This is a genomic window from Paracoccus onubensis (assembly GCF_003591515.1).
In the GTDB taxonomy this organism is placed as follows: domain Bacteria; phylum Pseudomonadota; class Alphaproteobacteria; order Rhodobacterales; family Rhodobacteraceae; genus Paracoccus; species Paracoccus onubensis.
Genome location: NZ_QZCG01000015.1, coordinates 1 through 56,335 on the forward strand (window position 1 = coordinate 1; position 56,335 = coordinate 56,335).

59 protein-coding genes and 1 tRNA gene (1 of these 60 cut by a window edge) are annotated in these 56,335 nt (G+C 61.6%); 30 read left to right on the forward strand and 30 right to left on the reverse strand.

Going from position 1 to position 56,335, the window contains the following annotated elements; translation table 11 throughout:
• The 3 genes from D3P04_RS19005 to D3P04_RS19015 all read left to right on the forward strand — a co-directional run.
• On the forward strand, positions 1-553 hold a 553-nt coding region (locus tag D3P04_RS19005; RefSeq protein WP_333473106.1), incomplete at its 5' end, for a TRAP transporter small permease.
• On the forward strand, positions 546-1,838 hold the full coding sequence (locus tag D3P04_RS19010; protein WP_119751462.1) for a TRAP transporter large permease: 1,293 nt from the start codon (positions 546-548) through the stop codon (positions 1,836-1,838). The genes D3P04_RS19005 and D3P04_RS19010, both read left to right, overlap by 8 nt.
• A gap of 87 nt (positions 1,839-1,925) precedes the next feature.
• Complete coding sequence (locus D3P04_RS19015; RefSeq protein ID WP_119751463.1) at positions 1,926-2,267, forward strand: DUF2853 family protein; 342 nt, start codon at positions 1,926-1,928, stop codon at positions 2,265-2,267.
• On the opposite strand, the gene D3P04_RS19020 is transcribed toward D3P04_RS19015, so the two are convergent.
• Positions 2,258-2,881, reverse strand: coding sequence for an enoyl-CoA hydratase/isomerase family protein (locus D3P04_RS19020; RefSeq protein WP_119751464.1), 624 nt, complete (start codon positions 2,879-2,881; stop codon positions 2,258-2,260). The genes D3P04_RS19015 and D3P04_RS19020 overlap by 10 nt on opposite strands.
• Before the next feature lie 72 nt (positions 2,882-2,953).
• Here D3P04_RS19020 and D3P04_RS19025 point away from each other — a divergent pair, with 72 nt between their 5' ends.
• The 3 genes from D3P04_RS19025 (at position 2,954) to D3P04_RS19035 (ending at position 6,925) form a co-directional block, all read left to right on the forward strand.
• Positions 2,954-4,588, forward strand: a complete 1,635-nt coding sequence (locus D3P04_RS19025) for a DUF2125 domain-containing protein (protein ID WP_182912934.1) — start codon at positions 2,954-2,956, stop codon at positions 4,586-4,588.
• A 206-nt stretch (positions 4,589-4,794) separates the two neighbouring features.
• Positions 4,795-6,156, forward strand: coding sequence for a TldD/PmbA family protein (locus tag D3P04_RS19030; protein WP_119751466.1), 1,362 nt, complete (start codon positions 4,795-4,797; stop codon positions 6,154-6,156).
• The gene (locus tag D3P04_RS19035) at positions 6,143-6,925 is read left to right on the forward strand and encodes a 3'(2'),5'-bisphosphate nucleotidase CysQ (protein WP_119751467.1); all 783 of its coding nucleotides are present in this window, start codon (positions 6,143-6,145) and stop codon (positions 6,923-6,925) included. The genes D3P04_RS19030 and D3P04_RS19035 overlap by 14 nt, the downstream gene beginning before the upstream one ends.
• Positions 6,926-7,137: 212 nt before the next feature.
• On the opposite strand, the gene D3P04_RS19040 is transcribed toward D3P04_RS19035, so the two are convergent.
• Genes D3P04_RS19040 through D3P04_RS19055 form a run of 4 tightly spaced genes read right to left on the reverse strand, consistent with a single transcriptional unit; the run spans position 7,138 to position 9,766 of the window.
• A complete protein-coding gene (locus D3P04_RS19040) occupies positions 7,138-8,082 on the reverse strand; it encodes a 2-hydroxyacid dehydrogenase (protein WP_119751468.1) in 945 nt (314 codons plus the stop codon).
• Entirely contained in the window at positions 8,082-8,414 is a 333-nt protein-coding gene (locus D3P04_RS19045; RefSeq protein WP_119751469.1) for a tRNA-binding protein, read from the reverse strand. Before D3P04_RS19045 ends, D3P04_RS19040 begins: the two co-directional genes overlap by 1 nt.
• Positions 8,411-9,226 (reverse strand): pyrroline-5-carboxylate reductase, encoded by an 816-nt coding sequence (gene proC, locus D3P04_RS19050; protein ID WP_119751572.1) that lies wholly within the window; start codon positions 9,224-9,226, stop codon positions 8,411-8,413. Before proC ends, D3P04_RS19045 begins: the two co-directional genes overlap by 4 nt.
• A gap of 36 nt (positions 9,227-9,262) precedes the next feature.
• Entirely contained in the window at positions 9,263-9,766 is a 504-nt protein-coding gene (locus D3P04_RS19055) for a type III secretion system chaperone family protein (RefSeq protein WP_119751470.1), read from the reverse strand.
• A gap of 204 nt (positions 9,767-9,970) precedes the next feature.
• Between D3P04_RS19055 and cobD the strand changes: the two genes are divergently transcribed.
• From cobD to D3P04_RS19085, 6 genes are all read left to right on the forward strand, one after another.
• Positions 9,971-10,936, forward strand: coding sequence for a threonine-phosphate decarboxylase CobD (cobD, locus tag D3P04_RS19060; RefSeq protein WP_119751471.1), 966 nt, complete (start codon positions 9,971-9,973; stop codon positions 10,934-10,936).
• Between the two features lie 86 nt (positions 10,937-11,022).
• Complete coding sequence (locus tag D3P04_RS19065; protein ID WP_232845089.1) at positions 11,023-11,574, forward strand: hypothetical protein; 552 nt, start codon at positions 11,023-11,025, stop codon at positions 11,572-11,574.
• Between the two features lie 86 nt (positions 11,575-11,660).
• A complete protein-coding gene (ppk2, locus tag D3P04_RS19070) occupies positions 11,661-12,566 on the forward strand; it encodes a polyphosphate kinase 2 (RefSeq protein ID WP_119751472.1) in 906 nt (301 codons plus the stop codon).
• A gap of 81 nt (positions 12,567-12,647) precedes the next feature.
• The gene (locus tag D3P04_RS19075) at positions 12,648-13,517 is read left to right on the forward strand and encodes a PhzF family phenazine biosynthesis protein (protein WP_119751473.1); all 870 of its coding nucleotides are present in this window, start codon (positions 12,648-12,650) and stop codon (positions 13,515-13,517) included.
• Positions 13,514-13,813 carry a DUF1330 domain-containing protein gene (locus D3P04_RS19080; RefSeq protein WP_119751474.1) on the forward strand — a complete coding sequence of 100 codons (300 nt, stop codon included), beginning with the start codon at positions 13,514-13,516 and terminating at the stop codon, positions 13,811-13,813. The genes D3P04_RS19075 and D3P04_RS19080 overlap by 4 nt, the downstream gene beginning before the upstream one ends.
• A gap of 35 nt (positions 13,814-13,848) precedes the next feature.
• Positions 13,849-14,313 carry a tellurite resistance TerB family protein gene (locus D3P04_RS19085; RefSeq protein ID WP_333473107.1) on the forward strand — a complete coding sequence of 155 codons (465 nt, stop codon included), beginning with the start codon at positions 13,849-13,851 and terminating at the stop codon, positions 14,311-14,313.
• A gap of 4 nt (positions 14,314-14,317) precedes the next feature.
• On the opposite strand, the gene D3P04_RS19090 is transcribed toward D3P04_RS19085, so the two are convergent.
• From D3P04_RS19090 to D3P04_RS19115, 6 genes are all read right to left on the reverse strand, one after another.
• On the reverse strand, positions 14,318-15,628 hold the full coding sequence (locus tag D3P04_RS19090) for an NAD(P)/FAD-dependent oxidoreductase (protein WP_119751475.1): 1,311 nt from the start codon (positions 15,626-15,628) through the stop codon (positions 14,318-14,320).
• A gap of 67 nt (positions 15,629-15,695) precedes the next feature.
• Positions 15,696-17,051: a glutamine synthetase family protein gene (locus D3P04_RS19095; RefSeq protein ID WP_119751575.1), complete on the reverse strand. Its 1,356-nt coding sequence runs from the start codon at positions 17,049-17,051 to the stop codon at positions 15,696-15,698.
• The gene (locus D3P04_RS19100) at positions 17,051-17,749 is read right to left on the reverse strand and encodes a type 1 glutamine amidotransferase (RefSeq protein WP_119751476.1); all 699 of its coding nucleotides are present in this window, start codon (positions 17,747-17,749) and stop codon (positions 17,051-17,053) included. The genes D3P04_RS19095 and D3P04_RS19100 overlap by 1 nt, the downstream gene beginning before the upstream one ends.
• Before the next feature lie 98 nt (positions 17,750-17,847).
• Positions 17,848-18,267, reverse strand: a complete 420-nt coding sequence (locus D3P04_RS19105; protein WP_119751477.1) for a CoA-binding protein — start codon at positions 18,265-18,267, stop codon at positions 17,848-17,850.
• A 236-nt stretch (positions 18,268-18,503) separates the two neighbouring features.
• Positions 18,504-18,911, reverse strand: coding sequence for a YHS domain-containing (seleno)protein (locus D3P04_RS19110; RefSeq protein WP_119751478.1), 408 nt, complete (start codon positions 18,909-18,911; stop codon positions 18,504-18,506).
• A 90-nt stretch (positions 18,912-19,001) separates the two neighbouring features.
• The gene (locus D3P04_RS19115) at positions 19,002-19,802 is read right to left on the reverse strand and encodes a TrmH family RNA methyltransferase (RefSeq protein WP_119751479.1); all 801 of its coding nucleotides are present in this window, start codon (positions 19,800-19,802) and stop codon (positions 19,002-19,004) included.
• 121 nt (positions 19,803-19,923) lie between these two features.
• On the opposite strand from D3P04_RS19115, the gene D3P04_RS19120 reads away from it, so the two are divergent.
• Positions 19,924-20,007 (forward strand) — tRNA-Tyr (locus tag D3P04_RS19120).
• Between the two features lie 229 nt (positions 20,008-20,236).
• On the opposite strand, the gene D3P04_RS19125 is transcribed toward D3P04_RS19120, so the two are convergent.
• On the reverse strand, positions 20,237-21,865 hold the full coding sequence (locus D3P04_RS19125; RefSeq protein WP_119751480.1) for a Na/Pi cotransporter family protein: 1,629 nt from the start codon (positions 21,863-21,865) through the stop codon (positions 20,237-20,239).
• Positions 21,866-22,234: 369 nt separating this feature from the next.
• Between D3P04_RS19125 and D3P04_RS19130 the strand changes: the two genes are divergently transcribed.
• The gene (locus tag D3P04_RS19130; RefSeq protein ID WP_119751481.1) at positions 22,235-23,566 is read left to right on the forward strand and encodes a hypothetical protein; all 1,332 of its coding nucleotides are present in this window, start codon (positions 22,235-22,237) and stop codon (positions 23,564-23,566) included.
• Here the strand turns inward: D3P04_RS19130 and D3P04_RS19135 are convergent.
• The 6 genes from D3P04_RS19135 to D3P04_RS19160 form a co-directional block, all read right to left on the reverse strand.
• Complete coding sequence (locus D3P04_RS19135) at positions 23,535-24,086, reverse strand: hypothetical protein (protein WP_119751482.1); 552 nt, start codon at positions 24,084-24,086, stop codon at positions 23,535-23,537. The two genes, D3P04_RS19130 and D3P04_RS19135, sit on opposite strands and share 32 nt — an antisense overlap.
• Positions 24,083-24,631, reverse strand: a complete 549-nt coding sequence (locus D3P04_RS19140) for a hypothetical protein (RefSeq protein WP_119751483.1) — start codon at positions 24,629-24,631, stop codon at positions 24,083-24,085. Before D3P04_RS19140 ends, D3P04_RS19135 begins: the two co-directional genes overlap by 4 nt.
• Positions 24,628-25,215 (reverse strand): hypothetical protein, encoded by a 588-nt coding sequence (locus D3P04_RS19145; protein ID WP_147391960.1) that lies wholly within the window; start codon positions 25,213-25,215, stop codon positions 24,628-24,630. Before D3P04_RS19145 ends, D3P04_RS19140 begins: the two co-directional genes overlap by 4 nt.
• Before the next feature lie 82 nt (positions 25,216-25,297).
• Positions 25,298-26,344, reverse strand: a complete 1,047-nt coding sequence (locus D3P04_RS19150) for an HlyD family secretion protein (RefSeq protein ID WP_119751485.1) — start codon at positions 26,342-26,344, stop codon at positions 25,298-25,300.
• Positions 26,341-28,026 carry an efflux MFS transporter permease gene (locus tag D3P04_RS19155; RefSeq protein ID WP_119751486.1) on the reverse strand — a complete coding sequence of 562 codons (1,686 nt, stop codon included), beginning with the start codon at positions 28,024-28,026 and terminating at the stop codon, positions 26,341-26,343. Before D3P04_RS19155 ends, D3P04_RS19150 begins: the two co-directional genes overlap by 4 nt.
• Positions 28,023-28,451 (reverse strand): MarR family winged helix-turn-helix transcriptional regulator, encoded by a 429-nt coding sequence (locus D3P04_RS19160; protein WP_119751487.1) that lies wholly within the window; start codon positions 28,449-28,451, stop codon positions 28,023-28,025. The genes D3P04_RS19155 and D3P04_RS19160 overlap by 4 nt, the downstream gene beginning before the upstream one ends.
• Before the next feature lie 305 nt (positions 28,452-28,756).
• Here D3P04_RS19160 and D3P04_RS19165 point away from each other — a divergent pair, with 305 nt between their 5' ends.
• From D3P04_RS19165 to D3P04_RS19190, 6 genes are read left to right on the forward strand one after another with little or no spacing between them, the layout of a single operon-like run.
• On the forward strand, positions 28,757-29,986 hold the full coding sequence (locus D3P04_RS19165) for an MFS transporter (protein ID WP_119751488.1): 1,230 nt from the start codon (positions 28,757-28,759) through the stop codon (positions 29,984-29,986).
• Between the two features lie 13 nt (positions 29,987-29,999).
• On the forward strand, positions 30,000-32,438 hold the full coding sequence (gene nirB, locus D3P04_RS19170) for a nitrite reductase large subunit NirB (protein ID WP_119751576.1): 2,439 nt from the start codon (positions 30,000-30,002) through the stop codon (positions 32,436-32,438).
• Positions 32,435-32,770, forward strand: a complete 336-nt coding sequence (nirD, locus tag D3P04_RS19175; RefSeq protein WP_119751489.1) for a nitrite reductase small subunit NirD — start codon at positions 32,435-32,437, stop codon at positions 32,768-32,770. The genes nirB and nirD overlap by 4 nt, the downstream gene beginning before the upstream one ends.
• An 18-nt stretch (positions 32,771-32,788) precedes the next feature.
• Positions 32,789-33,253 (forward strand): cyanase, encoded by a 465-nt coding sequence (gene cynS / locus D3P04_RS19180; protein WP_119751490.1) that lies wholly within the window; start codon positions 32,789-32,791, stop codon positions 33,251-33,253.
• A gap of 41 nt (positions 33,254-33,294) precedes the next feature.
• On the forward strand, positions 33,295-34,155 hold the full coding sequence (locus D3P04_RS19185) for a formate/nitrite transporter family protein (protein ID WP_119751491.1): 861 nt from the start codon (positions 33,295-33,297) through the stop codon (positions 34,153-34,155).
• A 4-nt stretch (positions 34,156-34,159) separates the two neighbouring features.
• Complete coding sequence (locus D3P04_RS19190; protein WP_408634398.1) at positions 34,160-36,844, forward strand: molybdopterin-dependent oxidoreductase; 2,685 nt, start codon at positions 34,160-34,162, stop codon at positions 36,842-36,844.
• A gap of 55 nt (positions 36,845-36,899) precedes the next feature.
• Here D3P04_RS19190 and parC read toward each other — a convergent pair whose 3' ends face one another.
• Positions 36,900-39,119, reverse strand: a complete 2,220-nt coding sequence (parC, locus tag D3P04_RS19195; protein WP_119751492.1) for a DNA topoisomerase IV subunit A — start codon at positions 39,117-39,119, stop codon at positions 36,900-36,902.
• 147 nt (positions 39,120-39,266) lie between these two features.
• Here parC and D3P04_RS19200 point away from each other — a divergent pair, with 147 nt between their 5' ends.
• The 9 genes from D3P04_RS19200 (at position 39,267) to betC (ending at position 46,770) form a co-directional block, all read left to right on the forward strand.
• A complete protein-coding gene (locus D3P04_RS19200; protein ID WP_119751493.1) occupies positions 39,267-39,794 on the forward strand; it encodes an SH3 domain-containing protein in 528 nt (175 codons plus the stop codon).
• Positions 39,795-40,616 (forward strand): SDR family NAD(P)-dependent oxidoreductase, encoded by an 822-nt coding sequence (locus D3P04_RS19205; RefSeq protein ID WP_119751494.1) that lies wholly within the window; start codon positions 39,795-39,797, stop codon positions 40,614-40,616.
• A gap of 23 nt (positions 40,617-40,639) precedes the next feature.
• Positions 40,640-40,840, forward strand: coding sequence for a twin transmembrane helix small protein (locus D3P04_RS19210; protein WP_119751495.1), 201 nt, complete (start codon positions 40,640-40,642; stop codon positions 40,838-40,840).
• The gene (locus D3P04_RS19215; protein ID WP_119751496.1) at positions 40,840-41,412 is read left to right on the forward strand and encodes a cob(I)yrinic acid a,c-diamide adenosyltransferase; all 573 of its coding nucleotides are present in this window, start codon (positions 40,840-40,842) and stop codon (positions 41,410-41,412) included. Before D3P04_RS19210 ends, D3P04_RS19215 begins: the two co-directional genes overlap by 1 nt.
• A gap of 111 nt (positions 41,413-41,523) precedes the next feature.
• On the forward strand, positions 41,524-42,282 hold the full coding sequence (locus D3P04_RS19220) for an electron transfer flavoprotein subunit beta/FixA family protein (RefSeq protein ID WP_119751497.1): 759 nt from the start codon (positions 41,524-41,526) through the stop codon (positions 42,280-42,282).
• Positions 42,282-43,208 carry an electron transfer flavoprotein subunit alpha/FixB family protein gene (locus D3P04_RS19225; protein ID WP_119751498.1) on the forward strand — a complete coding sequence of 309 codons (927 nt, stop codon included), beginning with the start codon at positions 42,282-42,284 and terminating at the stop codon, positions 43,206-43,208. The genes D3P04_RS19220 and D3P04_RS19225 overlap by 1 nt, the downstream gene beginning before the upstream one ends.
• A gap of 181 nt (positions 43,209-43,389) precedes the next feature.
• Positions 43,390-44,265: a 3-hydroxybutyryl-CoA dehydrogenase gene (locus D3P04_RS19230; RefSeq protein WP_119751499.1), complete on the forward strand. Its 876-nt coding sequence runs from the start codon at positions 43,390-43,392 to the stop codon at positions 44,263-44,265.
• A 76-nt stretch (positions 44,266-44,341) separates the two neighbouring features.
• Positions 44,342-45,280, forward strand: coding sequence for a choline ABC transporter substrate-binding protein (choX, locus tag D3P04_RS19235; protein WP_119751500.1), 939 nt, complete (start codon positions 44,342-44,344; stop codon positions 45,278-45,280).
• Positions 45,277-46,770, forward strand: a complete 1,494-nt coding sequence (gene betC / locus D3P04_RS19240) for a choline-sulfatase (protein WP_119751501.1) — start codon at positions 45,277-45,279, stop codon at positions 46,768-46,770. Before choX ends, betC begins: the two co-directional genes overlap by 4 nt.
• A 41-nt stretch (positions 46,771-46,811) precedes the next feature.
• Here the strand turns inward: betC and D3P04_RS19245 are convergent, their stop codons facing one another.
• From D3P04_RS19245 to pobA, 11 genes are all read right to left on the reverse strand, one after another.
• Entirely contained in the window at positions 46,812-47,186 is a 375-nt protein-coding gene (locus D3P04_RS19245; protein ID WP_232845093.1) for a DUF2852 domain-containing protein, read from the reverse strand.
• Positions 47,187-47,352: 166 nt separating this feature from the next.
• Positions 47,353-48,672 (reverse strand): TRAP transporter large permease, encoded by a 1,320-nt coding sequence (locus D3P04_RS19250; protein WP_119751503.1) that lies wholly within the window; start codon positions 48,670-48,672, stop codon positions 47,353-47,355.
• Positions 48,669-49,190, reverse strand: a complete 522-nt coding sequence (locus D3P04_RS19255; protein WP_119751504.1) for a TRAP transporter small permease — start codon at positions 49,188-49,190, stop codon at positions 48,669-48,671. Before D3P04_RS19255 ends, D3P04_RS19250 begins: the two co-directional genes overlap by 4 nt.
• A 19-nt stretch (positions 49,191-49,209) precedes the next feature.
• Positions 49,210-50,235 (reverse strand): TRAP transporter substrate-binding protein, encoded by a 1,026-nt coding sequence (locus D3P04_RS19260; RefSeq protein ID WP_119751578.1) that lies wholly within the window; start codon positions 50,233-50,235, stop codon positions 49,210-49,212.
• Between the two features lie 21 nt (positions 50,236-50,256).
• Positions 50,257-51,537, reverse strand: a complete 1,281-nt coding sequence (locus tag D3P04_RS19265) for a lyase family protein (RefSeq protein ID WP_119751505.1) — start codon at positions 51,535-51,537, stop codon at positions 50,257-50,259.
• The gene (locus D3P04_RS19270) at positions 51,534-52,367 is read right to left on the reverse strand and encodes a BKACE family enzyme (RefSeq protein ID WP_119751506.1); all 834 of its coding nucleotides are present in this window, start codon (positions 52,365-52,367) and stop codon (positions 51,534-51,536) included. The genes D3P04_RS19265 and D3P04_RS19270 overlap by 4 nt, the downstream gene beginning before the upstream one ends.
• 9 nt (positions 52,368-52,376) lie before the next feature.
• Complete coding sequence (gene pcaG, locus D3P04_RS19275; protein ID WP_119751507.1) at positions 52,377-52,997, reverse strand: protocatechuate 3,4-dioxygenase subunit alpha; 621 nt, start codon at positions 52,995-52,997, stop codon at positions 52,377-52,379.
• A gap of 1 nt (position 52,998) precedes the next feature.
• The gene (gene pcaH / locus D3P04_RS19280) at positions 52,999-53,721 is read right to left on the reverse strand and encodes a protocatechuate 3,4-dioxygenase subunit beta (protein WP_119751508.1); all 723 of its coding nucleotides are present in this window, start codon (positions 53,719-53,721) and stop codon (positions 52,999-53,001) included.
• The gene (gene pcaC / locus D3P04_RS19285) at positions 53,718-54,122 is read right to left on the reverse strand and encodes a 4-carboxymuconolactone decarboxylase (protein WP_119751509.1); all 405 of its coding nucleotides are present in this window, start codon (positions 54,120-54,122) and stop codon (positions 53,718-53,720) included. The genes pcaH and pcaC overlap by 4 nt, the downstream gene beginning before the upstream one ends.
• The gene (pcaD, locus tag D3P04_RS19290; protein ID WP_119751510.1) at positions 54,115-54,903 is read right to left on the reverse strand and encodes a 3-oxoadipate enol-lactonase; all 789 of its coding nucleotides are present in this window, start codon (positions 54,901-54,903) and stop codon (positions 54,115-54,117) included. The genes pcaC and pcaD overlap by 8 nt, the downstream gene beginning before the upstream one ends.
• Complete coding sequence (gene pobA, locus D3P04_RS19295) at positions 54,903-56,072, reverse strand: 4-hydroxybenzoate 3-monooxygenase (RefSeq protein ID WP_119751511.1); 1,170 nt, start codon at positions 56,070-56,072, stop codon at positions 54,903-54,905. The genes pcaD and pobA overlap by 1 nt, the downstream gene beginning before the upstream one ends.
• A gap of 85 nt (positions 56,073-56,157) precedes the next feature.
• Here pobA and pcaQ point away from each other — a divergent pair, with 85 nt between their 5' ends.
• A protein-coding gene (gene pcaQ, locus D3P04_RS19300) for a pca operon transcription factor PcaQ (protein WP_119751512.1) crosses the window boundary here: on the forward strand, positions 56,158-56,335 show its beginning. It continues 770 nt past the right edge of the window; 178 of the gene's 948 nt are visible here — the first part of the coding sequence; the start codon lies at positions 56,158-56,160; its stop codon lies beyond the right edge, outside the window.

Here is a 56,335-nt window from a genome sequence, read left to right on the forward strand (position 1 = left end):
CCTCGGGGGTCCGGGGGCAGCGCCCCCGGCCGTCGCGGGACGCAACACTGACACATCCATGCGCCGGATCGAACGCTATTTCGTCCTTCTGAACGGCACCGTGGTCATCGCCGGCCTCGCATCGATGGCTGTCGTCGTCGGCTGGAATGTCGCGGCGCGCTATTTCTGGGCGCATTCCCTGCCCTGGGCCGATGAGGTGGCGCGCTACACGATGATCTGGCTGACCTTCCTCGGCAGCGGCCTTGCCTTGCGCGAAGGCGCGCATGTCGCGATCGCCAACGCGCAAGAGGCCCTGCCCGGCGCTGCGCAATATGCGCTCAGATGGGGGATCCTGCTGATGCTGTTCGGCTTCTTCGGCTTCATGGTCTGGGTGGGCATCGATTACATGAACAGGATGGCGATTCAAAAATCCGCCGCGCTGCGCCTGCCGATGAAATGGGTCTATGCGGCGATGCCTGCGGGCTTCGCATTGATGATCCTGCATCTCGCATTGATCGCGCCGCGTTATCTGAGGGCCGGTTTCGCCGTAACGGACGAGGCCGCCCGTGGTTGAAATCCTGATCGCCGGCTTTCTGCTCCTGATGCTGCTGGGCGTTCCCGTCGCATTCGCGCTGGCGATGGCGGCCTTCGCGGCGGTCATCATCGGCGGACAATATCCGCTGGTCGTCGTGGTCAAGGAGATGTTTACGGGGCTCGACAGCTTCCCGCTGCTGGCGGTGCCCTTCTTCATCCTCGCGGCCGAGATCATGTCGGCGGGCGCGATCTCGATCATGCTGCTGCGCTTCGCCTCGCAATTCGTCGGGCATCTGCGCGGCGGGCTGGGCTATACAAATGTTCTGACATCGACCCTTTTCGCAGGAATCTCGGGCTCGGCGCTGGCGGATGCCGCCGGGCCGGGGGCGATGATGGTGCGGATGATGGAAAAGAGCGGCTATTCCCGCGCCTATGCCGGGGCATTGACCATCGCCACAGCCGTCGTCGGGCCGATCATCCCGCCCTCGATCACCATGATCATCTATGCGCTTCAGGACCGGAACGTCTCGGTCGGCTCGCTGTTCATGGCCGGGATCCTGCCCGGATTGCTGATCTCGGCGATGATGGCCGGGGTGAACTGGTGGGTCAGCCGCAGGCGCGGATATCGTAGCGACGATCCCCGCCCGCCCGTCGCGCAGATGATCCGCAACACGCTGGCGGCCTCGCCCGCGCTGTTTCTGGTAGTGCTGATCGTCGGCGGTATCCGGGGCGGCGTGTTCACGCCCACCGAGGCTTCGGTGATCGCCGTCGCCTATGCGATCATTGTCAGTGCCGTGGTCTATCGCGGCTTCGCCTTCCGCGACCTGTGGGGGGCGTTCTGGCGCGCGGGCATCATGTCGGTCGCCGTGCTGATGATCCTTGCCGCCGCACGGGCCTTTGCCTGGGTGCTGATCATCGAGGGCGTGCCGCAGGCCATGGCCGATGCGGTGATCGCCATGAACCTGTCGCCCATCGCCTTCCTGCTGATGGTCAACCTGCTGTTGCTGGTCTTCGGGATGTTCATGGACCCGCTGCCCGGCGTGATGATCCTTGTGCCAATTCTGGCTCCGATTGCGCATAGCCTTGGCATCGCCGCCGATCACTTCGCCATCATCGTCATCGTCAACCTGACCTTCGGCCTGATCACCCCGCCGGTCGGAGGGCTGATCTTCGTGGTCGCCTCGGCCACCCATCAGCGGCCTTCGGATCTGATCCGTGAGTTGCCGCCCTTCTTCATCGCGGCGCTGCTGGTGCTGCTGATCCTTACCTTCGTCCCCGGCTTGTCCACATGGCTGCCCGCGCTAAGCGGGTTCTCGCATGGTTGAATCCCGTGCCTGAAGGGAAAACTTGCCAAATGCTGCAGCGCGCCGCATCCTTCCCCCATTCATCGCAAACAAAACAGGGGAGTAGAGATGAGTAGGCGTGACGATCTGATTGCCAAATACGCAAGCGATATCAAGGATAAACTCGGTGAAAACCCGGACATGGATCTGCTGACCAAGGTCACGATCGGCTGCGGCCCGTCGATCTACAGCGCCGATGCCGAGACCATTGCCTCAAGCGATGAGGCGGAACTCGAACGGGTGCGCAAGAATTACCTTGTCAAGAAACTTGGCCTGACGGACAGCCCGCAACTGGCAGAGGCGATCAATTCGACGATCGACAAATATGGCCGCTCGAACCGGAACAAATACCGTCCGGTCATCTATTACATGCTGTGCAAGCATTTCGGCAAGCAGTCGGTTTACGGCTGATCAGTCATCTCCTTGATCGCCGCCACATGATCGGCCGAGGCCGCCGTGCAATCGGCCGCCAGACCGGTCGCGGCGGCGTTCAGTTCCTCTGCCGGAACGATCCGGTCGATCAGGCCCCAGTCGCGCGCCTCGGCGGCATCGATCCTTGCGCCTGCCATCAGAATCATTTTCGCCCGCGCCGGTCCGATCAGGGCGGCCAGCCGTCGCGGATCGCTGGGTTGCGGCAAAAAGCCCAGCTTCATCACCGGATAGAAGAATTTCGCCTCGGGCACCGCCAGCCGCAGATCGCAGGCCAGGACCATTCCAAAAGCGCCGCCCGCCAATGTGCCGTTCAGCGCGGCGACGGTCAGGCAAGGCATCGAGACCATCCGCGCGGATAACCGCTCCCATTCCGGGGATTTGGCAAGCCCGTCATTGCGGGCCTCATCCAGATCCGCTCCGGCGGAAAAGACCCTGCCCGCCCCGGTCAGGATCACCGCCCGGCAATCTGACACGGCCAGATCCTCGAGTTTCGCGGTCAGTTCACGCAGCATCTTTGCCGTCAGCGAATTAGCCTTGTCGGGTCGGTCGATGGTCAGCAAGGCGACCTTTTCATCAATCTGCAATCCGATCACGCAATGGTCCCTTTCCCTTGCTTCTGTGCTATGGCAAATTGCCACGAGTTTTCTGGACGAAGGGTATTTCGAATGCAACGCACACTTGCAAGCTCTGCCATCGCACTGATCGTGGCCGCTGGCCCCGCATTGGCGGAACTGACTCCGGCACAGGTCTGGGAAAACCTTTCGGGGTATTATACCAGCATGGGCTACGAGGTAACGGTCGGCTCACAGGACGAAACCGATGGCAATCTGAGTCTTACGGATGTCGTGTTCACTTCGGAAATCGACCAGCCTGATGCCGCGACAAGTGTTTCCGCAACCGTGCCGAAAATTACGCTGGAGCAGACGGACGACGCCAAGGTGCGCACCGTGTTCGACGGCGAGATGACGGTCGAATCCTCGACAGACGTTCCGGATCAGGAGCCGATGTCATTCCGGCTTGTCATGACCGCGCCCGAAAACGAGATGATCTCGTCCGGCACGGAAAACGATATGCTGCACGAGTTCGATTTTCCCACCCTCGAGAGCAAGCTTTATTTCGGCAGCGCTACACCGGACGCCGATGGCGGCGAGGCGCCCATGACCCTCACCCTGACCGAGTCGACCGGGCAATACCGCACGGTTCATGCCGAGAATCAGGAAATCACCTATGAGATGGTGAGCAAGGGCCTTGATGTAGCCCTGAACGTGACGGAACCGCCTGCGGAAGACGGCACAGGCGGCAACGGCAAGGTCACGGGTCAGGCGCATGTGGATGGGGTTACCTTTACGGGCACCACCTCGATTCCCGGCGATATCGAGAATCTGGCCGAGCGGCTGGACCTTGCCCTGAATGCCGGCCTCGTGGCTCAGGGCAAGGCCGAACTGGGCAAGATGAGCGGCGACATGACCTTCGAGGGCATGGATGAAAATGACCAGCCGCAATCCGGCGACGCCAAATTCAACGCCGAGAGCAGCGACCTGACATTCGCGATGTCGAAAGAGGGCCTGACCTATGGCGGCAATTCCGGCGCAACCGAGGTCGAGGCAAATTTCGCGCAATTGCCCTTCCCGATCACCTACTCCATCGACAAAGCATCGGGCGAGGCGACTTTCCCGGTCAGCAAGGGCGAAGACGCCCAGCCCTTCGCGCTCAAATACGAACTGGCCGGCGTAAAGCTGGCCGATGCGATCTGGGATCAGTTCGATCCGGGCAAGGAACTGCCGCGCGATCCTGCCAATCTCAAGCTTGACCTGACGGGCGAGGCGGTCGTCAAGAACGACCTGTTTGACCCGGCATTCGCCCAGAAGCTAGAGGAACAGGCACCCGATCCTGCCACCGATGATCCGGCAACCGATGATCCTGCCGCGGAGGGCGAAGCGCCCGATGCGACTGCGGAAACCTCGCCTGCGCCCACAGTCCCGTTCGAGCCGCGCTCGCTCAAGATCAACGAGGTCGTGTTGCAGGCGGTTGGCGCGGATGCCAATCTGACCGGCGATCTGACCTTTGCCGATCTTGAACAGCCTCCGGTCGGCGTGATCGAGGGCGATTTCAAAGGCATCAACGCGCTTCTGGACAAGCTGGTCGCCATGGGGATCGTGCCGCAGGATCAGCTTATGGGCGCGCGGATGATGCTGGCCATGTTCGCCAAACCCGCCGAAGGCGACCCGGACCATCTGCAAACCAAGATCGAATTCAAAGAGGGCGGTTCGATCTTCGCCAATGGGCAGCAGGTGAAATAACCAATCTGCCGCAAGGCACGGGCCGGGCGATTTTGCCCGGCCTTTTCATTCGCTTCGCGCCTGTAGGGTTTTCGTGCGTTCCCGGACATAAGACCGGTATCCACTTCTACTGAAAACGTCAGCGGCGCGAAGAACCGGGTTTCCGCAATGAACCGGCCATGCAAAGCTGGCCACGGCATCGCGGCGAAAGGAAGCAGAGGGCAACGATGAACGGCAAGTTGGCAAGCACCGATCTGAAAGGACTGGCCGAAGCCCTGGTCGAGACCGCGCAGCGCAACGGCGCCGATCAGGCCGACGCTTTGGCGGTTCAGGGCCGGTCTGTCAGCATCGATACGCGCGCCGGCGCACTTGAACAGGCGGAACGGGCCGAGGGGATCGAGATCGGATTGCGCGTTCTGATCGGCGGACGTCAGGCCTGTGTGTCGGCCTCTGATCACAGCAAGGCAAGCATCGCGGAAATGGCTCAACGGGCGATTGCCATGGCCCGCGAAGCGCCGGTCGACGACACGCTGGGTCTGGCCGAGCCTGAACAACTGGCTGAACGGCGCGATGCGGATGAGCTGGATCTGTCTGACCCGGAACCCGATCCCGCGCCCGAGATTCTGCAGGAACTCGCCTTGCGTGCCGAGGCCGCGGCGCTTTCCCACGCTGCGATCAGTCAGGTCGAGGCGGCAAGCGCCGCGTTCAGCCGCCGGAATATGTGGCTGGTCGCCTCGAACGGGTTCTCGGGCGGGTACGAGCGCAGCACGCATATCATCTCGACCGTTGCGATCACCGGCGAGGGGCTGGGGATGGAACGTGACTATGCCGCCGAATCCCGCAGCCATGCCGCCGATCTGCCGGAACCCGAGGATATCGGCACGCTGGCCGCCGAACGGACATTGGCCCGTGCCGGTTCGCGGAAACCGCCCACCGGAGCCTTTCCGATCCTGTATGACCGCCGCGTCTCTGCTTCGCTGATCTCGCATCTTCTCTCGGCGGTGAATGGCGGCGCGATTGCGCGGGGCGCAAGCTGGCTGCGCAATGCATTGGACGAGCCGGTTCTGCCGGAAGGAATGGATCTCTTCGAAGACCCGCATCGCCCACGCTATCCGTCCTCGCGCCCCTTCGATGCCGAAGGGCTGGCGACGCGAAAGCGCAGCATCGTCTCAAAGGGCATCTTGCAGGGCTGGACGCTGGATCTGGCCACCGGGCGCAAGCTTGGCATGGACAGCACCGCCTCGGCCGCACGGGGGCTGACCTCGCCGCCATCGCCGGTCAATTCCAATGTGATCCTGACGCAAGGCAGCCGGACGCAGGAACAGATGATCGCCGACATGGGCCGCGGGCTGATCGTGACCTCGATGCTGGGCGCGTCGATCAACGGCACGACCGGCGATTACTCGCGCGGGGCAGCGGGATTCTGGGTCGAGAACGGCCGGATCGCCTATCCGGTGAATGAATGCACGATCGCCGGCAATCTCCGCGAGATGCTGATGACCCTGATCGCCGGGAAGGATGCGCTGCCATGGCGCGGGATGGAAGTTCCCGGCCTTCTGGTCGAGGGGATGACCGTTGCAGGAGCCTGAGGCCGATCTTGAGCTGCTTGAGCGGGCGGCACGTCATGCGGGCCAGATCGCGCTGGGTTTCTGGCGCAACGACATGCGGTCCTGGGACAAGGCGGATGATGCGGGGCCGGTTTCCGAAGCGGATCTGGCGGTGAACGATATGCTGCGGGATATGCTGACGGCCGCAAGGCCGGATTACGGCTGGCTGTCCGAGGAAAGCGAGGCCGATCCGTCGCGGCTGGATGCACGGCATTGCTTTATCATCGATCCGATCGATGGCACCCGCGCATTCATCGCCGGACAGGAAGGCTTTTCCCATTCGCTCGCCGTGACGGATGGCGAGAAGATCGTGGCCGCCGTCGTGCATCTGCCCGCCCGCAATACCACTTACAGCGCCCATGCGAATGGCCCGGCGCTGCGAAATGGCCAGCCGATCGCGCCAAGCGATACCGGGATCGACGGCGCGACCGTGCTGACCTATCGCGCCGTGTCCGATCCGGGCCATTGGCGCGACGGGCAGGTTCCGCCGTTTCGCCGCGAGTTCCGCCCTTCCCTCGCCTGGCGCCTGTGTCTTGCCGCCGAAGGAAAGTTTGACGCGGCTGTATCGTTGCGGCTTGCATGGGAATGGGACATCGCCGCAGGCAGCCTGATCGCCGAGCGCGCGGGCGCAGCCGTCACGGACCGGCATGGCGACAGGATGCGCTTCAATGGCCCCCGCGCCATGGTGGATGGGCTGATCGTCGCCGGTCCCCGGCTGCATGGACAGATTCTGAGCGGGCTCAGGCGTTAAAGCGTGTCGCGCCTGCCCGGCTGCGCCTCCACTCCTTCTTCTTTGCCCAAATACCTCGGGGGTCGCCGGCGGGTCGCGCCACTGGTCCGAGAGACCTGCCGGCGACGGGGCAGCGCCCCCGGCCTGCGGACCGCAGATGACCTTGCGCTCAAGACAACGCAAGACGCAACCGCCCGAAAATCACCGGTATTCCCCAATCCGGGAAAGCCGGGTCAGACGACCCGATCACCCGGCTCGCCACCTTCCGCGAAGGCGATCAGGTTATTCAGCGCGCGCAATCCCATATCGGTCCGCGCCTCATCCGTCGCGGTTCCGAGATGGGGCAGCAAGCTGGTATTCGGCGCGTCGATCAGGGCCTGCGGCACATGCGGTTCCTTCTCATAGACATCCAGCCCGGCACCCGCGATCATGCCTTCGTTCAGGGCGCGGATCAAAGCCGCTTCATCGACCACGTCCCCGCGCGAGATATTGACCAGATAACCGCGCGGACCCAGCGCCTCCAGTTCCGCCTGCCCGATCAACCGGCGGGTTCCGGCCCCTCCGGGCACCGAGACCACCGCCACGTCGCAGGCTTTCAGCGTCTCGTGCAGATCCGGCATCTGCCGCGCGGGAATATCCAGTGCCGAGACCGTCGAACGGTTATGGAACACCACCCGCATGCCAAAGCCCAGATGACAGCGCCGGGCGATCGCCTTGCCGATCCTGCCCATGCCGATGATCCCCACCGTGCATCCGGCGACATGCGCGCCCAGAAACTGGGTGGGACGCCAGCCAATCCATTCCCCTGCCCGCAGAGCTCGCTCGGCCTCGCTGGCGCGGCGCATGGTCATCAGGATCAGCGTCAGGGCGATGTCGGCCGTGGCAGCGGTGACGACATCGGGCGTGTTGGTGACGATAACGCCCGCCTCTTTGGCGGCCTGCACGTCGATATGATTATACCCAGCACCGAAACTGGCCAGTATCCTGCAACGAATATCGCCTTTGAACGCATCCGCGCCAAAGGCGTCGCCCAATGTCGGAAGAATGGCGTCATATTCCCGCAATGCCTCGGCGGCCTCGGCCTCGGTCAGCGGTTCATCCTGAAAAACCGCTTCGAACCGCGCCTTGATTGCACGGGTCGCGGTGTCGGTCATCTTCCGGGTCACAAGCAATTTCATCAATATAATCTCCCTCCATTCGGAACTGTCAGATCGGGACGGATCAGGACGACCTCGTTATCCTGATCGGGAACCCCCAGAACCAGCACCTCTGACATGAACGGCCCGATCTGGCGGGGCGGGAAGTTCACCACGCACAGCACCTGTTTTCCGATCAGATCTTCGGGCGTGTAATGCCGGGTGATCTGCGCCGAGGATTTGCGCTCGCCCAGTTCGCCAAGATCCAGCCACAGCTTGATGGCGGGCTTGCGCGCCTCGGGGAAGGGTTCGGCGCGGGTGATGGTGGCGACACGGATATCGACCTTCAGGAAATCGTCGAAACCGATCGTCATTTCGCCCCCTTCCCCAATTCGCGCCCCCGTTCGGTCGCCGCCGCGACAGTGCGCTTTATCAGGGGCGGCAGGCCGGTTTCCTCGTCCATCAGCACTTTCAGACCGGCAGCGGTGGTTCCACCCGGCGAGGTCACATTCTCGCGCAGGATCGCCGGGTCTTCATCGGCATCCACGGCAAGCGCACCCGCGCCCGCGACGGTCATCCGCGCCAGCTCCAGCGCCATATCGGCGGACAGACCCTGCGCCTCGCCCGCCCGGGCAAGCGCCTCGATCAGATGGAAAACATAGGCCGGTCCACTGCCCGACAGGCCGGTCACGGCATCCATCTGCGCTTCATTGTCCAGCCGGACCACCCGCCCCACGGCGGACATCAAGGTTTCCGCCAGATCAAGATGCGCGGCTGTCGCGCCGTCATTGCCGATCAAAGCCGAGATGCCCTTGCCGATGGCGGCGGGCGTGTTCGGCATCACCCGGATGACCGGCGAGCCGGGGAAAGCCGCCTCGAAGGTCGAGATCGTCGTGCCCGCCGCGACCGAGATGACCAGGGTATCTTCGAGATCGGGCAGTTCACCCAGGGCATCCGCCATCATCTGCGGCTTGACGGCCAGCACAAGAACCGCCGGATTTTCGGGCAGCGGCACATTCACGCGCAGCCCCTTGTCCTGCCATTCGGGCGCAAGTTTCGGATCGATCACGGTAACGGCACCGGCTTGCAGCCCCTGCGCCAGCCAGCCTTTCAGCATCGCGCCGCCCATCCGGCCACAGCCGACCAGCACAAGGCCACGCGCGTTGATATCGTTGAATTCGCTCATCCGCACCCCCTGGATCATCGGGGGCGGAATGCCCCCTTATGCCCGTCCGTAGGCCTCGCCCATGGCGATGTCCAGAGCTTCGCCCACGCTCGTATTCGCCCAGCCGACCAGCTGGAAGGCGGGATAGAAGCGTTCGCAGGCGAAAATGGCGTTGCCGATCATTTCGTCGATCTGCTCGGGCGTGGCCAGATTATCACCGGCCAAAACCAGCCCATAGCGCCATACCATCAGCTTCTGATGCGCCCAGTAGGTGAAAGCGCCCTCCCATACCTCGTCATTGGCGCGGTTCAGTGCTTCGTAAAGCATCGGCAGCCGGTCCGCGGGCGGGTCCATGTCGAATGTGCAGATCAGGCGCAGCATCTCTTCGCCCGATGACCATGCCAGCGTCAGGGAATAGCTGCGCCACTGCCCTTCGACGACCATAGCGATCTGGTCATCCGCCAATCGGTCGAAATCCCATTCATAATGCGTGGCTACGGTTTCCACGATATCAATCGGGTGAATGTCGTCGCTTGGGATGAAATGTCCGGTCTGTGCCATATCTGTACCTGCCTGACTGCCAGCGCGGTCTTATGACCGCTAGAGATTGTGGCGACCTCAACACCGGGCGGGATCGCCGGTAACTCCTTACAATATATCGTGGTGCGGATTGCGTCTGCTGTAAAGCGAAAATATCAGTTGCAGGGGAACTATCACGGTCGCATTCCCGCTTGTGGGGTGGACAGGCCATTGAAAGGCAAGCGAATGCAGCGCGATCACGGTGGCGATATCGACAGGGCGGCAAAGCAATACGGCCCGGGCGACTGGATCGATCTTTCGACCGGGATCAACCGCCGTCCCTGGCCGGTGACGGCCCTTGACGATCAAATCTGGCACATCCTGCCCACTGCGGCGGCACAGCAGAAACTGATCGGAGTGGCCGCCGAATGGTTTCGCTGCGATTCCAACTCAGTGCTGCCGGTGGCAGGCGCGACCGCTGCGATCCAGTTGATCCCGCGCCTGCTGCCCCGCGGGCGGGCGGCGGTTCTGACGCCCAGCTATAACGAATATGCGGCCAGCCTGCGCTCTGCCGGCTGGAAGGTCCGCGAATGCGCCCGAATCGAGGATATGGCGGGCGCGGGTCTGGCGGTCGTGGTTAATCCGAACAATCCCGACGGGCGCGAATGGGCGCCGGAGCAACTGGTGGAACTGGCCGCCAAAACGGATCATCTGATCGTGGATGAAAGCTTTGCCGATCCGCGCCCCGATCTGTCGCTTGCTCCGATGATGCCCGGAAATGTGCTGATCCTGCGAAGCTTCGGGAAATTCTGGGGGCTTGCGGGGCTACGCCTTGGCTTTCTGATCGCCCCGCCCGCCTTCCTGAAGCCGTTCGCCGAGGCCGCCGGGCCGTGGCCGGTCAGCGGGCCGGCATTGGAGATCGGTGCGGCAGCTCTTGCCGATCGCGGCTGGGCGGACAGCGCGGTGGTTTATCATTCCGAGGCCAGCCTGCGTCTTGATCGGCTTGCCATATTGGCGGGTTGGCAGGCTCTGGGCGGAACCCATCTGTTCCGACTTTATGACACCGGTAACGCCATGGCCGAGCAGGACCGGCTCGCCCATGCGCATATCTGGAGCAGGCGCTTTCCCTATTCCGACCGCTGGCTGCGGCTGGGCATTCCCGGCAATGCGCAGGAATGGGAGCGTGTGGCCCGGGCGCTCTCGCGCAGGTGATCGCCTGCAAGGCGGGGACCGGGCGAAGACACTGGCAATTCATGGGAAGAGCCGGCAGAATCGGGCGGCCATTACCGGAGCAGATCATGGATATCGGACCCGCAATCAATCCCTCCGCAAGCGCGCGCGCCATCCCCTGTGGCGGGCAAGGCCGGACAGCCGCGCTTCCCTTGCGGTGGATGCTTGCGATTGCGTTGATCTCTCTGTCCGGTGCAGCTCCAGCCGTCGCCGATGCTCCGCTGATCGTGCTGGACCAGACGCAGCTTCCCTTTGATCTTGGCCCCGGTCATCCGGCGAACAATCCCGCCAATCCGGCAAACTCACCCAATGCAACCTGGAATTCCGCCGGCAATACCGCCAATTCCCCGACGGCATGGGGAAACCGCCCCGCAAATCCCGCCAATGAGAAGCGGCTGATCATCACGGCGGATGGCGGGGTTCTGGGCTATTACGCAACCAATGCAGGCGGGGTGCTGAACCTGTTCGACGTGAATGGCCGCCGCATCGCCTATCGTCCGGCCAAGGGCACAAGAAGCCTGTTCACGACCGGCGGCGCATGGTGCGGAACCGTCGATGACGGGCGCGGCGGTTTCGTCATCGCCGTCACCCGGAACTGCGCGGCGAAATTCGGCGGCTGAGCTGCATCCCTTGGGCCTTGTTCCCGTCATGGCCTTATTTCCGTTACATTGCCGCATTAAATGGGAGGCACATACCGGAGAGTATCATGAACAAGCACCCAAAGGACTGGCTGGAAGCCGAACTTCAGGACACCATCGACGAGGATGTCGAGATCGAGATGGAAGACGCGATCCTGTCCGCCGAGATCAAACGCATCTATCGCAGCCACCATCCCGATCAGTTGCTGCGCAAGGAATATTTCCGGGAACTCCTGCGCCTGCAATCGGAACTGATCAGATTGCAGGACTGGGTCAGCTATCACAAGGAAAAGGTGGTCGTCATCTTCGAAGGCCGCGATTCGGCAGGCAAGGGCGGCGCGATCAAGCGGATCACCCAGCGCCTGAACCCTCGGATAGTGCGCACCGTGGCCTTGCCCGCGCCATCGGACCGGGAAAAGACCCAATGGTATTTTCAGCGATATGTGCCGCATCTGCCGGCGGGCGGCGAGATCGTCCTGTTCGACCGCAGCTGGTATAACCGCGCCGGCGTCGAACGGGTGATGGGCTTTGCCGATGACGATCAGGTCGAACAGTTCTTTCAGGACGTTCCAGAATTCGAGCGGATGCTGGTGCGCTCGGGGATCAGGCTGGTGAAATACTGGTTCTCGATCACCGATGAAGAACAGCAGATGCGCTTCCTGATCCGCATTCACGATCCGCTGAAACAGTGGAAGCTGTCGCCGATGGATTTGCAGTCCCGCGTCCGCTGGGAGCATTACACCAAGGCCAAGGAAGAGATGTTCGAGCGCACGAATATCGATGAGGCGCCATGGTATATCGTGCCGGGCAACGACAAGAAACGCGCACGGCTGAATTGCATGAACCATCTGCTGGACATCATCCCCTATGAGGACGTGCCGCATGAAGAGGTCACGCTGCCCAATCGGGTCTTCAACCCCGATTACGAACGCGAGGTCTTGCCACGCGAGCTATATGTGCCGCAGAAATACTGAACCGGGACAGGGGGCGCTGCCCCCGCCACGCTGACACGCGGCTCCCCCGGGGATATTTCGGTGAAGAAGAAGGGGGCGCGCATGCTGGAATTTCATATCTATGACGTGTTCACCGACCTGCCATTTTCGGGAAACCCGCTGGCTGTCGTCATGGGGGCCGATGATCTGAACACCGCGCAGATGCAGGTGATCGCGCGGCAGTTCAACCTGTCCGAGACGATATTCGTCATGGCCCCGCGCGATCCGGCGCATACGGCCCGCGTCAGGATATTCTTTCCGACCGCCGAGATTCCCTTTGCCGGTCATCCGACCATCGGCTGCGCCCTGCATCTGGCAAAAGGTCAGGATGGGCAGATTCTGCTGGAGGAAGAAGCCGGGCTGGTGCCGGTGAAGATTCGTGGCGGACAGGCGGAATTCACCGCGCCCAGACTGCCCGTGCCGCATGGCGGGGAGGTGGATGCCGGGCTGATCGCGCGCGCATTGGATCTGCCGGACACCGCCATCGGTTTTGGCAGCCACCGGCCGGGTGGCTGGCAGGGTGGTCCGGCTTTCCTGTTCGTGCCGGTCGCGGATCTGGATGCGCTGGCGGCCGCGCGGCCGATCGAGCCGCATTGGTCCCGGGCGATGGCGCAGGCGCAGGTGGACAGCGCCTATCTTTATGCCGCCGAAGGCGATGGCTATCGCGCCCGGATGTTCTCGCCCACCGCTGGCATTCCCGAAGATCCCGCGACCGGCTCGGCCTCGGCCATACTGGCAGCGCAGCTTCTGGCAAACGGGGCGCTGGCCGATGGCGAGAACCGGATCGGCCTTCGGCAAGGCGTCGAGATGGGGCGGCCCTCGCGGATCGGTCTGTCGGGGCTTGTCGAACGGGGCGCATTGCGCGAAATCAGAGTCGGCGGAACTGCCGTTTCCATCGCGGAAGGCCGTATCAGAATACCGGAGGACGCATGACCAAGGCTTATTGGGTGGGCCATGTCAGTGTTGATGACGCAACGGCCTATGAGGCTTATCGCAGGGCCAATGCCGAAGCCTTTGCGAAATTCGGCGCGCGTTTTCTTGTTCGCGGCGGCGCGCAGGAGGTCGTCGAGGGTGAGGTCAGGCCGCGCTGCGTGGTGATCGAGTTTCCCTCGATCGAAGCCGCGCGGGATTGCTATGACAGCCCCGAATATCAACGCGCCAAGGCGCTTCGCGATCCGGTCAGTCTTGTCGATCTGGTGATTGTGGAAGGCTGGGTTGATCTAAGCTAGACGCTTGTGTTTGCGGTGAAAAACCGTATGATTGAATGATGTTCCGTGATCTCTTGTCCCGCCTTTTCAATGAAGACGCGCTTCCGCGGCCTTTGGCCTCGCCGGATGCCGAGGTTGCGATTGCCGCGCTTTTGGTGCGGGTCGCGCGTTCGGACGATCATTACCGGCAGGTGGAACGGCAACGGATCGACCAGATTCTGGCCCGGCGCCGTGGCCTGTCGCTGGAAGAAGCGGCCGAGCGTCGCGCCGCCGCCGAGATGATCGAGGCCGAGGCCCCCGATACCGTGCGCTTTACCCGGCAGGTCAAGGACCGGATCGCGCTTGAGGATCGTACCGGCGTGATCGGCGCCATGTGGGAGACGGCCTATGCCGACAGCCGGCGCGGCGCAGATGAAGAGACGCTGATCCGGCTTGTCGCCGGGCTTCTGGGCATACCGGACAAGGATTCGGCCATGATCCGCCGGAAGGTTCTGCGGGATCTGGGAATGGACGGAAGCTGAGGCTTCAGAACCCCAGCCGGTCACGCAGCCCATACCACGCCATGCCCGCGACCAGCAGCGGGCCGCGCAGGGATGCGCCGCCGGGAAAGCCGCCTGTGGGAATGGCCTCCATGACCTCGAAACCCTCAGCCTGCCCGGCGATCGCTTCGGCCATCAGCCGGCCGGACAGGGTCGCCATGCCCACGCCATGCCCCGAAAAACCGCTGGCCGACAGGCAATTCACGGCAGGCCGCGCGAAACAGGGCATGCGATTGGTGGTGATCGCCAATGTGCCGCCCCATGCATGGGTCAGCCGCACATCCCCAAGCTGCGGATAGACCGACAGCAGATGCGGGCGCACCTTGGCGAAGATATCCTTGGGGAAACGGTAGCTGACGGTTTCGCCGCCGCCGAAGATCAGCCGCCTTTCATCGTCCAGCCGCCAGTAATTCACCACGAATTTCGTATCCGCGACTGCTGGGTTTTGCGGCAGGATCTCGGGAAAATTCTCGTCCAGAGGTTCGGTCGCCACGATATAATTATTGATCGGCATGACCTTCGAGGCGATTTTAGGCGCGATGCCGCCAAGATAGCCGTTACCCGCAAGGATGACATGGTCGCAGATCACCCTGCCGGTATCGCAATGGATTATGGTTTTCTCGGCGGGTTTCTGGGCATGGGTGATACGGTGCACATGAGTATTCTCGTGAATGACCGCCCCGGCATCATGCGCCAGTCTTGCGATGCCTTTGGCAAGATTCAGCGGATGCAGATGCCCCGCGCCCCAATCGACATCTCCTCCGGCATAGCTTCGGGTACCGGCCAGATCGGCCAGCCCCTGCCCGTCCAGCGGCTGAACCCGGGCGTAATCGTAATGCCGCGCCAGATGATCGGCGATGCGATGGGCGTGATCGACCTCGGATTGATTGCGGCAGGCATGGGCCACGCCATCGCGCACCGGAACCCCGGCTTCGGCAGCCAGCGAACGCACCAGCGCCTTGGCCTCTTCGGCCAGATTCCACAAGCGCCGGGCGGTTTCCCTGCCAAACTGCGCTTCCAGCCAGTCGACCTCTTGTCGCTGACCAGAGCCAAGCTGCCCGCCATTGCGGCCCGACGCGCCGAAACCGACGCGATGCGCCTCGAGCAGGGTCACGGCATATCCACGCCGTGCCAGATGCAAGGCCGCCGACAGGCCCGTATAGCCGCCGCCCACGACCGCGACATCGGAGCGCGTCTCGCCCTTCAGCATCGGGAAAGGAGCAAGCTCCGGGCTGGTTTCGGCGTAAAGGCTATCGGGGTATTTTCCCCGCCGGTCGTTGAGGTAAAGCAGATTCATGGGGCACCGCCGGAAACGGTTTCGTGCCTGTCACCGGTACCCTGACGGGCTTGGCGCATCGGACCACTCATACATTCAACAGCAGATGTTCGCGTTCCCACGGGCTGATGACCTGAAGGAATTCCTTGTATTCGTTACGCTTCACCGATTCGTAGACAGCCGTGAACTCTTCGCCCAATACACCGCGCATCGCCTCGTTCTCTGACATCAGGTCAAGCGCGTCGCCCAGATTATAGGGCAGCTCATCTTCGGACATATAGGCGTCGCCAAGGCATTCGGCCCGGGGAGACTCGCCGCTTAACAGGCCCAGATAACCGCAGGCCAAAGACGCCGCGATGCCCAGATAGGGATTGCAGTCCATCCCGGCCAGCCGGTTCTCGACCCGTCTTGCCTCGGGTCCCGATATCGGTACGCGCAGCCCGGTCGTGCGGTTGTCGCGCCCCCATTCCAGATTGATCGGCGCGGCGAAATCCGGGACATAGCGGCGATAAGAGTTCACATAGGGCGCAAGCAGCGCGATCGCCGCCGGCAGATGCCGCTGCATCCCGGCAATGAAATGCAGAAAGGCCGGAGTTTCCCGGCCTTTTTCATCCGAGAACAGATTCTTCCCGGATTGCATATCCACGATCGAATGATGGATATGCATCGCGCTGCCCGGTTCGCCTTCGATCGGCTTGGCCATGAAGGTGGCGAAGCAATCATGGCGCAGCGCGGCCTCGCGGATCAGGCGTTTGAAAAAGAACATCTCATCGGCCAGGGCCACGGGATCACCGTGATTAAGGTTGATCTCGACCTGCCCGGCACCGCCTTCCTGCAGGATGCCGTCGATCTCGAATCCCTGCGCCTCGGCGAAATCATAGATATCGTCGATCACCTTGCCATATTCATCGACCGCTGACATGGAATAGGCCTGTTTGGCCGCCGCCCGCCTGCCGGTGCGCCCCATCGGAGGAATGATCGGCTGATTTGGATCGGTATTGCGGGCGACGAGGAAAAACTCCATCTCGGGCGCGACGACGGGTTTCCAGCCCTTTTCCTCGTATAATCCGACCACTTTTTTCAACACGTTGCGCGGCGCGATCGGCACGGGGTTGCCCTGCTGATCGGTTGCGTCATGGATGATCTGAAGCGTCCAGTCCGCAGTCCATGGCGCAGCGCTTGCGGTGCTGAAATCCGGGGTCAGGATCATGTCGGGCTCGGTGAAGGCCCCTGCCGGATTGTCGGCCCATTCACCGGTGATCGTCTGCAGGAAGATCGAGTTCGGCAGGTAGAACTTGTCCTGCCGCGCGAATTTCGAGGCGGGCATCGCCTTGCCGCGCGCCACTCCGGCGATATCGGCAACGATGCACTCCACCTCATCCAGCCGGCGACCGTCCAGATATTCCCGTGCGGCGGCGGGTGTGCGGTCTATCCAGTTCATGATCACGCCGCTCCTTTTGCAGCGCTGCGGGACTGTTTGAAAAACGCCTCGATCCGGTCTGCGATCACATCCGACGCCCTGACCTCGCCCATCCGGCCGGCCGCACGATCCAGCAGGTCCTGCGGAACCACGCCCTTGGCGCGGGTATCCATCAACCCCTGCACGAAATCGTCCTGAAACTCGGGATGCGGCTGCACGGTCCATGCCCGGTCGCCATAAACCAGCGCGGCATATTCGCAGAGCTCGCTGCGGCCTGCGACGCGGGCGCCATCGGGCGGGGTCACGACCTGATCCTGATGCCAGGCATTGAGCGTCACTTTCTCGCCGCCGAAATCGTAATCCTGCGCGCCGACGACCCAGCCGCCCGGATGTTTGACGACCTTGCCGCCCAAAGCCTGCGCGATGATCTGATGACCGAAACAAATCCCGACCAGAGGCACGGCAGCGGCATAGGCGCGGCGAATGAAATCTTCCAGCGGCGGGATGAAGGCGTGATCCTCATAGGCGCCGTGGCGGGAACCGGTCAGCAGCCAACCATCGGCATCATGGATATCCGCCGGGAAATCCATATCTTCGACATGCCAGACCCGAAATTCGAATCCCCGACTGCCCAGAAACCGCATGAACATGTCTGGATAATCGCCAAGACTGTCCCTGAGCTGTTCGGGAGACTGGCCGCATTGTAGGATACCGATACGCATGATTGACCTGCGATGTTGAGTTCAACCGCAGGGTAGTCGCCCGGACGGGGTGGCCGCAAGAGGCAGCGATACCGGTTCGTGATCAAGCGCGCAGCCTGTCAGATATGGCGGGGAAACTCGATCTTGGTGCAACGGTCCTGAATCACCTCGACGCCCCTTGCACGCGCCCGTGCTGCGGCCTTGTCATCCCGGATTCCAAGCTGCAGCCAGATGGTCCCGAGATCGGGCAGATGTTCAAGCGCCTCATCGACGATTGCGCCCACCGCCTCGGAACGCCGGAAGACATCGATCATCTGCACGCCCGCATCCGCGGGAATACTTGCCAGATCCGCATAAACCCTTTCATCCAGAATCGTCTTGCCGGCATGCCCGGGATTGACGGGGATCACGCGCTTTCCCTGCGACTGAAGGTATCTTGCCACGCCCCAGCTTGCCCTTGCCTCATTCGGCGACAGCCCCACCATTGCGATCACCTTCGTCTCACGTGCGATTCGGGCGATCAGTTCATCATCAGCCATATCCAGTTGCAAAAGACTACTCCCCCTTCCCGGAAACGCGTCAAATACGAATTGCCTTAGGCTTACACAGAAAAGGCGCCCGGTCCAGAATTTGGCCGGGCGCAAGTGGCGGAACGAGGGACAGTGATCTGAACATGACCGTTCCGGGGTCATGTTCTGTGATGTAAATGAGCATCCATAAGGAAAAGTTCCATAGTTTTCGCAAAATTGTGAAGATTCGGCGATTGCGCTCCGCGTCAGTTCCTGGCGGCCCAAATCTCTTTGGCCCGGCGCAGAATCTCGTCCGGAGCCTGCTGTAGCCTGCGTAAATCGGCATTCGAGCGCGTCAGATAAAGCGTGTCGCCGATAACGGCGAAAAACCGCGGATCCCCCCGGAGCTCTTCTCCCTGGGCAAGGGAAACCGGGCATAATCCATCGAATGCGGGGGCGAATTGCCCTGGATCCGATTCGAATCGCGTACGGTTGTCTTCAGAGACAAAATGCCAGAACTGGCCTTTCCACAATGTCGAGATATCGCTGCGACCGGGCGCGGGACGCCCCGAAACGAACCCGACAGGGTCATATCCTCCGACCGCCCAGTCCTGCGCAGCAAGGGGCGGAGCGAATGCGGTCAGCATGGATATGGCAGGTGCAAACAGTTTCATGGTCGCGTAGCTCTGGGATAAACAGGACTCCTGCCAGTATCTTCGGTGATTCTCAATGCTGTTGAGATCATGTCTCGGTGATATCGCCCGTTACCGCGTTCCCGCATATAACGCGACCGCAGCGGCATTCGATACGTTCAGCGACCCGAAATCCGCCGCAAAGGGGATACGCGCCACATGATCGCAGCTTTTCATGGTGAGTTCGCGCATCCCGGGTCCTTCCGCCCCCATCACAAGGCAGATCGCCGCCCGGTCCGGCAGACCGGCAAGCAGATCGGGCAATGCCGCCTCGCCGGTCCCGTCAAGTCCGATCAGCGTGAAGCCCATCTGTTTCAACTGGTTCAACGCCTCTGCAAGATTGGGCACGCGCAGATAGGGCTGCCGCTCCAATGCGCCGGATGCCGTCTTGGCAAGCGCGCCGGTCTCAGGGGCCGAGTGACGCGCCGGAGCGATCACCGCCCGGGCACCGAACACCTCGGCCGAACGCAGGATCGCGCCGACATTATGCGGATCGCTGACCCGGTCCAGCGCAACCAGCAAGGGCCGAACCTCGCCGGGTGCTTCCCGCAGGGCCACATCGCTAAGCCCGCCCCATTTCAGCGGCTTCACTTCAAGCGCCGCCCCCTGATGGACGCTTTCATCCGGCAGCGGCACGGTTTTCGTGAAGACGCGCGGATCGATCACCTCCGGCTCCATGCCGTGCAATTCGCCAAGACGGTCCAATGCGTTCCGCGTGACGACAAGCCGCAACCTGTCACGAACGGGATTGGCCAAAGCGTCGCGCACCGCATGAAGCCCGAAAAGCCACAGGGTTTCGGCCGCCGCCGCCCGCCGCGCGCGCTCTTTCCCGATGACCCATTGAGGCTTCTTCGATTTCTGTTGGGCGGCCATTTTGAATTCCCTTTATCTTCCCCTTGTCTGCGCCCCAATAACCGGCGACGCAAGCCCCGGAAATCCGCTTGACGCCCGTGGGCGAGACCGCTAATCACGGCCCACGCCGACGGCACTCGGCGGGCGACGTGCTGCAAGGTGCGGCAGCGGACTGTAACTCCGCCGGGGAGACCCATGCCTGGTTCGATTCCAGGGTCGCCCACCATTTCCTCCGAAAATCAAGCGATATCAACGAAGTGATATCCCGACGCCCGGTAGGATCTACCGTGCATATCATGAATTGCCGCTAACTGATCCAGATTTCCACGATTCGAGAGACATTGCCCCGAAGCGTCAAGACCCGCTATCGAAAACAACCCGCATCAATCTCAAAGAAACGGCGCGGATAGCGGCTCTGGCGTGCTCGACCGGTGGCTCATGGCGGAAAAGCGATCTTACACATTGCGCAGACGGCTTTCGATCAGCAGGCCCTCTTCGTTCAGGATCGGGTGGGCGACCGAAACGAGATGTGCGTTGATACGCTTGAGATCGCGCAGAATATCAAGGTGAAGGGAAGATGTTTCCCGGCTTTGCTGATGCCCGTCGCGCAGACGCACCAGATGGCGCTGTGCCGATTGACGCTCGCGGTTGCGGATCTCGATCTTCTGCTCCATCAATTGCCGGGCGAGTTCGACATCCCGGGTCATGAAAATCGTCTGCGCCATCTGCAAGTTTTCCATTGTCATCAGGAACATGGCATCCAGTTCCTGATATCCGGCATCCGAAAAGCGCAGCTGTAACCCGATCTTCTTGCGAATGCTTGCGGTAAGGCCCATTTCGATAATGTCCCCGACATGTTCCAGGTTGATGACATAATCGAGGATCGTGATCGAACGGCGCCGGTCATGCTCATCGGCGTCCCGGCCCAGCCGCGAGAGATAGGTTTTCACCTGCTGCTGGCGCAGATCTACCCTGTCCTCGAGCACCGTCACCTCGGATAATGAGCTGCTGTCGTTTCTGGTGAATGCCAGCCTGGTCTGATCGAGCATGCGGGCGATGTCATCCCCGATCGACAATGCCTGCCTGCTGGCACCGCCAAGGGCGAGCGCAGGCACCTCGAGCGCCTGATCGTCAAGCCATTGCGGCGGAGCTTCTCCGCTTGGTTCGGCATCGGGCAGGAAATGGGCAAGGCTGCGCGAGATCAGACCGGTAAATGGCGCGATGCAGACAGCCAACAAGATATTGAAGGCCAGATGCGCTTCGACGGCCAATCCGGTCATGGCCATGGGAACCGTTTCCAATGCCGCGGCGAACTGCCCCGCAAATGGCAGCACCAAAAGGCAGCCGGCCGCGCGGATCATCAGGTTTCCGACCGTCAGACGCCGGGCCGCGATTCTGCCTTTTGCAGTGGCCAGAACCGGGGGAATTGCGCCGCCCAGATTGGCTCCGAGTACCAGAGCAACGGTCAGGCCGACGGGAATGTTCAATGTCATCACCAGCAGCACCGCCGCGAGCGAGGATGAACAGATTGCAGCAATGATCGCCGCGAATAACAGCGCAACCGGCCATGACGCGTCCAGCATGGTCAGAAAGGCCGCGATCTCGGGAGATTCGCGCAAAGGCTGCGTTCCGACTTCCAGCAGCGTCAGCGATATCAGCATGAGACCAAGCCCGATCAATGCCCGGCCGCTGCCGCTGATGGCTGGCTTTTCGCGACGGCTTGCTGCGAAACCGGCAAGGATCAGTGCAGGCGCGATGGCCTGCAATCCGACAGAGATCACCAATGCCGTCAAAGCCGTGCCGACATTTGCTCCCAGAAGCACGATCTGGGACATGCGGGCGCCGATCAGGTTCCGGTCGCGAAAAGAGGCCGTAAGAAGCGCCGTTGCCGTGGAGGATTGTAGTCCCAGCGTTGCGACAACACCGGAAAGGAACGCCCGCGGCCCTGTCCGGGTGCCCAGACCAAGTGCCGTTTTCAACCGGATGCCGAAAGCGGTCGTTATGCCATCACGTACAAGCCCGAGCCCGAACAGAAGCAGGGCAACGGCCCCGCCGATCTGAAAGAAGACAACGAATGATGCCATATCTGTTCCTGACGGTTCTTCCTCCGCGATCATAGTCAAGAGCAAACCAATACTGAGTCCCTCTTTCGGTACGAGGTCAATGATTTCTTCTGATTTTGGGCTATTTCTTGCGTATCTGCGGCATAAATAATGGCCTGACCATGCGGTTTCAGGCGATCTGGCGTGACCATGTGATGCGGTTTGGACGAAACCGGCCTTTGATCCCGTCCTGCAACCGGAGGCGCAGCCGTCGACGCCCGATCTCCCCGCCGCTCTGCGGATCATGGCCAGGGGAAAATCACCGCATGATACCTGCCGGTAGACGCGGGCGAATATTTGGTTCTTATTGTTGCATGATCTGCTGCGCCCGGCATTGCGAAGGGGGAGAGGATGACGGATGCGATCAAAGTGATCGGCCAGCATCTCAGGCTGACCGGCAGCCTGTTCTATCGTTATGCGCTTCTGCTGTCGGCGATTTGGGCCGCAGGGACCGTGCTGGACCAGCTTCTTCTGCGCGCGGCGGTCTGGATCGGTCTGCAAAACCGCCTTCTCGGGCTGGTCACCATTGCGCCGGTCATCCTGCTTCAGCTTGTCATCTTCGTGGTGTTTTTCGTGATTCTGAGAAACGGCTTGCCCCGGATGCGCATGCGGATGCTGCTACGCCGCAGGCAACCCGCGCCGGAACCGGAGCCCGGCACCGCCGAAACCGAGGCGCCGCCCTCCGGTTTCGCGATTGCCCTTCTGGCGGTGCTTGTTCCGTTTTACGGCTATTACGCCGGATGGGGCCTTTTGGGCGATACGCTGCGCAGCTATTCGCAGATCTTCCTTGCCACCCAGATGTCGGAGATTGATTTCAACGACCCGAAGGCGACTCCCACGGCCCTTGAAGTCAGCCAGACCGGCTGGGTGATCCTTGCCGTTCTGCTGGTCTGGGCGATCCGCAAATTTGCCAAATATTTCAGTGAACGCACCGGGAAGCAGTCCTGGTCGATGCTGATCGTCCTGTGCGAGGCAACCTGGGCGCTTCTGGGTCTGTATGTCATCTCGGGCTGGAAGAACGAGATTGTTGGGTGGATGGCAAATATGCCGCCGCCGGGCGACCTGATGAACTGGCTTGTCTCGGAGGCATCGGCCGCGATCACCGATGCCTCGGCGATACCGGTCGACTGGCCCCCTGCGCCGCAACTCTGGCCGAATGTCAAAGCGCTTTTCTGGTATGCGCTCTTGCCTCTGGTCTGGTTCAATCTTGGCGCTATCGTCTATGGTCACGACATGAACGCGGTGCGCGGCGAGACGGATCGCTTGGCGGGCCGGGCACTACGCCGCTGGGAAGCCCTGCCGAAGCCAGTTACCGATTTTCTCGGACATTTCTGGAGAGGGGTGATCAAACGCTGGCATGCGGTGACGAATGGCATCCTGCTGGCAGCTTCTGCGGGTTTTGCATTGACGGCCTCGGTGCTGGTGCTGTGGCGGCTTGTCGACTGGCTGGGAAACTGGGCCTGGATCGGACTTGCTCACCTGATCGGGCCGCAGGACATGCAGATGTGGCAGATCGCTTCGGTGCCGCTGAACGTTCTTTTCGACGCCCCCGGAGCGCCACCGGGCGGGCTTCTGGTCAGTCCCTTGCAATTCTGCATCCTCGCGGCAGGGCTTGAACTTGCCGGGCGCGCGCAGGACGCAGCGCAACAGGCTAGCCGGGTGGAAGCTGCATCACCGGGTTGAGTGGCAATGACAACGCATCCGGTCGTGTATTCAGACCCGAGATTTCAAGCCTGAGTCCACCCACAACATCCGCCGGCACCAGAAAGGGCTGCCCTGAAAAAGAGGGGCTGCCATCTTCCGGCGGCATACTCAAAGACTGATTGCAACTTTGCTCATAGGGGTCGTCGCCAAGGAACCCGGTGATCTGAGCCCCCGCCGCATTGGCAAGTGGAAGCCATTTACGCCCGCTGTCATCGGTCAGGCCGATATCGCAGCTTAGCCAGTCCCGCATCTGATCCGGCTCACCCTGCAATCCCAGCCGCAGATAGATCAACGCACGGTCAGGCGCCGCAGGCAGGATCATCGCCCGCGTCTGATCCACGAAGACCCTGACGCCATGCAATTCGCCCTCGGACTGATCAGATTGCGCGACATCCCAGTTCCTGCCGCGCCGCAATTCCTTCAGATCCGGCCATGCAACGATCAGGACCGACAGGCCGAAGAAGAACAATGTCGCGATGACAAGCCCGATCGATTTCATGGCCCCAGCCTCAGGATGGCTTCATGCGCGGGGGGCGAATCCGGCGGGGCAAGAAGCAGCGTGCCGTCAAGCGGCGGATCGAGCCGCAGCGACAGCAGGGCAGAACCGCCTTCGATCTCATCGGGTGGAAGCTCGAATATTGCGAATGTCTTGCTGTTCATGCCCGGCTGAAGCCAAAGCTGGTCGATCTGCCCCGGCACATCCGCAATGCGCGAGGTCGCGCGATAGCGACGCTTGCTTGCTCCGACCCAGGTCGCGGAAAGCATGGTCGATTCCCGCGTTCCCGACAGAACGAAATCCGCAACCAGAAAGATTCCGTCGGTATCGCGGGTAATCTCGGTTCCATAGCGGCTGAACTGGATCCGGTCGGCACTGCGCCAGTTCTCGAACCGCCCGGAAATCAGCCGCGTCTCTCCCGATTCCCCGGGTTTCACCGATGTGACAAAGGGACGGACCGCGCTGTTGTAATCGGGATTGGTCAACATCATCGCGCCAAGCAGCACGATAGCGACAAGCCCGATCAGGATATTGACGATGGGTTTCACGGCGCAGCCTCGGGTTCGGCGGTCATCCGCGCTTCCGGAACGAAAACAAGCCAGCTCGCCTGCCCGTAAAGATTGTCCCGAAGCTTGAAGGTCTGGCGCGAGAAGGCAATCTCGACCGTTTGCGGCTGCCATGGTGCCGCCAGCGTCCAGACCAGCGCGATCTTTTCCGGGATCCGCGGCTGAAGCTCGTATAGTGGCGCGTCGTCCCGTATCAGGACGATCTCGGGCGGTGCAAGCGGGTTTTCACCCATCGTCAGCAGTGGCGGATGTTCAGGACTGCCAAAGACCGCATTCTGCGTCTTGCCAGTAACATTCTCGACCGACGCGGTCAGGACAAGCTGATCGGGCTGATCGGGACTGCGGCGCAGTTGCAGCGCCTCGGGCGTGAACAGACTGCGGCCAAGGTCGATCGTCTCGCCGAAACCGGTCGTAGCGATCTCGGAGGGCGCCCGCGCCTGATCGATCCTCAGCCACCAGCTCAGAAGCACGGCAGCCGCGATTCCGGCTGTCGCCAGAAGGCGCAGCCAGAGACGTCGAAACAGATGGGGTTTCGCATCGGCCATGCCGTATCTGAGCGTGGCCAACAGGCAAGATCAAGATCAAATGCCTGCCTGCTAGGCACGTCCGTGCCCCTTGGGCACAAGCCGCGCCCCGGGTTCGCAGGAATCAGCTTCCCGGGATATGATCGATATCCACCCGCACCACGACCGACAGCCCCGGCGCCAGATATTCCGACATCTCCTGATCCGGATCGATCGAAATGCGGACGGGCAGACGCTGTGCGATCTTGGTGAAATTACCGGTTGCGTTCGAACCCGACATGACGCTGAATTCCGATGCCGTCGCAGGCGAGAACGCCTCGACCTTGCCGGTGAATTCCCGTCCCTGTATCGCATCGACGGTGAAGGTCACGGTTTCCCCGACACGCATCCCGCGCAATCCGGTTTCCTTGAAATTGGCCACGATCCAGATATCCTCGCCGACATGCGACGCCAAAGCCGTGCCGGTGGTGACATATTGCCCCTTGCGCACCGCAATCTGCCCAAGCCGCCCCGCCGATGGCGCACGGATCACGGTATTCTCCAGATCGATCCGGGCCAGTTCAACCGCCGCCTCGGCAGCGGCGATATCCGCCTGCCGCGAGGAAAGCGCGACTTTTGCCGAATTGATCGCCTCGCGCTGCACGTCCAGCGCGGCTTCGGCCTGCGTCACCGATGCCCGCGCCTGCCGCAGCGCCAGTTGCGACTCGTCCTCGGAGGATTGCGAGGCCACGCCCCGTTCACGCAGCGCATGCGCCCGGTCCCAGCTTACCTCCGAGGTTTCCAGCCCGGATCTTGCCGATGCGAGCACGGCCTCGTTCGAGCGCATGGTCGCCTCTGCCGACCGGACATCCTGTTCACCGACCTCCAGCGCAGCCTTAGCCGCCTCGAGCTGGGCTTCGGCCTGCGCAAGTTTCTGGCGATAGCTCTGATCGTCGATCCGGGCGATGACGTCGCCCTCCTTGACGGTCTGGAAATCCTTGACCGCCACGTCGCTGACATAGCCGGAAAGCTGCGGGGCGATGGTGGTGATCCTGCCGCGGATATAGGCGTTCTCGGTCGTTGGCTCGGCAGGCTGGAAAGGCGGCAGATGCCAGGCGAATAACAGCAGCAGAATACCCGCAATGCCGATGATGACTGCAATGATTGTGGGAAGAATATGGGTCTTGTTCATGTCTTCGGTTCCGTAATGTCTGAAGGTCCCTGATCGCGGGTCATCCGCTGCGCCAGCCAGTCGCGGAACACATGCAGAAGCAACGCGGTCAGGGCTCCGCCCGCGATCAGGGCAATAAGGAAATAGGCGTCGTTATAAGCCAGCACGTAGGATTGCCGGGTAACCTCCTGCACCAGCAGCGAAACCCCCTGCAACTGTTGCTGCACGGGATCGGTAATCCGCGAAGCCGTCATCGCGGCCCCGGCGGCGATTGCCGCGGTGGTTTGCTGACCCGTCACGGTCAACTGCTCGGCCAGCGCCTGAAAATAGCCGGCCTGACGATGATTGATGAATGTCGTGAACAACCCCGAACCAAGCACTCCTCCAAGGCTTTGCGTCGACAGAAACACGATCACGAAGGAAAGCAGATATTGCGGGCCTTTCGCTAATGCCGAAAGCAGCCCCATCATCGCAGCGGGCGGCATGAACAGCATGCCCGCACAGCCGATCAGTGCCTGACTGATCAGCATCTGCTCGGGCCGGGTCAGGACTGTCGAGCGGCTGTCCATCAACGCGCCGGTGAAAATCAGCACAAGCGCGGCAAGATGAAACCATTTTTCGCGCCCGGGCTTGATCCATGCGATACAGGCAAGCGCGCCCATCACGCAGGCGATCAGGATCACCGTGAACAGCGTGATCATCTGTGACGGAGCAACATCCAGTGCCGTGAACATTCGGGGCGCACCGCTGGACTGTTCGGACAAGATCAGACGGAACAGGAACAATGTCGCGGTCAGATGCAGAATTGCCGGGCTGGTCAGCCACCGGATGTCGATAAGCGGCTCTTTCCGGTTCAGTTCGATCGCGACGGCGCCCGTCAGGGACAGGACGGATATGGCCAGCAGAACGCCGATCCATGCCTGCTCGGTCCAGTAATGGATCGGGCCCATGACGAAGCAAATGACCAGACCGCCGAAGCCGATCCCGATCAGCAGGAAACTGACGATATCCAGCGATTTGATGACCCGCTCACGGGGCACCGGGCGCAGGGGCAGCAAATAGACCAGCCCCATCGACATCATCGCCAGCGCAAGCGCGACAAGATGCACCCATGTCAGCCCTCCGTCTCCGATCAGGGCGGGCGAGATGACCCGCGACAGATTCGGCGCCGACATCAGGAACAACAGCGCAAGCGGCAAACCAATCCGCATTTTCCATTGCTGCGGCAGAGGTTCCAGCATGTACAGGAATGCAAGCGTCGCCAGCGGCGCGGCCGCACAGCCCGACAGGAACTGAATCGTGACTGCCGATCTGAGATCGGACATCCAGACCGCGGCGAAGGATACCAGAACATAAAGCGCGATGCCGATCTCGGCGAAACGGCGCAGGCCGTATTGCGTCCGTATCTTGATCAGCATCAAGGGCAGCACCGCGCGCGGGATCATATAGGCCGCCATCAGCCAGGCGGCTTCCGTTGTGGTGATCCCCAGATCACCCGCAATCTGCGGCATATTGGTCGTGACAAAACCCTGCCCAAGTCCTTGCGACAGCGCCAGCACCATCGAGGCCCCCATATAGGCCATCGCCCGATATAGCGAAAATGGCGGCTCCGGCGGCAGGGGCGGGGGCGTTTCGGTCTGCTCTTTCGAAGCTTGACCGGCCGACGGTTGGCCGACCGATGGTTGATCGGTCGCAGCGCTCATCGGTCTGCCAGCTTCCTGATATTCGCGGCGATCTGGTCCAGCACCTGCCGGGCCGTGGCCAGATCAGCCGCGTCGATATCCTGCAAGACGTCATCGCGCAGCGACTGGCTGAATTCGTTGACCTTGCTTTGGCGCCCCTTTTCGGAAAGGAAGATCACCTTCTTGCGCCCGTCATCCTCTGCCGGGCGGCATTCAACGAAACCGTCGGCTTCAAGCGCATCGATCTGCCGCTTCAATGTCGGCGGCTCGATCATCATCACGCGGGCAAGATCGTTTTGCGACATGCCGTCATGCCGCGCGAGTTCCACAATGACGCGGGCACGTGACATGGTCAGGCCCATTTCGCGGACGCATTCGTCGAAATGACGGCGCATCAACCGCATGACCTGCAAAAGCGAGTCGATGATGGTGGGGTCGGTGGACATGGGATTATGGGATTTCGTTAGCTGGCTTATTATATTTCATTAGCCAGCTAATGGTTTTCAGCGGCGGGTTCAAGTGGTCTTGCGATCATTTTCGAAACCTTGCCGCTCCGCCGGAATCGTCATCAATCTGGCTGTTCCTGATGCATTTGCCTCTGCAACTGCAAAAGAACCCGGCGTTTACGGAATCCCGCGCAGCAAAACGACCGGGATCCGTTGCCTTCGCATCTGCCACCAAAGCTAACTGACGCCAGAAACCGCGTGGCCCTGCCCGCGCATCAGCGACATTATAGCGAATCGGAGCCGCCATGTCGGACACAGGAAATCCGGCAACGCCGCCAGCAACGACTGCCAACAAGGCACTGACGCTTTCCACGGTCGCCTTTACCGTCTGTTTTGCCGTCTGGACGATCTTCTCGATCATCGGCGTGCAAATCCGGCAGGAACTGGCGCTGTCGGATACCCAGTTCGGGCTTCTGCTCGGCATGCCGATCTTGACCGGATCGGTGGTCAGGATCGTTCTTGGCGTCATGACCGACCGGCTTGGCGGAAGGCTGATCTATACTGTGACCATGCTGGCCACAGCCGCCGCGACCTTTCTGCTGTCATGGGCCGGCAGTTACCCGCAGATGCTTCTGGCGGCGCTTGGCGTCGGGCTTGCCGGAGGCTCTTTCGCGGTGGGCGTCGCCTATGTCTCACGCTTCTTCCCATCCGCGAAACAAGGCACGGCGCTGGGGATTTTCGGCGTGGGCAATGTCGGCGCTGCACTCACCAAATTCATCGCGCCCTTTGTCATGGTCGCGCTGGGCTGGCAGGCGACAGCGCAGATCTGGGCGGCGGTGCTCGCCCTGATCGCGATCGCGTTCTGGCTGCTGAGCGAAGATGATCCGGTTATCCGGCAAGAGCGCGTGACCGGCCGCCCGCCACGCAGTCTGCGCGACGAATTCGCGCCGCTGGCGAATATCCGGGTCTGGCGGTTCTCGCTTTATTATTTCTTCGCATTCGGCGGCTTCGTCGCATTGGCGCTGTGGCTGCCGCATTACCTGATCGAGGTCTATGGCTTCGATATCAAGACAGCGGGAATGATCGGCGCGGCCTATTCCGTTCCCGCATCCATTTTCCGCGCCTACGGCGGGATACTCTCGGATCGGATCGGCGCGCGCCGGGTGATGTACCGGATGCTTGTCGTCTCGCTTCTGATGACCGCCATCCTGTCGCTCCCCGGTGGCGTGTCGATCCTGATCTTCATTCCGGTGATATTCGTGCTGGGCTTTTTCATGAGCCTTGGCAAAGCCGCCGTCTACAAGCATGTGCCAAGCTATTTCCCGCAAAATGTCGGCGCGGTCGGCGGGCTGGTCGGCATGATCGGCGGGCTGGGCGGCTTTTTCCTGCCCTTCCTGTTCGGCTGGCTGCGTGACGCGACTGGCATCTGGTCAAGCTGCTTCATGGCAATGTTCGTCCTGGTCGCGCTTTGCCTCGCATGGATGGAAGTTTCGATCCGGCGCATCGGCCGCGCAAACGCGCCGCAAGCCGCCTGAAATGGAGAATTCGATGAAAAGGAAACTGGTTGTCATCGGGGCCGGAATGGCCTCGGGCCGGATGCTGGAGCATCTCTTCGAAGCCGATCCCGACGCCTATGATGTGACGCTGTTCAATCTGGAGCCTCGCGGCAACTACAACAGATTGATGCTGTCGCCGGTTCTGTCCGGCGAAAAAACCTATGAGGATATCGTGACCCATGACGATGACTGGTATGCCGCCCACGGCGTGACCTGTCATTTCGGCGAGGCGGTGGTCGGCATCGACCGCGAGGCCCGGAAGATCCGCACCAACAAGCGCGAAACCGATTATGACGCGCTTGTCATCGCCACCGGCTCCGCGCCCTTCATCATTCCCGTGGCCGGAAAGGAACTGCCCGGCGTCGTGACCTATCGCGATCTGGAAGACACGAATGCCATGATCCAGGCCGGCATGGCCGGAAAGGATGCGGTCGTGATCGGCGGCGGGTTGCTTGGGCTCGAGGCGGCGGCAGGCATGGCCGCGCGCGGTGCCAGCGTGACCGTCATTCACCTGATGGATCACCTGATGGAGCGTCAGCTTGATCCGGCGGCGGGCTATCTGCTGAAACGCGATCTGGAATCGCGCGGAATCAGGGTGCATTGCGGTGGCGCAACCAAGGCCATTCTGGGGAATGACCGCGCCGAAGCGGTGCTGCTGGAGGACGGCACCGTCTATCCCGCCGATCTGGTCTGCATGGCGGTGGGTATCCGCCCCGAAACACGCATCGCCGTAGACGCAAGGATCGAGGTCGAGCGCGGCATCGTCGTCGATGACGGTTTGCGCAGCAGCGATCCGCATATCTTCGCGCTTGGCGAATGTGTCGAGCATCGCAACCAGCTTTTCGGCCTTGTCGCGCCACTATACGATCAGGCCAAAGTTCTTGTGAAATCCCTGCTTGGCGAGGCCGCCGAATTCCGCCCGGTGCAAACGGCGACCAAGCTGAAAGTCACCGGCTGCGATCTGTTCAGTGCGGGGGATTTCGCCGAAGCCGAGGGGCGCGAGGATATCGTTTTCCGCGATCCCGGCCGGGGCATCTACAAGCGGCTGGTGCTGGAGAATGACCGGATCGTCGGTATCGTGATGTATGGCGATACCGCCGATGGCAACTGGTTCTACGGCCTGATGAAAGACGGAACCGATATCGGCGATATGCGCGAAACGCTGATCTTCGGTCCCGCCTTTCAGGGAGGCGGCAAGCTGGACCCTATGGAGGCCGTTGCAGCCTTGCCGCCTGAGGCGGAGATCTGCGGCTGTAACGGCATTTGCAAGGGGCGGATCGTCGAGGCGGTTCAGGGCGGCGCAACCACCCTGGACGCGGTAAGGGCACAGACCAAGGCAAGCGGATCCTGCGGCACCTGTACCGGGCTGGTCGAACAGGTGATGAAGGCGACGCTGGGCGATGCCTTTGCCGCCCCGACCCCTGCGGGGATGTGTGGCTGCACGGATCACAGCCACGAGGATGTGCGCCGTCTCATCAAGTCGATGGGCCTGAAATCCATCCCGGCGGTGATGCAGGAACTGGGCTGGAAGACCATTGGCGGCTGCCATTCCTGCCGCCCGGCACTGAATTTCTACCTGCTTGCCGATTGGCCGACCGAATATCAGGACGACCGCCAGTCGCGCTTCGTCAACGAGCGTAACCACGCCAATATCCAGAAGGACGGCACCTATTCCGTCGTGCCGCGCATGTGGGGCGGCGTGACGACGCCCGCCGAATTGCGGGCCATCGCCGACGCGGCCGAGAAATATGACGTGCCCATGGTCAAGGTCACCGGGGGACAGCGGCTTGATCTGCTGGGTATCCGCAAAGAGGATCTGCCGCATATCTGGGCCGATCTGAACAAGGCCGGGCTGGTCTCGGGTCATGCTTATTCCAAGGGGCTGCGCACGGTAAAAACCTGTGTGGGCAAGGAGTTCTGCCGCTTTGGCACGCAGGATTCGACCGGGCTGGGCATTCGTCTGGAAAAGCTGCTCTGGGGATCATGGACTCCGCATAAGGTCAAGCTGGGCGTTTCCGGTTGTCCCCGGAACTGCGCCGAGGCGACCTGCAAGGATATCGGCGTGATCTGTGTTGATTCCGGCTATCAGATCAGCGTGGCGGGCGCCGCCGGGATGGAGTTGAAGGAAACCGAACCGCTGGCCTCCACTCCGTCCGAGGATGAAGCGATCGAGATCATCACCGCCTTCATCCAGCTTTACAGGGAAAATGCGAAATATCTGGATCGCGCCTATAAATGGGTCGCCAAGGTCGGTCTGGACTGGGTGAAAGAACGGGTCGTGCAGGATCCGGATGAGCGCCGGGCGCTGGTGGAACGGTTCGAGATCAGCCAGTCGGTCTACCGCAAGGACCCCTGGGCCGAACATTCCGCCAGCGATCAGTCCGGCAAATGGGCACCGATGGCGGATTTCACGCTGGAGGCTGCGGAATGACCGAATTCGTCGATATCGGGGCTTTGGCGGATATTCCCGTGCAAGGCGCAAGGCTGGTACGCACCGCGAAAGGCTGCATCGCCGTGTTCCGCACCTCGGATGACCGCGTTTTCGCACTGGACGACCGCTGCCCGCATAAGGGCGGTCCGCTGTCGGAAGGCATCGTTCACGGCAGCTCGGTGACCTGTCCTTTGCATAACTGGGTTTTCGACATGAATACCGGCGAAGCCACCGGAGCCGATAAGGGCCATGTCGGCACCTATGCGACGCGGGTCGAGAAGGGCCGCATCCTGATCGATGCGTCGCTGATCGCCCGCAGCCATGCGGCCTGAGCCGCCAAAGGAGTTTCCATGAACAAGATGATTCCCGATGAGATCACACGCGACGATCTGACCGCGATGATCCTGCGCGCCAAGAAAAGGGCGGGGCTGAGCTGGGCGGAAATCGCGGGGAAGATCGGCATGTCGCCGGTCTGGACCCATTCCGCTGCGACCGGCATGAACGCTTTCCCCGAGGACAAGGCCCGCGCCTTTGCGCAATTGCTTGGACTGCCCGAAAGCGCAGTGGCTCTGCTGGCCGAAAGCCCGCTGAAACTCTGGGGCCAGACCGTGCCGACCGACCCATGCGTTTACCGCCTTTACGAGATTGTCGGGGTCTATGGACCGACGATCAAGGCGTTGATCAATGAGGAATTCGGCAATGGCATCATGTCAGCGATAGATTTTTCGATGGCGATCGAGCGGGAACCCGATCCGAAAGGCGACCGCGTCAGGATCACCATGTCCGGCAAATATCTGGAATACGCAAACTGGTAACCGCCTGCCCATCGGGAACACCCAACCGGAAAGGAACACCCATGTCCTATGTCAATCCACCAGATTTTGCCCGGAAGATGATTGATGCCGGAGAATCCAAGGTCTTCATGTCCACCAAGGACACGTTGATCCGCGCCTATATGGCCGGGGCGATCCTCGCGCTTGCTGCAGCCTTCGCGATTACCGTTACGGTGGATACCGGCAATCCCCTGATCGGCGCATTGCTGTTTCCGGTCGGCTTCTGCATGCTTTATCTTCTGGGCTTCGATCTGCTGACCGGAGTGTTCACGCTGGTCCCTCTGGCGCTTCTGGATCGTCGCAAGGGTGTGACGGTCAAGGGAATGCTGCGCAACTGGGGGCTGGTATTCTGCGGCAATTTCGCGGGCGCCATGACGGTTGCGGTTTTCATGGCGATCATCTTCACATTCGGCTTTTCGACCGAGCCGAACGAAATCGGACAGAAGATAGGCCATATCGGCGAAGGCCGCACCCTTGGCTATGCCGAATACGGATCTGCCGGGATGCTGACATTGTTCATCCGCGCGGTGATGTGCAACTGGATGGTATCGACCGGCGTCGTGGGTGCGATGATGTCCAGCTCGGTCTCGGGCAAGATCATGGCGATGTGGATGCCGATCCTGGTTTTCTTCTACATGGGATTCGAACATTCCATCGTGAACATGTTCCTGTTTCCCTCGGGGATTCTGCTGGGTGGACAATTCACCTGGATGGATTACCTGATCTGGAACGAAATTCCGACCATCCTCGGCAATGTGGTGGGCGGGCTGACCTTTGTCGGCGCGATGATCTATTCCACGCATTACAGAACCTCTGCTTCGCTGCGGGACAAACCGGAAGCCAGACCGCATTCATCCGTTCCCGCAGAGATTCCGGCAGAATAACCGGATGATGGAATGCGATAGCCGCCCCGGACCGGTCCGCACGACCTGCGCCTATTGCGGTGTCGGATGCGGAGTGCTTGCGACGCCTGACGGGACGGGCGGCGCCGCGATCGAGGGCGATCCCGATCATCCTGCCAATTTCGGCCGGCTTTGCGTCAAGGGCTCGGCGCTTGGCGAAACCGTCGGGCTTGAAGGGCGTCTTCTGGCGCCGCAGATCGGCGGGCAGGAAACGGATTGGGATCAGGCGCTTGATCTGGTTGCCCGAAGGTTCGCCGGGACTATCGCGGCTCACGGACCGGATTCCGTCGCCTTCTATGTTTCCGGCCAATTGCTGACTGAAGATTACTATGTCGCCAACAAGCTGATGAAAGGCTTTATCGGATCGGGGAATATCGACACGAATTCGCGGCTTTGCATGGCGTCGTCGGTGGCGGGGCATCGCCGCGCCTTCGGTTCGGACACGGTGCCGGGACTGTATGAGGATCTTGAGATGGCCGATACCGTGGTTCTGACCGGCTCGAACCTCGCCTGGTGCCATCCGGTTCTGTATCAGCGGTTGGCAGCCGCCAAGACCGCGCGCCCGTCGATGCGGGTCGTCGTGATCGATCCGCGCAGAACCGCCACCTGCGATATCGCCGATCTGCATCTGGCCATCGAACCCGGAAGCGACGCGGCGCTTTTCAATGCCCTTCTGGCCGAGATCGACCGGCGCGGACTTGCCTCGGCCAGGTTTCGCGATCATCTGGCGGGCGCGGATGAGGCCATCGCGGCGGCCCGGTTATCCGATCCGTCGATGACGGGGCTGGACCCCGCGGAACTGGCCCGGTTTCTGGAGATCTGGCTGGCCAGCGAGAAAGTCGTCACGGTCTATTCGCAGGGCATCAATCAGTCCGACAGCGGCACGGACAAGGTCAACGCGATCATCAACTGCCATCTGCTGACCGGGCGCATCGGGCGCGAGGGCATGGGGCCATTCAGCGTCACCGGACAACCCAACGCCATGGGCGGACGCGAGGTCGGCGGGCTTGCGAATATGCTGGCCTGTCATCTGGAGATCGAGAACCCCATGCATCGGGATACTGTCCGGGATTTCTGGAACTCCCCCCACATTGCGGAGAGGCCGGGTCTTAAAGCCGTTGACATGTTCAGGGCGGTGGAAGACGGGCGGATCAAGGCGCTGTGGATCATCTGCACCAATCCCGCCGTTTCGATGCCCGATGCCGACCGCGTCGCCCGTGCCATCGCCGGTTGCGATTTCACCGTAGTGTCGGATGTCATGGCCAGAACCGACACGACCCGGCTTGCCGATGTACTGCTGCCCGCAACCGGCTGGGGCGAAAAGAACGGCACAGTCACCAATTCCGAACGCCGGATCAGCCGTCAACGCCCCTTCCTGCCCGCCCCCGGTCAGGCCCGGGACGATTGGCGCATATTGGCCGGGGTTGGCCGCAGGATGGGCTGGCCGGACGCATTCGCATGGCAGCATCCGGCAGAGATATTTGCCGAATATGCCGCCTTGTCCGAAATCGCCGGGACGCTGGGAAGCGATTTCGACATTTCGGCCTGCGCCGCGATGACCCGCGCGGAATATGACCGGATGGCCCCCATCCTCTGGCCTCAATCCGCCACGCGCAAAGGCGGGCGCTTCTTTGCCGATGGGCGTTTTCATACCGCCGATGGCAAGGCCCGGATGCTCCCTATCCGGCCACAGCTTCCCGAGGCGATCGCCGACGGGCATCTGTTCCGCCTGAATACCGGACGGGTGCGGGATCATTGGCACACGATGACGCGGACCGGAAAATCACCGCGTCTGGCGCGGCATTTGGCCGAGCCGTTTCTGGAACTGCATCCAGACGACGCCAAGCGGTTGAACCTGCAACCCGCCGATCTGGCAAGGGTCGCAAATCGGCATGGCACTTCTGTCCTGCGGGTGCTGGTGACCGACCGTGTGAAACCCGGCCATCCCTTTGCGCCGATCCACTGGACCGGCGAGACGGGCAAGGCGGGGCGTGTCGGGGCAGTGGTTCCTGCCGCCGTGGATCCGGTGTCGGGACAGCCCGCGCTCAAATCCGCGGCGGTGTCGATAGAGCGCTATAACCCCCGCTGGTATGGCTTCATGCTGACGAAGAATGACCTGTCACCCGCGACGTCCTACTGGGCCAAGGCAGTGCTGCCCGACGGCAATCAATACGAGCTTGCGGATGACCGCTCCCCGGATGATTGGGAAGAATATGTCCGGGAATTGCTGAACATTGACGCGCAATTGATCACCCTGCATGACCGGCACCGGCAAATCCACCGTTTCGCCGCGCTTCATGGCGGGCGGTTGCACGCGCTGCTGTTCACCGGCCCGCAGCCGGTCGCGGTGTCGCGCAGCCATGTGGCCGGGCTGCTGGGCAAGATGTGGGAACCGGCGGATATGGCAGGCATCCCGCCTCTGGATCAACCGGACACTGGCCCGACCATCTGCGCCTGTGCGGGCGTCGGCAGCCTGACCATCGAGCGCGCCATCAGAAGCCAGCAACTTTCGTCACTCGACGAGATCGGCGCGGCGTTGGGCGCCGGAGCGAATTGCGGCTCTTGCCGATCAGAGATCAGGGTTATCCTGGAACGCTGCGCGGGTGAGGCTTCCGCCCTCACCGATACCGGCGACAACACGCGCGCCTCGCGCGATCTTGCGGAAGCCTAGGAACGACGACCGGGCGTAAGATCATCCCCCGGCCGGACGCTCAAGGACAAGCGGATCAGACGAACTTGTTGTCCCGGGGGAAACCGCGCGGAGCCATCCGGCCAGCTCCGGCGCGTTTGCCCAGCCATTCCTCAAGATCGCTTTCGGTGCGGGTCTTGCCGCCGCCCATCGGCCAGCTCAGCCCATCCGACAGCGTCAGGCAGATCGCATCCGACAGGCCGCCATCCTTGTATTTCTGCAACCGGACTCCTTTGCCCCGCGCCATCTCGGGCAATTCGTCCAGCGGGAAGACCAGCATCTTGCGGTTCTCGCCCACCACCGCGACGTGATCGCCGCTGACGGGTTTGCACAGCAAGGCATAACCGTTCAGCACCTGCTTTCCGGATTTCGTCTGCGCCAGCGTATCGCCCGACTGCACGATGAACCCGTTCCCGTCTTTCGACGCAATCAGATATTTCTCGCCCTCGCGCCAGGGGAACAGCGCAACGATATCGGCGTCATTGGGCAGATCGACCATCAGCCGCAGCGGCTCCCCCATCCCGCGGCCACCGGGCAGACCATTGGCGGGCAAGGTGTAAAACCGGCCATTCGATGCAAAGACCAGCAGCTTGTCGGTCGTCTCGGCATGCAGCGCCAGTCCCGGGCCGTCGCCATCCTTGAACTTGAGCTCGGCATCCAGCGGCTGATGCCCCTTCATCGCCCGGATCCAGCCCATCTTGGACAGGATGACTGTCAGTGGCTCGCGTTCGATCATCGCATCCATGTCGATCGGCTCGACATCGGCGGCATCGGTGATCTGTGTCCGGCGCTGCCCTTCCCGAGTCGATTTTCCGAACAGGTTCCGGACCTCGCGAAGCTGCTCGGCGATCCGCGCCCATTGCGCGCCCTCATCGGACAGCATCGCCTGCAAGCCCTCGCGCTCTTCCAGAAGACTGTCGCGTTCGGCCCGCAGCTCGATTTCCTCAAGCTTGCGCAAGGCGCGCAAACGCATGTTCAGGATCGCTTCGACCTGAACATCCGACAGCCTGAATTCGGCCATCATGATCTTTTTCGGCTCATCCTCATAGCGGATGATCTCGATCACGCGGTCAAGGTTGAGATAGGCAACCAGATAGCCCTCCAGCACCTCAAGCCGTGCCGCGATCTTCTCAAGCCGGAAATTCGAGCGCCGGACCAACACCTCGCGGCGATGATCCAGAAATGCCCTCAGCACTTCCTTGAGACTGCACACCTTGGGCACACGGCCATCGATCAGCACATTCATATTCAGACTGAAGCGCAATTCGAGATCGCTGACCCGGTAAAGCGCCGCCATCAGCTGCTCGGGGTCGACGCTACGGGTTTTCGGCTCAAGCACGATGCGGATATCCTCGGCGGATTCGTCGCGGACATCGGCAAGGATGGGGATCTTGCGGTTCTGGATCAGTTCGGCCAGCCGTTCGATCAGCTTGGATTTCTGAACCTGATAGGGGATCTCGGTGACGACGAGCTGCCATTGACCGCGCCCCAGATCCTCTTTTTCCCATCTGGCGCGTATCCGGAAGGCACCCCGTCCGCTGCGGTAAACCTCGGCAATGGTTTCGCGGCTCTCGACCAGCACCCCGCCGGTCGGAAAATCGGGACCCTGCACGATCCCTGCGATCGTATCGTCACGGGCATCCGGCGTCTTGATCAGATGCAGGCAGGCATCGATCACTTCGTGGAGGTTATGCGGAGGAATATTCGTCGCCATCCCCACCGCGATCCCCGACGCCCCATTGACCAGCAGATTGGGAAAAGCCGCAGGCAGCACCACCGGCTCGGTCAGGGTGCCATCGTAATTCGGGCGGTAATCCACCGCATCCTCGGCCAGCCCGTCCATCAGGGCTTCCGATGCCAGCGCCAGCCGGGCCTCGGTATAGCGGGCGGCAGCGGGATTGTCGCCGTCGATATTGCCGAAATTGCCCTGCCCGTCCACCAGAGGATAGCGCATCGCGAAATCCTGCGCCAATCGCGCCATGGCGTCATAGATCGCGGCATCGCCATGCGGGTGATAATTGCCCATCACATCGCCGGTGATCTTGGCCGATTTGCGGAACGCCCCGTTCGGGGCCAGTCGCAATTCGCGCATCGCGTAAAGAATGCGACGATGCACCGGCTTCAGCCCGTCGCGGGCATCCGGCAGGGCGCGGTTCATGATCGTGGAAAGCGCATAGGTCAGATAGCGCTCGCCAATGGCGCGGCTGAGAGGCTCGGCCTGTGTATTCTCGGGTTCGGTGGGCAAATCGTCAGACATGTCGTACTGGATAGGCTGACAATCGCCAACGGTCCAGACGGAAATTCACCTGCGGAACATGCCACGCTATCTTGGCGTTACTATCACGAAAGTGTAATTCATCCGTGATCCACCGGTGAGACCAAGGCGCGGGACAAGGGCGACGCAATGTTACGATTGATAGTTTTGATAGCAGCGACGGTCGCAGCGCTGCTCTACGTACTATCGGCATATGGCACGGGCGAGCCGTTGGCTAAGCCGCAGGTTCCTGCGGAACAGAAAGCCCCCGAGGAAAAGCCCGTATCCGATTTGCTGCCCGAACTGCCCGCCGCGCCGAAATCCAGCGGCGCCGACAGCGCCCCTCCGTCGGATCTGGTCCAGCCAGAGGTTCAGACCCCCGAGCGTGTACAGGATTTCCCCGGCCCGGATTTGCAACCGTCGCCAGAATATGAAGACCGGCCCCTCGAGACCCCGCAGACGATCGCCGAAGCGGAAGGGCCGGTTCTGTATGTCAGTGCCGCAAGCGTGAATGTCCGCTCGGGGCCTTCGACGAATGACCGGGTGATCGGCGCATTGGATGCCGGCGCGCCGGTCGAGGCCCTGGGGCCACTGGATACGGAATGGGTGCAGATTCGCGATATGGATGGGCGGATCGGCTATATGTCGGGACAGTTCCTGTCGGAAGACGCGCCCTAGATGCCGGGACGGGTTCTTGTCACCGGATGCTCTTCGGGAATCGGTCTGGATGCCGCGAGGCGCCTGCAAGGCGAAGGCTGGCAGGTCGTCGCCACCTGCCGCAAACCCACGGATATCGCAGCCCGCCTTGCCGAAGGAATGGAATGCCATCACCTGGAATTGTCCGACCCGGACAGTGTGGCGGAACTGGTGGACAAGGTTCTGGCGGGCGGGCAACTGGACGCATTGGTGAATAACGCGGCCTTCGCCCTGCCCGGCGCGGTCGAGGATATGCCGCGCGGCGCCCTGCGTTCGATCTTCGAGACCAATCTGTTCGGCACCCATGACCTGACCGTCCGGCTCATCCCGCATTTCCGCGAACATGGCGGCCGGATCGTCAATATCAGCTCGGTCCTCGGGCTGATCGGGATCCGCTGGCGCGGTCCCTATGTGGCGACGAAATTCGCGCTTGAAGGCCTGACAGATGTATTGCGGCTGGAGATGGAGGGAACCGGCGTCAGGGTCATCCTGATCGAGCCCGGTCCGATCGCCAGCCGCATCCGCGAAAACGCCATCCCCCATTTCGAGAAATGGGTGAACTGGCAGGACAGCCCCCGCGCCGATCAATATCGGAAAAGCCTGCTGAAGCGGCTCTATGAACCGGCGGAGAAGAAAGACCGCTTCGAACTTCCCGCCTCGGCGGTCAGCGACCGGATCCTGCATGCCCTGACGGCGGCGAACCCCGCCCCGCGCTATTATGTCACGGTGCCAACATGGATTTCAGGGCTGGGCCGCCGGATTCTGCCGACCCGCGCACTGGACTGGCTGGCGCGGCAGGGATAGGGTCGGCCCTGAAAGGCGGATCCATGCAAGACAAGCCCCTGTTCCTCGTCATCATCCTTGCGATGCTGGTCGTGCTGGCGATTCTGGCCACCGGCATCGGCGGCTTTGCCCGCGGTGGTGAATTCAACCGCAAACACGGCAATCGCATGATGCGGTGGCGGATCATTGCGCAGGCAATCGCCGTTGCCCTGATCATGCTGTTCATCTGGATAAGGTCGAATTGATGGTCGTTCTGAACAAGATTTACACCCGCACCGGCGACAAGGGCGATACCGCGCTGTCCGATGGCAGCCGCGTGGCCAAGCACGATCCCCGGGTCGAGGCCTATGGCACCGTGGACGAACTGAACGCGACGCTGGGCCTGTGCCGCCTGCATGCCGCCGATATGCTGGCTGACCGGCTGTCGGTGATCCAGAACGATCTTTTCGATCTGGGCGCGGATCTGGCCCGTCCCAATATGGCGGCGGACGATCAGGCGGGTTACCCCGTCCTGCGAATCATCGATTCCCAGGTCGAACGGCTGGAACGGGAAATCGACGACATGAATGCCGGTCTTCAGCCGCTGCGCAGCTTCATCCTGCCGGGCGGCACCATACTGGCATCGCATCTGCATCTGTCGCGCACCGTCGCCCGCCGGGCCGAGCGCCGCGCGACAGAACTGGCGCAGGGTGGCGATGTGAACGGCTCGGCAGTGCGCTATCTCAACCGGCTGTCCGATTGGCTGTTCGTCGCCGCCCGCCTGTCGAATGATGGCGGCACCGCGGATATCCTTTGGGTGCCGGGTGGCAGCCGTTAGCGCATGACAGCCGCAAACGTCACGTCTTATGGCGTTTTTATACTGTAAATCCGCGAAATCTGCCGATAACACTGCCTCTCGACAGATGACGCAAACTAAAGGGAGAGGCGAATGAAAGTCCTCGTGCCGGTCAAGCGCGTGATTGACTACAACGTGAAAGCCCGCGTGAAGGCGGACGGATCGGGTGTCGATCTGGCGAATGTGAAGATGTCGATGAACCCCTTTGACGAGATCGCGGTTGAAGAGGCGATCCGGCTTCGGGAAAAAGGCGTGGCCGAAGAGGTCGTGGCCGTGTCGATCGGCGTGAAACAGGCGCAGGAAACGCTGCGCACCGCGCTGGCCATGGGTGCCGACCGGGCCATTCTGGTGGTCGCCGCCGATGACGTGCATCAGGATATCGAGCCTCTGGCGGTTGCCAAGATCCTCAAGGCCGTGATCGATGAGGAACAGCCCAAACTGGTCATCGCCGGCAAACAGGCCATCGACAACGACATGAACGCCACCGGCCAGATGCTGTCCGCGCTGCTGGGCTGGTCGCAGGCCACTTTCGCCAGCAAGATCGAGATCGAGGGTGAATCCGCGAAAGTCACCCGCGAGGTCGATGGCGGATTGCAGACCATCGAGGTCAAGCTTCCGGCCATCGTCACCGCCGATCTGCGCCTGAACGAGCCACGCTATGCCTCGCTGCCCAATATCATGAAGGCCAAGAAGAAGCCGCTGGATGAAAAGACCGCCGCCGATTACGGCGTCGATGTCACTCCGCGGCTCGAAATCACCGGCACCCGCGAGCCCGAGGGCCGCAAGGCGGGCATCAGGGTCGAATCGGTCGATGAACTGGTCAGCAAACTGAAAGAAGCGGGGGTGGTGTGATGGCGGTTCTGCTGCTTGGAGAAGTAACCGGAGGCGAGCTGAGCGTTGACGCCACCTCCAAGGCCGTGACGGCGGTCAAGGCTCTGGGCGATGTCACGGTGCTCTGCGCCGGGGCCTCGGCCAGGGACGCCGCGCAGGAGGCCGCGAAGATCGACGGCGTCGCCAGGGTGCTGGTCGCCGAGGATGCGCGTTACGGCCACCGGCTGGCCGAGCCGACCGCTGCCCTGATCGCCAGCCTTGCGGGCGATTACGACCATATCGTCGCGCCTGCCACCACGGATGCCAAGAACATCATGCCGCGCGTCGCGGCACTTCTGGACGTGATGGTGATCTCGGATGCCTCGGCCATCATCGATGCCGACACGTTCGAACGCCCCGTTTATGCCGGCAACGCGATCCAGACGGTGAAATCGAAAGACGCGAAGAAGGTCCTGACCATCCGCACCGCCAGTTTCGACGCGGCGGGCCAGGGCGGCGCGGCGTCCATCGAGGATATCGCCGCCGCCGAAGATCCCGCCCTGTCGGCATGGGTCGGTGACGAATTCGCCAAAAGCGACCGTCCCGAACTGACCTCGGCCGGTCGTGTCGTGTCGGGCGGGCGCGGTGTCGGCTCGAAAGACGATTTCGCGATCATCGAGGCGCTGGCCGACAAGCTTGGCGCCGCCGTCGGCGCCAGCCGCGCGGCCGTCGATTCGGGCTATGCTCCGAACGACTGGCAGGTCGGCCAGACCGGCAAGGTCGTCGCCCCGGAACTTTACGTGGCCGTCGGCATCTCGGGCGCGATCCAGCACCTTGCGGGGATGAAGGATTCGAAAGTCATCGTGGCGATCAACAAGGACGAAGAGGCCCCGATCTTCCAGATTGCCGATTACGGCCTGGTCGGTGATCTCTTCACCACCGTGCCCGAGCTCACCGAAAAGCTGTAACCGTTTCTTCTTTGTGAAAATACCTCGGGGGAGTCGCGCAAAGCGCGGCGGGGGCAGAGCCCCCCTCCTCCGGAGAAGCTTCACCGCCCCTGGAACGATCCGGGGGCGGTTTTGCATTGCAGCATCGCATCGCCCGGCCTATCGTCACGCCGATCAACGATACGAGACGGATGAGGCGGATATGGCGATAGAAAAAATAGGCGTCATCGGGGCGGGCCAGATGGGTAATGGCATCGCCCATGTTTTTGCGCTGGCGGGTTATGATGTATTGCTCAACGATATCAGCCGGGACGCATTGGACAAGGCCGTCTCTTTGATCGACCGCAACATGGAACGTCAGGTCAGCCGCGACAAGATTACCGCCGACGAAAAGAATGCCGCCATGGCACGGATCACCACGACGCTGAACCTGACCGATCTGGGGCAGAGCGATCTGGTGATCGAGGCCGCGACCGAGCGTGAAACGGTCAAGCAGGCCATTTTCGAGGATCTGTTGCCGCATCTGAAGCCGGAAACGATCCTGACCTCGAACACATCGTCGATTTCCATCACCCGGCTGGCCAGCCGCACCGACCGTCCCGAGAAATTCATGGGTTTCCATTTCATGAACCCGGTTCCGGTGATGCAGCTTGTAGAGCTGATCCGGGGCATCGCCACCGATCAGGCGACTTATACCGCCTTGCACGACGTCGTCGAGAAACTGGGCAAGACCGCCGCCTCGGCCGAGGATTTTCCGGCCTTCATCGTGAACCGCATCCTGATGCCGATGATCAACGAGGCGGTCTATACGCTGTATGAAGGCGTCGGAAGCGTCAAATCCATCGACGAATCGCTGAAACTTGGGGCCAATCATCCGATGGGGCCGCTGGAACTGGCGGATTTCATCGGGCTGGATACCTGCCTTGCCATCATGAACGTGCTGCATGACGGGCTGGCGGACACGAAATACCGCCCCTGCCCGCTGCTGACGAAATATGTCGAGGCCGGCTGGCTGGGCCGCAAGACAGGCCGCGGTTTCTACGATTACCGCGGAGAAACTCCGGTTCCGACGCGATAAGATTCCGGGGTGATCTTCGGCGGAAAATCTGATACTGATTGACTGGCCAATCAATATCCCGTCAGGAGGAAGTCCAATGCTCAGCAGGAAACGCCTACTTGTCGCGCTGTCGCTCTCAGTGGCAACCGCGATGCCCGCGCTGGCCGATGATGCCGGCACATGCGGTACGGTACATCTCTCCGATCCCGGCTGGACCGATATCACCGCGACGAATGGCGTCGCGGCTGTGGTATTGTCCGCGCTGGGTTATACGCCCGATATCGCCACCCTGTCGGTTCCAGTCGGATACGAAGCGTTGAAAAACGGCCAGACCGACGTGTTTCTGGGCAATTGGATGCCTGCGCAGCAGACTTTCCGCGACGATCTGGACGCGAATGGCGGCATTGAGGAACTGGTGCAGAATCTCGAAGGCGCGAAATTCACGCTGGCGGTCAACAATGCAGGCGCGGAAGCCGGCGTAGCGGATTTCGCCGATCTCGACGCGCAGAAAGATGCGTTCGAGGGAAAAATCTACGGGATCGAACCCGGCGCCCCGGCGAACCAATCGATTCAGGCAATGATCGAAGCCGATGAATTCGGGCTTGGTGACTGGGAACTGGTCGAAAGCGGCGAGCAGGCGATGCTGGCCCAGGTCAGCCGCAACACCGATACGCCGACAGTCTTTCTGGCATGGGCGCCGCATCCGATGAACGAATCGCTCGAGATCACCTATCTGACGGGGGGCGATGAACAGTTCGGCCCGGATTATGGCGGCGCCGATGTATTCACCCTTGCCCGCAAGGAATGGGTCGCGGAATGTCCCAATGCCACCAAGCTGTTCAGCCAGCTGGTTTTCGACATCAGCATGGAAAACCAGCTGATGGGCAAGATCCTTGACGATGGCGCGGATCCGCAGGATGCCGCGAAAGAATGGATCGCCGCGAATCCTGAAATCGCCGGGAAATGGCTGGACGGCGTGACCACGCTTGACGGTCAGCCGGGTATTGATGCGGTTATGGCAGCGGTCGGGGAATGAAGCCGAATATTCTTGTTTTGATGGCGGATCAGCTATCAGGGGTGCTGTTTCCCGACGGCCCCGCCGATTTCCTGCACACGCCCCATCTTCGGCGATTGGCGGAACGCTCGACGCGGTTTGCCAATACCTATACCGGCAGCCCGCTTTGCGCCCCCGGGCGCGCCAGTTTCATGTCGGGGCAACTGCCCCGGCGCACGCGGGTCTATGATAATGCGGCCGAATTCGCCTCGGACATCCCGACCTATGCGCATCATCTGCGGCGGGCGGGATATCAGACCTGCCTGTCGGGCAAGATGCATTTCGTCGGCCCCGATCAGTTGCACGGTTTCGAGGAACGGCTGACCACCGATATCTATCCCGCCGATTTCGGCTGGACGCCCGATTACCGCAAACCGGGCGAGCGGATCGACTGGTGGTATCACAATCTCGGCTCGGTCACCGGCGCGGGCGTGGGTGAGATCAGCAACCAGCTCGAATATGACGACGAGGTCGCCTATAATGCCTGCCGCAAGCTTTATGATCTGGCGCGCGGCGGGGATGAGCGGCCGTGGTGCCTGACGGTCAGTTTCACCCATCCGCATGATCCCTATGTCGCGCGGCGGAAATACTGGGATCTCTACGAGGATGCGCCCGAACTGGCCGCACCGCAGGCCCTTCCATACGAGGATCAGGACCCGCATTCGCAGCGGCTGATGGATGCCTCGGAATGGCGGGCCTTTGACATCACCGAAGATCATATCCGCCGGGCGCGTCGGGGTTATTTCGCCAATATCAGCTATATCGACGACAAGATCGGCGAAATTCTCGACGTGCTGGAAACCACCGGGCAAGAGGCGATCATCCTGTTCGTCTCGGATCACGGCGATATGCTGGGCGAGCGGGGATTGTGGTTCAAGATGAGCTTCTTTGAAGGCTCGGCGCGGGTGCCGCTGATGATCTCGGCTCCGGGGATGGAACCCGGGCGCGTGGAGCGGCCCGTCAGCACCATCGACGTTCTGCCGACGCTTTGCGACCTGGCCGGGTTGCCGCTGGACGAAATCGCGCCCTGGACCGACGGCGTATCGCTGGCGAATGGCGGCGCGGACCGGGGGCCGGTGCCGATGGAATACGCCGCCGAGGGCAGTATCGCGCCACTGGTCGCCATCCGGGACGGGCGGTGGAAATATATCGCCTGCGATGCGGATCCCGAACTGCTTTACGATCTGGAAACGGATCCGGACGAGCGGATCAATCTTGCCGGTGATCCCGCCCATACGCGGGAACTGGAACGGTTGAGGGATATGGCACGGCACCGCTGGGATCTGGCGGCGTATGATTCCGAAGTGCGGCAGTCGCAGGCCCGCCGCTGGATCGTTTACGAGGCTTTGCGGAACGGCTCTTATTATCCCTGGGACTATCAGCCCCTGATGCGCGCGTCCGAGCGTTACATGCGTAATCACATGGATCTGAATGTGCTTGAGGAAAATCAGCGTTTCCCGCGCGGGGAATAGAATAAGCGAAGGGGCCGGAAGTTCCGGCCCCATTCGTTTTCTCACTGTTCCGACTTGGTGTCGCGCTGTTCCATGAACTGATCGAACTCTGCCTTGTCCTTGGCTTCGCGCAGCTTTTGCAGGAAGTCCATGAACTCGGAATGCTCGTCTTCCAACCGCTTCAGCGTTTCTTCGCGATAGGTGTCGAAAGCGGTATTGCCAGTGGGCGTGGAATGATAACGGCGATGGTGGTGATGACTGCGTTTGCTGCATCCAAACATACGTTTACTCCAGATCATGTAAGCAAGAATGGCGAGTCCGATGGGCCAGAAGGCGATGAAGCCCAGGATCATGGCAACGATCCACGCAGCTTTGCCGCGCTCGTCCAGCCAGTCTCTGACCCGCCCGACCGGGCCGGGACCCGCATCCCGCGGCATCCTGAAACCGGTTATTTCACGCGAGGCACTGTGCATTGTGATGAACTCCCTATGTTAATGTTAATCACATTTACATAAATGGGCACCACGCAACGCAGGTCAAGAGTTTTCGTCGATTTTTTTGAAACCATCCGGATCGGGCAGCCCATGCCACCAGTGCGGTTTACTATCCGAACAGCCGCACCAGTCCCAGCGTGATGGCGGGAAACGCAATCAGTATCACGATGCGGACCAGATCGCTAAGCAAAAAGGGCAACACGCCCCGGAAGCTTTCGATCATCGGCACGTCTTTTGCCATCCCATTGATGACAAAGACATTCATGCCGACCGGAGGCGTAATCAGCCCGACCTCGACCACCACCACCGCAAGGATTCCGAACCAGATCAGTGTCTCCTCGCGCGGCATGCCGAAATCCAGCCCGCCGATGATCGGGTAGAAGATCGGGATGGTCAGAAGCAGCATGGACATGGAATCCATCACACAGCCCAGCACCAGATACAGTGCCAGCATCGCCAGCAGAACCATCATCGGCGTCATGCCCGATTGCGAGATCGCATTGGCCATCAACATGGGGGTCTGGGTCTGGGCGAGGAAGGCGTTGAACATCTCGGCCCCCAGCAGGATCAGGAAGATCATCGCCGAGGTCGATGCGGTTCCACGCAGGCATGCCATCAACCCCGACAGGCGCAATCCACCATGCAGGAAAGCCAGCATTCCCGCGCCGAAGGCGCCAACCGCAGCGGCCTCGGTTGGCGTGAACCAGCCTCGATACATGCCGGTGATCACCAATGTGAAGATCAGGATGATCGACCAGGTTTCCTTCAACGCGCCCAAACGCTCGGGCCAGCCTGCGCGCGGACCGGCAGGACCGTCTTCGGGGTGGCGCCAGACAAAGACCGCCACGGCAAGCATATAACCAAGGGCGGCAAGAACGCCCGGCACCATGGCGGCGACGAACATCTTGGCGATGTTCTGCTCGGCCATGAGCGCATAAAGGACAAGGATGACCGAGGGCGGAATCAGGATGCCCAGCGTGCCCCCCGCAGCAAGCGAGCCGGTCGCCAAGGCGCCCGAATAATTATAGCGCCGCATCTCGGGCAGCGCGACCTGCCCCATTGTCGCCGCCGTGGCCAGAGAACTGCCGCAGATCGCGCCGAATGCAGCGCAACCCCCGATCGAGGCCATGGCCAGCCCGCCCCGGCGATGCCCAAGAAACGCGGCGGCGGTGCGGTACAGTGCCCGGCTCATCCCTGCATGGGTGGCGAATTCACCCATCAGCACGAAAAGCGGAATGACCGACAGCGAATAGGTCGAGAACTGGTAATAGGTCGAGGTCTTGAGAAAGGCGAGAAGCGGCGTGACCCCGCTGTAAAGCCCGTATCCGCCTATCCCCACCGACAGCATCGCGACGCCGATAGGCACCCGGATCGCCATCAGGGCCAGAAGCACCGCGAACCCCGTCAGCCCGGCGGCGATGCCGCTCATGCCCGGACCCCTTTCAGATGGGCGAGGAAGCTGGCCGCGCAAGTCACGGTCAACAGCGCCATTGCCGGAAGGATGATGATGAAGCTCCACCAGACCTGCACTGCCAGCACCATGGTCTGTTCGCCATATTGCCGCATTTCCAGCGCGCCATGGATCAGCCGCCACAGCAGCAAACCCGCGATCAGAAGATAGAGCAGCGAACCGAAGGCATCCATCAGGTGCATTGCACGCGGTCTGGCCTTTTGCGTGAAGAAATCGACCACGACATTGCCGCCAGTCGCCTGACACCAGGGAAGAAAGCAGAAGATCGTGATCGCACTGCCAAGCTCGACCAGTTCGAAATCGCCGGGGATGGGTTTGCCGATGATGCCGCGCAGCACCACGCTGGCCACGGTCATCAGCATCATGGCCAATAATGTCACGCCTCCGATAGCAGCGAATCCCTTGCAGGCAGCAAGGAGCCAGCCGGGTAAGCTGATCGGTGACGCGGCTTCGCTGAAAATCTCGGTATCGGCCATGCTCTTTCCTCCCGGTCGCTTAGTCTGCCTGCGCGGCGTCCAGCATCGCCTGGGCGTCATCCAGGATCGCCTGACCGTCCAGCCCGGCATCGGTAGTCGATTTGACCCATGCTTCAATGACCGGCTGCGTCGCCTCGCGCCATTTCGCAACCTCTTCCTCGGGCAGGACGGTGATATTGCCGCCCGCATCCAGCGCTTTCTTCCGCTCTTCGTCCTCGGCGGCGTCGAATGCCGCGCCTGCGAGTTCGGCCAGCGCCGCGCCGGTTGTCTCGTCGATGACCGCCTTCAGATCGTCCGGCAGCCCGTCATATTTGCCCCTGTTCATCACAAGCGCCATGACCGAGGTGGACAGCCCGCCATTCTCGACCCCGATCTCGGTATGCTCCTTGGCGACGCTTTCGATCCTCAGACTGCCGAAGACCTCCCATGGGATCACCGCTCCGTCGATGACACCGGTGGTCAGGGCCTGAGGCACCTCGGGCACCGGCATGCCGACCGCGGTCGCGCCAAGCGCGTTCAGCCCCTCGGTCATGGTGCGCGAGGGGGCACGCAGTTTCAGCCCTGACAGGTCCTCAAGCGAGGCGACCGGCTTGCCGTTGGTGTGAATCTTGTAAGCGGCGGGCGCATGAATCAGCAGCGGATGCACATCCTTCAGCTCATCGCCCATATATTTCGCCTGAAACTCCTGAAGCGCGGCGGTTGTCTGGGTTGCGGTGCCTGACATGAAGGGCAGTTCGAACACTTCGGAAACCGGGAACCGGCCCGGCGTATAGCCAAGCAGGGTCCATGAGATATCAACGATTCCGTCGCGCGCCTGATCGTAAAGCTGCGGTGGCTTGCCGCCAAGCTGCATCGAGGGGTAAAGCTGCACGTCGATGCGGCCCTCGGATTTCTCCTCGACCTGTTTTTCCCACGGCACCAGCACATCCTTGTGCATCGGCGCATCGGCAGACAGGAAATGATGCACGCGCAGCGTCACCTCCTGCGCGTCGGCCATACCGAATGCCGCGACACATATCGCGGCGGATAACAGCAGTTTCTTCATGTTCAGTCCTCCCATGACTGATCAGGAACGGGCCTGTCCGGCCGCGTCGCCCTTGTTGTTTTCGATTGCGAGAATCTCTGCCCAGTCATGACCGGGAACGATGCGCGACAGGGCCTCGGGCAAGGTTTCCCCGCCATTCGTGGCCATCTCCGCCAATGCCTGCCGCACCAGCTCAAGCGCCTTGTGACGCGGCATGAAACGCAGAAGATGGAACCCGGCGGCTTCCGCAAGCATCGCGCCACGGTCGGCATCGAAGGTTCCTTGTATCGCTTTCGGGTCGGCCGATAGCGATTCCACCAGATCTATCGCCAGATGCAGGGCTGCCCCGCTTTGCACAACCATCCCCGGCAAGACCCGCCATTCGATCGCCAGCGCGGAACCGTCACGTTCCTGCGCATGGACCATCGCCTGATGGATCGTGCCGACAGCGCCCGCATTCAGCCTTGCAATCGTGACAAGGGTTTCGGCCGCGATCGGATTGGATTTCTGCGGCATGGTCGAGGACGCGCCACCTGTTCCGGCACTGACCTCGGCAATCTCGGATTGGCCCAGCAGGATCAGATCCGCACCGATCTTGCCCAAGGACCCGCACAGCATCGCCAGCCAGCCGGCGAGTTCGGCGATATTGTCGCGGGCGGAATGCCAAGGCACGTCATCGGCGCCCAGATTCAACTCTTCGGCCAATGCCTGACGCACCCTTGCCATATCCGGCCCAAGCGCCGCGCCGGTTCCCGCCGCACCATGAAACGAGACTGTGAACAACCTGACACGCAGTTCCGCCAGCCGCTTCAGATGCCGCCGCAATGGCGCGCGCCAGACGGCGATCTTCGCGCCAAGCGTGGTCGGCGCGGCAAGCTGAAAACGTGTCCGCGCAGGGATTGCGAGATCCGCGAACCGTTCCGCCTTCGCCGCAAGCCGCTTTTCAAGTTTGACAAGCCGTTCCTCGATGATCCGCAACGCCTCGACCAGACAGATGACCAGCGCCGTATCCTCGATATCCTGCGAGGTGGCGCCGAAATGCACCCAATCGGCATTCTCGCCGCATTGCTTTTTCAGGGCAGCCGCCACGGCCTGAGCCGCAATACCTGCGCGCATCGTCGGCCCAAGCAGATCGGCGGGATCGATCTGCCGTTTCTCGATCCGTTCCACGATCTCCGCCGCGGCCTTGGCTGGGATGATCCCCAGCCTGCCCTGACAACGTGCCAATGCGGATTCGACAAGGCAGATGGCATTGATCTGACAGGGCGCGGTCATCAACCGCTCCAGATCCTCATCCCCGAAAAGACCGTCGGTCAGCATCATGGCGCATGCAATTCCAATATCTGCCGCGCTTGCCGGAAATCGGCAACCGGGCGATCATATTTCCCACATAATTCAACCGCCCGCCGCACAAGCGCGGCATTCGACGGAGCCAGTTCATCCCTGTTCAGCCGGACATTGTCCTCCAGCCCGGTGCGGGCGTGACCGCCCGCAGAAATCGCCCATTCATTCACGACGATCTGGTTCGCGCCGATCCCGGCGGCGCACCAGGGCACATCCTCGCCGAACAGGCGCTTGACCGTGCGGATGTAGAAATCGAACACCTCGCGATCGACCGGCATCGCGTTCTTCACGCCCATCACGAATTGCACATAGGGCCGGTTCTTGATCCGGCCGTCCTGATGCATCTTCGCCGCCTGAAAGATATGCGACAGATCGAAAGCCTCGATCTCGGGCTTGACCCCATGCGCGACCATCTCGGACGCCAGCCAGTCCACCAGATCGGGCGGATTCTCATAGACCCGCGTAGGGAAATTGTTCGAGCCCACCGACAGCGAGGCCATATCGGGACGCAGGGACAGCATCCCGCCCCGCGCCTGCCCGGCACCGGAACGCCCGCCGGTCGAGAATTGCAGGATCATGCCGGGGCAATGTTTCTCCAGCCCCTCCTTCAAGGCGGCGAAACGTGCGGGGTCGCTGGTCGGTTTGCCCTTATCGTCGCGGACATGGCAATGGGCGATAGTCGCGCCGGCTTCAAAGGCTTCCTGCGTGGATTCGATCTGCTCGCTGATCGAGACAGGCACGGCGGGATTGTTTTCCTTGGTCGGCAGGGAACCGGTAATCGCCACGCAGATGATGCAGGGATTCGTCATGATCGGGCCTCAGATATCGAAGAACACGGTTTCATCATCGCCCTGCAACCGGATATCGAAACGATAGACCGGAATGCCCTCGCGCATGGCGCGGGCAGCGATCAGGGTCGCGCGGCGATGTTCCCATTCGATCAGGTTCAGGACCGGATCGGTTGCATTGGCGGATTCCTCATCAGTGAAATACATCCGTGTATTCAGCCCGATATTGATCCCACGCGAGACGATCCAGAAGTTCAGATGCGGGGCCATCTGCCTGCCGCCCCGCCCCATGACCGGGCCTGGCTTTACGGTGTCGAACCCCCATTCACCGGTTTCGAAATCGCTGATGACACGGCCCCAGCCGCGAAAACCGTCTTCCACCGGACCGCCATCTTCGGGATGGGCGTAATGTCCATCGGCATTCGCCTGCCAGACCTCGAGCAGCACATCCCTGACCGGCGATCCCATCCCGTCGAAAACGCAACCTTCTACACGGATATGCTCGCCCGCCGCGTTCGGGCCAGCGATATCCTTGCCCAGTTCCTGCTGGTAAATCTCGAATCCGGCATCCTTCGGGGCAAGGCCGATATGAACATATGGCCCCGCCGTCTGAGATGCGGTTTCGCGCAGATAATCCAGTTTCTGCGGCATGTCAGTTCCCCTCCAGCCGGTTCTCGAACAGGGTCGAGCGCCTGCCCCGCAGCACGATGTCGAACTTATAGGCAATCGCATCCAGCGGAATCGTCGCGTTCAGGTCAAGCCTTGCGATCAGCTGCTCGATGGCCTCCGGGTCCGGGATGGTTTTGACGATGGGGCAATGCGGGATCAGCGGATCGCCTTCGAAGTAAAGCTGCGTGATCAGCCGTTGGGCGAAAGCCGCACCGAAGACCGAAACATGGATATGCGCGGGACGCCAGCTATTGACCCAGTTGCGCCACGGATAGGCGCCGGGCTTGATGGTCCGGAAAAAGTAATAGCCGTTCTCATCCGTCAGGGTTCGCCCGCAGCCGCCGAAATTCGGATCGAGCGCGCCCAGGTAAGTGTCCTTCCTGTGCCGATAACGCCCCGAGGCATTGGCCTGCCAGATCTCGACCAGCGTCTTCGGCACCGGACGCGCGTTCTCATCCAGAACCCGGCCATGCAGGATGATCCTTTCACCCACCGGATCGCCGCCATGCGGGAAATTGCGGACCAGATCGTTATCCAGCGGATCGATGTCACGATGCCCGAATACCGGCCCGGTAATCTCGCTGGCCGAATTTTGCAGCGAAATCAGCGGCAGGCGCGGGCTGCGCGAGACCGAGGTCTTGTAATCCGGCGCATAGGCGGGCGGGTGCAGGGTCCGGTCCCGCTGATAATATTCGGCTGGCTTCATTGGCTGACCCCCTCGTTACGGTCCGATTTGGCGTCCATCTCGGCATAGGTCTGTTTCGCCAGTTTCAACGCATGGTTCGCACGCGGAACACCAGCGTAAATAGCGACATGCTGAAACGCCTCCTGTATATCCTGACGCGACGCGCCGGTGCGGGCGGTAGCGCGGATATGCATCGGGATTTCCTCGAAATTGCCCGTCGCCGCCAGCAATGCAAGGGTCAGCATCGAGCGGTCGCGGCGGCTGATCCCGTCACCGGCCCAGACGGTGCCCCAGGCGGAACTGGTAATCAAATCCTGAAACGGCGCGTCGATATCCGATTTTGCCGCCTCGGCACGGTCGACATGCTCATCCCCAAGGACCTCGCGGCGAACCCGCATGCCGATGTCGAAACGATCAGACATGCCCGACCTCCCGCAGGAACCCGGTCAGGATTCCGGCATAGGCTTCGGGCGCCTCGACACAGGGCAGATGGCCGACGCCCTGCATTACCTCGACCCGTGAACCCTCGATCAGTTCCGCGGTGTCCTGCATCACCGAAACCGGGGTCGCGCCGTCAAGCTCTGCCGCGATCAGGCGAAGAGGCAGTTTCAAACCCGGCGCAGCTTCCCGCAAATCCGCCGCCGCGATGGCCTCGCAGCAGGCGATATATCCGTCCACCGGCTGCCGTTCCAGCATCCTTTGCCAGGGATCCGCCGCACCCGAGGCCCGGAACGCGGGCGAGAACCACCGCTCCATCGTGGCCGGGCCGATAGACGCAAGCCCATGCCTTCGGATCGTCACGACGCGCCCATGCCATATCCCGGCATCGCCGATCTTCGCCGCGCTGTTGGAAATCACCAGACCACGCAGCAATTCCCCGTGCCGCACCGCAAGCGATTGCCCGATCAGCCCGCCGATGGACAGGCCGACAAAGACGACATCCCGCAGCCCCAGATGCCGGATCAGCCCTGCCGCATCATCGGCAAGCTGCTCGATCGTATAGGGTCCGGGGGTTTCCTCGGACAGACCATGGCCGCGCTTGTCATAGCGGATCAGGCGCAAACCCTCGGGAAGATGCGGCAAAAGCGCGTCCCATAGCCGCAAATCCGTTCCCAGAGAATTGGCGAACATCACCGCCGGACCGCCCTTTGGCCCCTGATCCGCGTAATGGAGATTCGCGCCGTTAACTGTCGCTGTATGCATCAATATGGTAATCCCACGTAATTTTCTGCAAATGCCCGCTGTTGCGCCTGATTGTCACGCAAAAAAGCCAGATCGGCCTGCTGCATCTTCAGGTCGAACGGACTCTGGTCGGGATAGCGGTGCAGCAACCCGCTGAACCACCAACTGAAGCGTTCGGCCTTCCAGACCCGCGCAAGCGCCCGCTCGGAATAGCGGTCAATGCCTTCACTATCGGCCTCTTCGTAATATTGGCGCAAGCCATTATACAGGTAATGCACATCGCTTGCCGCCGTATTCAGCCCCTTTGCCCCGGTCGGCGGCACGATATGGGCCGCATCACCGCACAGGAACAACCGTCCCCAGCGCATCGGCTCGGTCACGAATGACCGCAGGGGCGCGATGGATTTCTCGATCGTGGGGCCGGTCACCAGCCGCTCGGCCACCTCGCGGGGCAGGCGGCGCTTCAGTTCTTGCCAGAAGGCGGCATCGGTCCAGTCTTCAGGATGATCCGACAGGGCGCATTGAACGTAATAGCGTGACAGATTCCGGTTGCGCATCGAACATAGCGCAAAACCGCGTTCCGAATTGGCATAGATCAATTCGTCATCCACCGGCGGCGTATGCGACAACACGCCAAGCCAGCCGAACGGATAGGTCTTTTCATATTCGCGCCGGATCGTCAGCGGAATGGATTGGCGGCTGACCCCGTGCGATCCGTCGCAACCGGCGATGAAATCGCAATCTATCCGCTTTTGCTGGCCGTTCTGCTCAAATGTGACATAGGGCCGGTCACTTTCGGCGTCATGGATGAGAACATGATCGACCTCGAATTCCGTCCGTGCGCCCACAGCTTCGCGGGCATCGTAAAGATCGCGCGTGACCTCGGTCTGGCCATAAACGATGACCGGAGTTCCGGTAAGCGCCCTGAAATCGATATGGAACATCTCGCCACCCGCAGCGATCCGGGTGCCGTCATGCACGAAACCATCGCGATGCAGACGTTCGGCCACGCCCGCCTCTTCCATCAGCCCGACCAGCCCGGTTTCCAGAACCCCGGCCCGAATCCGGCCCAGCACATATTCACGGGTCTTGCGCTCCAACACGACGGCCTCGATGCCCCGGCGATGCAGCAACTGCCCCAGCAGCAGACCCGAAGGCCCGCCTCCGATAATGACGACCTGTGTGCGCATGGTTCCTCCACATCCGGAAATTCACATATTGAAAATGCAAAGTAAAATGAGTTCTATAAGTTTTTGATTATCAAAAATGGCAATTATGGATCGTCGCATCAAAATCCGCCACCTGCAGGCCCTGACCGAGATCGTGCGTCAGGGCAGCATGAAACGCGCCGCACAGCGCCTGCTGCTGACCCAGCCGGCGATTTCGCGCACGCTGTCGGAACTGGAAGACATCGTCGGGGTTCGGCTTCTGACCCGCAGCCGGGCGGGAATAT

Coding starts and splice junctions, on each gene's coding strand:
- cobD (WP_119751471.1), top strand. CDS start 9,971: ATGCAGCGCGATCACGGTGGCGATATCGACAGGGCGGCAAAGCAATAC.
- pcaD (WP_119751510.1), bottom strand. CDS start 54,903: ATGCATACAGCGACAGTTAACGGCGCGAATCTCCATTACGCGGATCAG.
- D3P04_RS19160 (WP_119751487.1), bottom strand. CDS start 28,451: ATGTCCACCGACCCCACCATCATCGACTCGCTTTTGCAGGTCATGCGG.
- D3P04_RS19115 (WP_119751479.1), bottom strand. CDS start 19,802: ATGGCCGCCCAACAGAAATCGAAGAAGCCTCAATGGGTCATCGGGAAA.
- D3P04_RS19255 (WP_119751504.1), bottom strand. CDS start 49,190: ATGGCCGATACCGAGATTTTCAGCGAAGCCGCGTCACCGATCAGCTTA.
- proC (WP_119751572.1), bottom strand. CDS start 9,226: ATGAGCGAATTCAACGATATCAACGCGCGTGGCCTTGTGCTGGTCGGC.
- pcaC (WP_119751509.1), bottom strand. CDS start 54,122: ATGTCTGATCGTTTCGACATCGGCATGCGGGTTCGCCGCGAGGTCCTT.
- D3P04_RS19190 (WP_408634398.1), top strand. CDS start 34,160: ATGATGGAATGCGATAGCCGCCCCGGACCGGTCCGCACGACCTGCGCC.
- betC (WP_119751501.1), top strand. CDS start 45,277: ATGAAGCCGAATATTCTTGTTTTGATGGCGGATCAGCTATCAGGGGTG.
- D3P04_RS19150 (WP_119751485.1), bottom strand. CDS start 26,344: ATGAACAAGACCCATATTCTTCCCACAATCATTGCAGTCATCATCGGC.
- D3P04_RS19205 (WP_119751494.1), top strand. CDS start 39,795: ATGCCGGGACGGGTTCTTGTCACCGGATGCTCTTCGGGAATCGGTCTG.
- pcaG (WP_119751507.1), bottom strand. CDS start 52,997: ATGCCGCAGAAACTGGATTATCTGCGCGAAACCGCATCTCAGACGGCG.
- D3P04_RS19025 (WP_182912934.1), top strand. CDS start 2,954: ATGCAACGCACACTTGCAAGCTCTGCCATCGCACTGATCGTGGCCGCT.
- D3P04_RS19215 (WP_119751496.1), top strand. CDS start 40,840: ATGGTCGTTCTGAACAAGATTTACACCCGCACCGGCGACAAGGGCGAT.
- D3P04_RS19135 (WP_119751482.1), bottom strand. CDS start 24,086: ATGAAATCGATCGGGCTTGTCATCGCGACATTGTTCTTCTTCGGCCTG.
- D3P04_RS19270 (WP_119751506.1), bottom strand. CDS start 52,367: ATGACGAATCCCTGCATCATCTGCGTGGCGATTACCGGTTCCCTGCCG.
- D3P04_RS19230 (WP_119751499.1), top strand. CDS start 43,390: ATGGCGATAGAAAAAATAGGCGTCATCGGGGCGGGCCAGATGGGTAAT.
- choX (WP_119751500.1), top strand. CDS start 44,342: ATGCTCAGCAGGAAACGCCTACTTGTCGCGCTGTCGCTCTCAGTGGCA.
- cynS (WP_119751490.1), top strand. CDS start 32,789: ATGAACAAGATGATTCCCGATGAGATCACACGCGACGATCTGACCGCG.
- D3P04_RS19245 (WP_232845093.1), bottom strand. CDS start 47,186: ATGCCGCGGGATGCGGGTCCCGGCCCGGTCGGGCGGGTCAGAGACTGG.
- nirB (WP_119751576.1), top strand. CDS start 30,000: ATGAAAAGGAAACTGGTTGTCATCGGGGCCGGAATGGCCTCGGGCCGG.
- D3P04_RS19030 (WP_119751466.1), top strand. CDS start 4,795: ATGAACGGCAAGTTGGCAAGCACCGATCTGAAAGGACTGGCCGAAGCC.
- pobA (WP_119751511.1), bottom strand. CDS start 56,072: ATGCGCACACAGGTCGTCATTATCGGAGGCGGGCCTTCGGGTCTGCTG.
- D3P04_RS19165 (WP_119751488.1), top strand. CDS start 28,757: ATGTCGGACACAGGAAATCCGGCAACGCCGCCAGCAACGACTGCCAAC.
- D3P04_RS19040 (WP_119751468.1), bottom strand. CDS start 8,082: ATGAAATTGCTTGTGACCCGGAAGATGACCGACACCGCGACCCGTGCA.
- D3P04_RS19065 (WP_232845089.1), top strand. CDS start 11,023: ATGGATATCGGACCCGCAATCAATCCCTCCGCAAGCGCGCGCGCCATC.
- D3P04_RS19130 (WP_119751481.1), top strand. CDS start 22,235: ATGACGGATGCGATCAAAGTGATCGGCCAGCATCTCAGGCTGACCGGC.
- D3P04_RS19200 (WP_119751493.1), top strand. CDS start 39,267: ATGTTACGATTGATAGTTTTGATAGCAGCGACGGTCGCAGCGCTGCTC.
- D3P04_RS19100 (WP_119751476.1), bottom strand. CDS start 17,749: ATGCGTATCGGTATCCTACAATGCGGCCAGTCTCCCGAACAGCTCAGG.
- D3P04_RS19055 (WP_119751470.1), bottom strand. CDS start 9,766: ATGGCACAGACCGGACATTTCATCCCAAGCGACGACATTCACCCGATT.
- ppk2 (WP_119751472.1), top strand. CDS start 11,661: ATGAACAAGCACCCAAAGGACTGGCTGGAAGCCGAACTTCAGGACACC.
- D3P04_RS19210 (WP_119751495.1), top strand. CDS start 40,640: ATGCAAGACAAGCCCCTGTTCCTCGTCATCATCCTTGCGATGCTGGTC.
- D3P04_RS19250 (WP_119751503.1), bottom strand. CDS start 48,672: ATGAGCGGCATCGCCGCCGGGCTGACGGGGTTCGCGGTGCTTCTGGCC.
- nirD (WP_119751489.1), top strand. CDS start 32,435: ATGACCGAATTCGTCGATATCGGGGCTTTGGCGGATATTCCCGTGCAA.
- D3P04_RS19260 (WP_119751578.1), bottom strand. CDS start 50,235: ATGAAGAAACTGCTGTTATCCGCCGCGATATGTGTCGCGGCATTCGGT.
- D3P04_RS19015 (WP_119751463.1), top strand. CDS start 1,926: ATGAGTAGGCGTGACGATCTGATTGCCAAATACGCAAGCGATATCAAG.
- D3P04_RS19085 (WP_333473107.1), top strand. CDS start 13,849: ATGATGTTCCGTGATCTCTTGTCCCGCCTTTTCAATGAAGACGCGCTT.
- D3P04_RS19110 (WP_119751478.1), bottom strand. CDS start 18,911: ATGAAACTGTTTGCACCTGCCATATCCATGCTGACCGCATTCGCTCCG.
- pcaH (WP_119751508.1), bottom strand. CDS start 53,721: ATGAAGCCAGCCGAATATTATCAGCGGGACCGGACCCTGCACCCGCCC.
- D3P04_RS19075 (WP_119751473.1), top strand. CDS start 12,648: ATGCTGGAATTTCATATCTATGACGTGTTCACCGACCTGCCATTTTCG.
- D3P04_RS19225 (WP_119751498.1), top strand. CDS start 42,282: ATGGCGGTTCTGCTGCTTGGAGAAGTAACCGGAGGCGAGCTGAGCGTT.
- D3P04_RS19080 (WP_119751474.1), top strand. CDS start 13,514: ATGACCAAGGCTTATTGGGTGGGCCATGTCAGTGTTGATGACGCAACG.
- parC (WP_119751492.1), bottom strand. CDS start 39,119: ATGTCTGACGATTTGCCCACCGAACCCGAGAATACACAGGCCGAGCCT.
- D3P04_RS19265 (WP_119751505.1), bottom strand. CDS start 51,537: ATGATGCTGACCGACGGTCTTTTCGGGGATGAGGATCTGGAGCGGTTG.
- D3P04_RS19105 (WP_119751477.1), bottom strand. CDS start 18,267: ATGGCTGATGATGAACTGATCGCCCGAATCGCACGTGAGACGAAGGTG.
- D3P04_RS19155 (WP_119751486.1), bottom strand. CDS start 28,026: ATGAGCGCTGCGACCGATCAACCATCGGTCGGCCAACCGTCGGCCGGT.
- D3P04_RS19185 (WP_119751491.1), top strand. CDS start 33,295: ATGTCCTATGTCAATCCACCAGATTTTGCCCGGAAGATGATTGATGCC.
- D3P04_RS19220 (WP_119751497.1), top strand. CDS start 41,524: ATGAAAGTCCTCGTGCCGGTCAAGCGCGTGATTGACTACAACGTGAAA.
- D3P04_RS19045 (WP_119751469.1), bottom strand. CDS start 8,414: ATGACGATCGGTTTCGACGATTTCCTGAAGGTCGATATCCGTGTCGCC.
- D3P04_RS19090 (WP_119751475.1), bottom strand. CDS start 15,628: ATGAATCTGCTTTACCTCAACGACCGGCGGGGAAAATACCCCGATAGC.
- D3P04_RS19125 (WP_119751480.1), bottom strand. CDS start 21,865: ATGGCATCATTCGTTGTCTTCTTTCAGATCGGCGGGGCCGTTGCCCTG.